Source organism: Bradyrhizobium sp. WCU1, assembly GCF_053474805.1.
In genome coordinates, this window is sequence record NZ_CM130280.1 from 5,156,612 (window position 1) to 5,214,282 (window position 57,671).

Genomic DNA, 57,671 nt, shown 5'->3' on the forward strand with positions numbered 1-57,671 from the left:
GCCGGTCGCGTTGCCGCGATCAGCAAGCTGCTCAAGATCGAGCACGTGCTGGGCCATACGCCGCGCGAATTGTCGAACGGACAGAAGCAGCGCACCGCGCTGGCGCGGGCGCTGATCGGCAATCCGGACGTGCTGCTGCTGGATGATCCCCTGCGCAACGTCGACGCCAAGCTGCGCTACGAGATGCGGCTCGAGCTGCCGAACCTGCTGCGGCGCGGGACCGCCGCCGTGCTCTATGTGACCCAGGACTATCGCGAGGCGATGGCGATCGCCGACCGCATCGCGGTCTTGATCGACGGCCGGCTCGCGCAGGTCGCGACACCGGCGGATATCTACGCCCAGCCCGGGTCGGTCGCGATCGCGCGGTTGTTCGGCGATCCGACCATCAACCTTGCCGAGGTTTCGCCGGTCGCCGAGCACGGCATGCTGTCGGCCGTGGTGGCCGGCGCCCGGATGCGGCTCGGCGCCGCCGATGGCGCAGCGCCTGCCGGTCCATGCTGGCTCGGCGTCCGACCGGAGGATATCGCGATCTCGTCGGCATCTGCGGACGACGCCATCCCGGCGCGCATTCTCGCGATCACCCCGATGCACGAGAGGGCGGTGTTGCTGCTCCGTCTTGCCGACGGAACGGAATGGCTGGCGGCGCTGCCGCCGGATGCGCCGCAAGGCGTGGCCGATGATAGCGTTTTCGTCCGCTTCGCGGCCGATGCAGCGATGCTGTTCGATCGCGCGACCGGGCTCCGGATCGCGCCATCGTGCCGGCTTAAGGCGGCATAGGAGCGGATGATCATGGACATGCTCGAACTTCGCGGCATCGACAAGCTCTATCGCAGCCGCGGCAAGGTGCCGGTGCACGCGGTGCGGGCGCTCGATATGGCGGTCGAGAAGGGCGAGATCGTCGCGCTGTTGGGATCGTCGGGCTGCGGCAAGACTTCGACCTTGCGCATGATCGCGGGTTTCGAGGACGTCTCGGCCGGATCGATCGCGCTGGGCGGGCGGCCGATCCACGTGCTGCCGCCGGCGCGCCGCAAGGTCGCGATGGCCTTCGAGGGCTACTCGCTCTATCCGCCGCTCACCGTCCGCGAAAACATCGCCTTCGCGCTGAAATCCGCCCAGCTGCCGCGCTCTGAGGTGACGCGTCGGGTCGACGAGATTGCCCGCCTGGTCGAGATCGAGGACATCCTCGACAAATATCCGCGTGCGATCTCCGGCGGGCAGCAGCAGCGCGTGTCGCTGGCGCGGGCGCTGGTGCGCGACGCCGATCTCTACCTGCTCGATGAGCCGATGGGCCAGCTCGAACCGCAGTTGCGCGCGGTGCTGCGTGGCCGGATCAAGAGCCTGCTCGCCGAGCGCGGCATGACCGCGATCTTCGTCACCCACGACCAGACCGAAGCCAGCGCGCTGGCCGATCGCATCGCGGTGATGGAAGGCGGCGTGCTGCAGCAATTCGCCAGCGAGAAGGAACTGAAGGGCCGGCCCGCCAATTTGTTCGTCGCGAGCTTCATCGGCGAGCCGCCGATGAACCTGTTCGATGCCGAGGTTGCGCGGTCGGACGGCGGCTTCCGCCTGTCGGCCGGAACCGACATGGCCTTCGATATCAATGGGCTTGACGGTGCGGCAGCTAAGGCGCTCGCCGGCACGCCGCAGGTGCGCATCGGCATTCGTCCGCAGAAGATCGCGGTCGGCGCCGGCGACATCAAGGTGAAGGTCGTCTCCAACCAATGGCTCGGCGATCAGTCGCATATCGCCGGTGATTGCGGCGGCCGCATGCTGATCGCGGTCACGCCGGGCCGCGTCGCGGCGCGGCCGGGCGAAATCGTTTCGTTCGCGCTGGAGCCGCGTCACCTGCACATCTTCGGCAGCGACGGAAGCTGCATCCGCCATGCGGAGGTGTCCCGACCATGACCGCGTCAGCACGCCGCGACGTCATCATCGGCATCGATGCCGGTACCTCGCTGATCAAGGCGGTGGCGTTCACGCTGGCCGGCGAGCAGCTTGCCGACGTCTCGCGGCCGAATGCGTACAGCAGCGCGCCCGGCGGCCACGTCGAGCAGGACATGGCGCGGACCTGGAGCGATACGATCGCAGTCATTCGCGCGCTCGCAACGTCAGTACCTGACTTGTCCGCACGCATTGCGGCGATCGCGGTGACCGGGCAGGGCGACGGCACCTGGCTGATCGACGATGATGGCCGGCCGGTTGCGCCGGCGCTGCTGTGGCTGGACTCGCGAGCCGGGCGGCTGGTCGAGGAGATCCGCTCAAGCGAGCGCAACGCACCGCTCTATCGCCGCACCGGCTCCGGGCTGAACGCCTGCCAGCAAGGACCACAGCTGGCGTGGCTGCAGGCGCACATGCCTGAGGCGATCGCCAGGGCGACGACGGCTTTTCATTGCAAGGACTGGCTCTATTTCCTGCTCACCGGCGAGCGCGCCACCGATCCGTCGGAAGCGACATTCTCCTGTGGCGATTTCCGCAAGCGCGGTTTCGACGCGGAGACCGCAGGGTTGATCGGGATCGCCGACCTGACGCGGCTGTTCCCGCCCGTCGTCGACGGTGCGGTCATGACGCATCCGCTCACCGCAGCGGCCGCGATCGAGATCGGCCTGCCGGCGGGCGTGCCGGTCTGCCTCGGCTATGTCGACGTGATCTGCAATGCGCTCGGCGCCGGCCTCTACGATCCGTCACCCGATGTCGGCTGCACCATCATCGGCTCGACCGGCATGCATATGCGGCTGGTGCCAAGTGCGGACGCGGTGACGCTGAACCGGGAGGCAACCGGCTACACCATGCCGTTTCCGGTGCCGGGGCACTATGCCCAGATGCAGTCCAACATGGCGGCGACATTGAACATCGACTGGATGCTCGATCTCGCCTGCGACTTGCTGGCGGCGGAGGGCGTGACGCGCACGCGCACCGAGCTGATCCTCCGGCTCGACGACCAGGTGCTGCGGGCCAGGCCCGGCGAGGTCCTTTTCCATCCGTTCATCTCCGATGCCGGCGAGCGCGGGCCGTTCGTCTCGCATGAGGCCAGCGCACAATTCTTCGGCCTGCGCTCGCGCCACCGCTATGGCGATCTGATGCGCGGCGTGATGGAGGGCCTCGCCTTCGCCGCGCGGGATTGCTACGCCGCGATAGGCGCGCTGCCCCGCGATGTCAGGATCACCGGTGGTGCCGCGAAGAGCCGCGCGCTCGGCGCCATTCTCGGGGCTGCACTGGATTGCGAGGTCCGGATCTGCAGCCGGGCCGAGGCCGGTGCGGCAGGCGCGGCGATGATCGCGGCGGTCGCGATCGATGCCCATCCCGACATGCGCGCCTGTGCGGAACAGTGGGTCACACCGCATCTGAGCGCGCCGCAATCGCCGGACGCCACGCTGGCAAAGCGCTACGCCAGCATCTTTCCAACCTATCTCGATGCAAGGCTGGCGTCGCGGCCGGTCTGGAAGCAACTCGCCGCGCTACGCGCCGGAGACGACCATGTCTAACTCCATCGCCATCGTCGGCGACCGTTTCATGCTGCCGTCGGTGTTTGCCGAGCATATCCGCATCGCTTGCGGCAACGGCGTCGATATCCGCACCCTGGAGCAGCCCTGGCCGGACGAGCCGATGGAGCATGGCTACGCCGGCTCGAAGCTCGACGGCCTGAAGGAATTCATGGGGCAGCCTGACGAGATCATCGACTTCATCGGCGATGCCGGGCTGCTGGTCACGCACCTCGCGCCGATCTCGCGGTCGATGCTGGCGCGGTTGCCGAAGCTCAAGTTCATCGCGGTGTCGCGGGGCGGCCCCGTCAACATCGACATGCAGGCGGCGCGCGACCACAACGTGCTGGTGGTGAATACGCCCGGCCGCAATGCGAGCGCGGTGGCGGAGTTCACCGTCGGCGCCATTCTCGCCGAGACCCGCCTGATCCGCAGCGGCCACGAGGCACTGCGCGGAGGCGAATGGCGCGGCGATCTCTATCGCGCCGACCGCACCGGGCGCGAGCTCGGCGAGATGACGGTCGGCATCGTCGGCTACGGCGCGATCGGCAGCCGCGTGGTCAAGCTGCTGAAGGCGTTCGGCTGCAGAATCCTGGTCGCCGATCCCTATGTCCAGCTCAGCGCCCAGGACCGCAATGACGGCGTCGAGCATGTCGCGCTGGGCGAGTTGCTCGGCCGCGCCGACATCGTCACGCTGCATGCGCGGGTCACGCCGGAGACCACCCGCTTCATCGGGCGCGACGCGCTGGCGCGAATCAAGCCGGGCGCATACCTGATCAACACCGCGCGCGGTCCGCTGGTCGACTACGACGCGCTGCATGATGCGCTGGCATCGGGGCATCTCGGCGGCGCCATGCTCGACACTTTCGCGGTCGAGCCCGTCCCGGCGGACTGGCCGCTGTTGCGGCTTCCCAACGTCACGCTGACGCCGCACATCGCCGGCGCCTCCGTGCGCACCGTCACCGTGGCCGCCGAGCAGGCGGCCGAAGAGGTTCGCCGTTTCCTGGCCGGCGAGCCGCCACGCAATCCATGCTGAAGAGAAAGGCAGTCCGAATGACCCGTGAGGAACGACAATTGCGCGAGGCTGTTATCGCCAAGTGCCGATGGATGAATGCGTCGGGACTCAACCAGGGGACATCAGGCAACATCTCCGCGCGCTACAAGGACCGGATGCTGATCACGCCATCGGCGACCCCCTATGATTCGATGAAGCCGGAGATGATCGCGTCGATGCCGCTCGAGGGTGACTATGGCGCGTGGGAAGGACCGCTGCAGCCGTCCACCGAATGGCGCTTCCATCTCGACATCACGCGCGCGCGGCCCGATGTCGGCGCCATCGTCCATACCCACTCGACCTATGCGACCGTGCTCGCGATCGCGCGCAAGCCGATCCCGGCCTGCCACTACATGATGGCGGCATTCGGCGGCACCGACATCCGCTGCGCCGGCTACGCGCGCTACGGCACCAAGGAGTTGTCCGACCACGCGATCGCGGCGCTGGAGGGCCGCAATGGCTGCCTGCTCGCCAACCACGGCATGATCGCGCTCGGCGCCAATCTCGACAAGGCGATGTGGCTCGCGGTCGAGCTCGAGACCATCGCGCGGCAGTACTATCTCTCGCTCGCGCTCGATTCGCGTATCATCCTGTCCGACGAGGAGATTGCCGACACCGCGAAGGGGTTCTCCACCTATGGCTTGCAGGCGCCGAAGCCGAGCAAGGCGCGTGCGACGGCAAAGGCGGCGCCACGCCGCGCCGAGAAACGGCGTAGCAACAAGCGATGAAGGGCACTGCGCCGGTCGCAGGCAGGGATCACGGGCTGGTCGATATCGCTGTTATCGGTGGCGGCATCAACGGCGCCGGCATCGCCCGCGACGCCGCCGGCCGTGGTCTGAAGGTCCTGCTCTGCGAGAAGGATGATTTCGCCGAGGGCACCTCGTCGCGCTCGGGCAAGCTGATCCATGGCGGCCTGCGCTATCTCGAATATTACGAATTCCGCCTGGTGCGCGAGGCGCTGATCGAGCGTGAAGTGCTGCTGGCTTCGGCGCCTCACATCATCTGGCCGATGCGCTTCGTGCTGCCGCATTCGCCGGAGCAGCGGCCGGCCTGGCTGGTCCGCACCGGGCTGTTGCTCTACGACCATCTCGGCGGCCGCAAGCAGCTGCCGGCGAGCCGCGGCCTGGATCTGTCGCAGGGTCCGGAGGGCGCACCGCTACGTCAAGAGTTCCGGCGTGGCTTTGAGTATTCGGATTGCTGGGTCGATGACAGCCGGCTGGTGATCCTCAATCTGATCGATGCAGCACGGAATGGCGCCTGCATCCTGTCGCGCACGCGAGCGCTGCGCGCGCGCCGGGACGGCGAGACCTGGCTGCTCGAGATGCAGGGCGATGACGGAACAGCGCAGGTCGTGCGGTCGCGAGCGCTGGTCAACGCCGCCGGGCCATGGGTGCAGGATGTCATCCAGGGCGTGACGGGACTGAACTCTGCCCAGAACGTGCGGCTGGTCAAGGGCAGCCACATCGTGGTGCCGAAATTCTGGAACGGGCCGCAAGCCTATCTGCTGCAGAACAGCGACCGCCGGGTGATTTTCGTCAATCCCTATGAGAATGATCTCGCGCTGATAGGCACCACCGACATTCCATATGATGGCCGTGCCGAGGAGGTTGCGATCGGCGCGGACGAGACCGACTACCTGTTTCAGGTGCTGCGCCGCTATTTCCGGATGCCGCCGCAGCCAAGCGAGATCGTGCACGCCTTCTCCGGCGTCCGCCCGCTCTACGACGACAATGCCGACAATCCATCGGCCGTGACGCGCGACTATGTGTTCGAGGTTCACGGCGCCGAGGGGGCGCCGCCGCTGCTCTCGATCTTCGGCGGCAAGATCACGACCTACCGGCGGCTGGCTGAGCAGGCGATGCAGCGCCTCGCGCCGTGGTTTGCGAAGCTGTCGCCGGCCTGGACCGCTGACAGGCCGTTGCCGGGCGGCGACATCGGCGGCAGTTTCGATGATTTTGCGCGCGCGCTGGCGCGCGACTATCGCGATCTACCGCAAAAGCTTGTCCATCATTATGCGCGGCTCTACGGGACGCGCGCGCGCGAACTGCTGGGTTCGGCCCGGGTCCTGGCCGACCTGGGCCGGCATTTCGGCGGCGATCTCTATGAATGCGAAGCGGCGTATCTGCGCGAGACGGAGTGGGCGAGGAGGCCTGCCGACTTCCTGGATCGGCGCACCAAGCATGGCCTGCATCTGACGCCGGCGCAGCGGTTGGCGTTCGAGAATTACATCCAAAGCGCGATGAGACCGGAGTGAAGCGTCATCGCGCTTTAGCTCCTTGTTTGAGCATGATCTTTTCGGAAAACCGCTTCGCACTTTTCCGGATCTAGGCTCCATCAGGCAATCATGGGGATGCGGAACCGCCGAGCCGAGAACGAACGTTGCTCCCGCGGGGCCAGCCTGATGCGGGATCGCAGCATCGGGATCAAACCCGCAGTGTTTCCCTCAGGATCCATTGGCGGAACGCATCAAGCGGTGCCAGGCTTCCGTTCTCCGGCCGATAGGTGAGATACCAGGCTGTTCCCCTCACCATCTTCGGCTCTTCCACCGGAGCGATAAGCCGGGCGTCCCGCAACTCATCTTCGATCAGGTTGACGTCTGCGAGTGCAAAGCCCAGTCCCTGCACCGCCGCCTGGATCGGGAGCGTTGAGTTGCCGAAATTGAGCCTTCGCCGAATGCCTGTCGATTGCTTGATACCAGCGTGAGCAAACCAGTCGTTCCAATCGTTCGGCGCAATGGCTGAAAACAACAGCGTCTCGGCGAGCAGGCTATGCGATGTCCGAACCGGCGGACGAGATGAAAGATAGCTCGGGCTGCACACGGGCAGAATGGCATCTCCGAACAGATGATCCGCGATCAGTCCCGGCCATTCGCCCCGTCCGTGCCGGATCGCCGCATCAAGCCCCTCCGCCTCCAGATCGACGGGTCGGCGTGCTGTCGAAAGCTGAAGCTCGATTTGCGGATTCTCAAGATGAAACCGCTGCAGGCGGGGCAGCATCCAGCCGATCGCGAATACCGCGGGCGCGGTCGCCGCGACGACGTGACGGCGTTGCGGATGCGCGACCCGTGCGGCCGCGATCCGCAAGGCATCGAATGTGGCAGTCACGTCCGGCAGGAAATCGCGGCCCTCGGTGGTCAGAACCAAAGCACGCGGTAGGCGCTCGAAGAGCAGCGTCCCGATGTGCTGCTCGAGTTTCTTCACCTGGTGGCTGATCGCGTTCGCCGTCACGCCCAACTCAGCTGCTGCGGCAGCAAAGCTCTGATGTCGGGCGGCAGCTTCAAAAGCTCGCAAGCTGTTGAGCGGAGGCAAGGTTTCACTCTTCATAATAGGCTCAATTTAACTTAGCCATAGGCGAAATAAAACTGGTTTGACGCATCTAATTCTATGCTTCAGCTTCTCCGCACCTGAAAAGAACACCTCAAATGATGTGGGAATATCTGTGAGCCGCGAAGCAGCACTGCGTGCCGCCCAGGAGCACTTTTCCGGCGGACAGTTCGTTGACGATCTTTGCCGTCGCGTGGCCTTTCCCACGGAGAGCTCGGTTCCGGAGCGGCAGTTCGTACTGCTCGATTATCTGAAACAGGAGATGGTCCCGACGCTGGAGCGGATGGGCTATGCGTGCCGCCTGGTCGACAATTCGGTGGCGAGCCGAGCGCCGTTCCTGATCGCGAGCCGGACCGAGGACAAGGGCTTGCCGACCGTACTCACCTATGGTCACGGCGACGTCGTGCAGGGGTTGCCCGATCTTTGGAGTGAGGGCCTATCGCCATGGAAACTGACCCGGATAGGTGACCGGTACTACGGCCGCGGGACTGCGGACAATAAGGCCCAACACAGCATCGTCATCGCTGCGCTTGAAACGGTGCTCAAGGTCCGCGGGAGGCACGGCTTCAATTCCAGAATCCTGATCGACATGGGCGAGGAAGTCGGGTCTCCCGGACTGGCTGAGGTGATCGGCAACCACGCCGACGAGCTTCAGGCGGACATCTTTCTCGCCTCGGACGGTCCGAGAATGAAGGTTGAGCGGCCGGATATCAAGCTGGGCAACCGGGGTGTGATGTCGTTCGACCTTGTGGTCCACCTGCGCGACGGCAGTCGCCATTCGGGCCATTGGGGCGGCGTTCTGGAGGATCCTGCGATCATCCTCGCGCATGCCTTGACCTGCATCACCACAACGCGCGGGCAGATCCTGGTGCCGGAATGGCGACCTGACGCGATCCCGCCGGCGGTTCGAGCCATGCTGCTGGATTGCGCGGTCGATCCAGGATTTGATTTCCCGCACATTGCCGATGATTGGGGAGAGCCTGGCCTGACACGTGCGGAGAAGATGTTCGGCTGGACGAGCTTCATCGTTCTCGCCGTCGTCGCCGGGCAACCCGATCGGCCGGTCAACGGCGTCCAGCCGTTTGCGCGCGCGACGTGCCAGTTGCGCTTCACGGCCGACGTGGACAGCGGAAAATTTCTCGACGGCCTGCGCGGCTTTCTCGATCAGAACGGCTTCCAGCAGGTCAAGATCGTCGCACGGGAAGGCGACTTTCATCCCGCCTCGCGTACCGATCCTGCCAGTCCCTGGGTGGATTGGGCGGTTCAGTCCATCGCGCGTACCGTCGGCGCTCCTCCGATTGTGGTGCCGAACGGAGCCGGCTCCTTGCCGAGCGACGCATTCGCCCGTCAGCTGCGCGTGCCGACGATCTGGGTGCCGCATTCCTACGCAGGGTGCAAGCAGCACGGTCCCGATGAGCATGTGTTGGGACCGCTGATACAAGAAGGCTTGCGGATCATGACCGGCCTGTTCTGGGATCTGACGCCGGCGGCGCACGATGGATAATATTGGACCGGTGCACTGACGATGGTGGCAGCCGCTCATCAGCAGACCATGGTGGAGACGGGAATTCGGAGGAGTTCGTCCCGCCACCCTGTCACGATCATGCTGTTCATGATTGTCCTCGCGGCCGGCCTGACGTTCGTTCTGCCGTCAGGGCTTTACAACCGCTCGCCGACGGGAGCAGTCGAACCGGGCAGCTTTCATTTCATCGCGAAAGACCGTCGCATTGGTGCGCTGTTCTCAGGCGAAGCAAGCAGTGTCGCGGTCGCTGCACCCGCCTCCGTGGTCACGACGCTCAAGGCGATACCAGCCGGCCTTACGGCGACGGCCTCCCTCATTTTCATGATCACGTTTATTGGCGGCGCCTTCGCGGTGTTCCGAAATACGGGAGCGCTGGATGCCGGGCTCGACCGTTTGCTTGCGTTGACTGGAGGGAGGGTGAGATTGCTCATTCCGCTCCTGATGCTGACCATCGCCTTCGGCGCATCTTTTGTCGGACTGATTTCGGAATACATCGCGTTCGTCCCCGTCGCGGTTGCGTTGGGAGAACGTCTCGGATTCAATCGTGTGCTCGCTGCCGCAATCGTGATCATACCGGCGAAAATCGGCTACCTCACGTCGGTTACGAATCCGATCGGCCTGGTTGTCGCTCAAACGGCCGTCGGTGTCCCCGTCTTCAGTGGTCTCGGCGTTCGACTGGCGGCGTTCGTCATTCTCCTGTCGGTCGGTGTTCTTTTCGTGCTGCATAAGACGGCGCGTCTGACGCTTGGCCAGCAACCAATCAGCGAGGCGTCGGCTCGGCGGCTTTCGCACCGGCATTTGGCCATTCTTCTCACGATTGCAGTGTTCGTCCTTTCCGTCGTCTACGGCGTGCGGTGGCATCATTGGGGACATGCAGACCTCGCTGCTGCCTACATCGGGCTCGCGACCGCTATCGCCCTGATTGCGCGGATCCGGCCGACGGAGGCATGCCAGCTATTTCTTGAAGGCATGAAGGCGATGCTGCTCGCCGGCGTACTTGTCGGACTCGCCAAGGCTGTGGAGCTCATTCTGCGAGACGCCATGGTGCTTGATCCGATCATCTTTGCGTTGACGAGCAGAATGGCGGATCTGGCGCCCCCGTCCGCAGCTGCTTGTCTGATGACGATTGAGATGATCGTCGATCTGTTGGTTCCATCCACTTCGGGAAGGGCGGCGCTGACGATGCCGCTGTTCGCACCTGTCGCCGCGCTTTCCGGTGTAAGTGGTCAATCGGTCGTCCTGGCGTTTCTCTTCGGGGGCGGGCTGCCGAACCTGATTTCACCGACCTCTCCCACCTTGCTCGCTTTTCTCTCCGTCGGGCGCGTGCGATTCGGTGAATGGGTCAGGTTCATTATCCCGCTGTTCGCGACGATGGTGACGCTGTGCCTGGCCATCCTGCTGCTCGCGGTCGAATATGGCTACCGCTGAATTTGATCTGGCGCGTCGATCAGCGTGTTGATCGGCGTCGGTGCCAACGGGCCTGACGTCGCCGATTTCATTTCGGCCCATCTCGATCCGGTCAATGCCGGCTCGGTGCTGCACAATCATCTCGGCGAGCTCACCGACGATATGCGCAAGCGCCTCGTCTGTGCCATGCCGGCCATCCGATCGTCCTGACATGAGACTGTTACACGGCCTGCCTATGGTCTCCGCCCGACCATGACAATCTTGTAACGCGAGGAGCCGAGTTGACCCCGGATGCGCCAGCGCAAGCCCGGAGCGCCCGGCTGTGCCGTGCGCTGATGTTCGGTGCCTGTCTTGCCTTGGCGGCGCCGGAAGCATCCGCAGAAGGGAAACAAATCGACTTTGATATCGCAGCTCAGCCGCTGGCGGCCGCGCTGGAGCAGTATGGTGACGTGGCTGGTCGGAGCGTGCTCTACAACAGCAACTTGACGGCCGGACGGCATTCCAGCGCCGTGCGGGGACCCATGACCGCGGGCATCGCGCTCGCGCGCCTGCTTGCAGGCACCGGCCTGTCGGCGCGCGTGCTTGGAGAGACGTCTTTCATCCTCTATCCGACACCGGCCATGGCGCAGGCGGCGCTGCCGGCGCCGGTGAATCATTATTATTCGCGACTACAGACCAGCCTTCGGGCCGCGCTGTGTGCGGAGGCCGATGCGCGGCCGGGCGGCTACCGGATCGCGTTGCAGTTCTGGATTGATCCGGCCGGCAAGGTCGAACGGTTCGAGCGACTGGGCTCGGCGGGCAGCGCCTCGCTCGATGCTGGTATTGATCATGCTCTGCGCCGGATGCAGGTCGATATGGCGCCGCCGGCAGGCCTTGCCCAGCCTGTGACCCTGGTGGTGGTCCCGCAGGGATCCGGCATCACGATGGGCTGTGACGGTTCTCCGGCACGCCATGACTGAAACGTCCCTTGCCGTGATAAGACGCCTGTTGGTGGAGCGCTATGATGAGCTCAAGCGCCGGCTGACACGACGGCTGGGATCGTCCGAACTCGCGGGTGAGGCGCTGCACGACGCCTGGCTCCGGATCGCCCAGGCGGATTCGGTTGGTGTGGTCGGCAATCCCGGCAATTACGTTTTTGGCGTCGCCATGAATGCGGCGCGCGATCGCCTACGTAACGCCGATAGCCGGATTCTGAGCGCCGCCGAAGTCGACGGGTTGCTCGAGATCGCCGATGGTGCGCCCGGTCCCGAGCACGTGGCACGCGCGCGGTCGGACCTGCGAGGGCTCGAGGCCATTCTGCACGAGCTGCCGGCGCGCCGCCGTGAGATTCTGCTCGCGTCACGCCTCGACCAGATGCCGCGGCAGGAAATAGCACGCCGCTTCGGCATTTCCCTGCGGCTGGTGGATCTGGAGCTGCAGCGGGCGCAGGAATATTGTTTGGCGCGGCGTGGTCGGAGCGACGGATAACATGCGGTTTCGCCCGGCAGGAAACGTCATTGTGAGGGGGGTGATGAGAATCGCCACGCCCCGGCGTAGGCAGGCACGAGGCGGACGCCAGCCATGAGCGCGACGGATAACGACGACATGAGATTTGATCCGCTCAAGCGGGACGCGGTCGGCTGGGTGCGGCATCTTACCTCCGGGCAGGCCACCGCGGCGGATGCCGAGGCGCTGCGGCGCTGGTGCGCCCAGAGCGCCGAGCATGCTGCCGCCTTCGCTGCAGCAAGCCGCCTGTGGCGCGACCTTGCACCGGCGGGCCGCAATGTGCGGGCGGCCGAGATGGCCAGACAATCGCGGAGCGCGGCGCACTTGAATCGCCGTGTGTTGCTCGGTGGTGGGCTCGCGACCGCGGCCTCCGCTGCGGGTGTCTATGCGCTGGCGCGTCCGCCGCTCGGCCTGTGGCCGTCCTGGTCGGATCTCGCGGCCGACTACCGCACCGGCACCGGCGAGCAGCGCAGCGTGGCGCTGCCCGGCGATGTTTCGATCCGGATGAACGTGCAGACCAGCATCGCGTTGCGGCCCGCCGATCCCGGTGCGGCGCGGATCGAGTTGCTTTCCGGCGAGGCTGCGTTCGCCACAGCCGGTCGCAGCTTTGGCGTCCGTGCGGCCGACCGCTGGATCTTGGCGAACAGGGCGCAGTTCGATGTGCGTTATATATCGGCTGGCGGCGAGCGGCCGGTTTGTGTGACCTGCCTCAACGGCGAGCTGCAGGTCGAGCGTGGGGCCGAGCTGATCGCCATGAAGGAAGGGCAGCAACTGCGCTACGACGCGCGGGGAGAGAGCCTTGCCGCTGCCGATATCGAGATTGCCTCCGCCTGGCAACGCGGCTTCCTGCTGTTCCGCTTCACGCCGCTGGCCGATGTGGTCGACGAGATCAACCGATACCGGCCTGGCCACATCTTCATTGTCAATGCCGAGATCGCGCGGCTGCCCGTCAGCGGTCGTTTCCGCATCGATCGCATGGATGAGATCCTGACCCAGATCCAGCAGGCGTTCGATGCGCGTGTGCGGTTGCTGCCTGGCGGAATCGTGCTGCTGAGCTGACTGGGTTCCCACATTCTCCCGGCCGCTCTGCGGTGACACGAAACTTTCACAAAAAACCCATGCAGTTTTGAGCGGGGCTTCCCGTCACGCTGGTGTGACCTCTGCGATGTTCGCTGGAAGGACGTGTCATGCCGGCTCGAGCTCAAACCACCCATCATCCCCGTGCACGCGGTGAATTGGCCGGCAGCGCGCTGTCGCGCCAGATGTCCCGCGCCGGGTTGATGGCCGGCACGAGCCTGGCGACATTGTTGCTCGCTGCGCATCCTGCGAATGCGAGGCCGTTTGGTGGCGCATGGACGGTCGCGGCGCCACAATACGCGGCCGATGCGGCGAGCACTGGGGCCCAGCAGGCAGCAGACGCGGCTGCGAGGAGCTCGGGAGCGCTGACCAGGGCGGCCCAGGCGATCCAGGCCATGCAAGCGGCGCAGGCGGCCGCGCGCAATGCCGCACAGGCGGCCGGCACGTCGCGGACGCTGCCGCAGTTGGCGGTGCCCGATGGTCTTGCGCCGGGTGGGCTGCAGGTTGCGCCCGGATCCGGCCTCTGGTCCGGTGCCAACCTTCCGACCCAAGCCAATGTGAACGGGCGCACCAGTGTCGGGATCACCCAGACCGCGCCGCAGGCAATCCTCAACTGGCAGAGCTTCAATGTCGGCGCCCAGACCGATGTCGTGTTCAACCAGCAGGGCAACAGCAGCTGGGTCGCGCTCAATCGCGTGACCGGCAATGTCGGGCCGAGCCAGATCCTTGGCAACATCAGGGCCGACGGCCAGGTGCTGCTGATCAACCAGAGCGGTATCATTTTCGGTGGTGCAAGCCAGGTCAATGTCGGGTCGCTGGTGGCCTCGACGCTCAATATCACCGATCAACAGTTCAAGACCGGCCTGCTCAATCGCTCGCCGTTTGACAATGCCGGCAATCTGAAGGCGCCGATCTTCGGCAACAGCAGCGGCCCAACCGGCAACGTCATCGTCGAGGCTGGTGCCGTGATCGTCACGGCGCCGCCCGCATCCGTCACCACGGGAGGCGGCAACGTATTCCTGCTCGGCGCCAATGTGCAGAACAGCGGCAGCATCGTGACGCCGGGTGGACAGGCCGCGCTCGCCGCCGGCACGTCGGTTTATGTCACGACGAGCGGCAGCACGAGCCAGCAGGGCCTGGTGTTGAACGTGCTCAATGGCGGCACGGTCAGCAACACCGGCCTGATCGCGGCGCCGACCGGAAACGTCACGCTGGTCGGTATGAACTTGCAGCAATCCGGTGTGCTGGTGGCGACCACCTCGGTCAATCAGGCCGGTTCGATCCTGTTGTCCGCGCAGCAGGGATTGCAGGGGGAGTTTGGCTACGACAGCTCCTCGCATTATGCGGTGTCGACGCAGACCGGTACGGTGCAGCTCGCGCGCGGCAGCGTCACCGCCGTGCTCCCCGAGGAGGATGGTCTCACTGCGAAGGACACGCAGCCGCAGGCGCAGTCGCAGATTTTGGTCGAAGGCGGCTTCGTCAACGTGCAGGCGGGAGCTGCGATCATCGCGCCGTCCGGGCGCGTGGCGCTCGAGGCATCGAGCTACGGAGACCAGCTCTATCTGCAAGACAATCCCGCTGCCAAGATCAACACGAACTCCAACCGCGATGGTGCGCGTGTTCTCGTCGACGCAGGGTCCCTGATCGACGTTTCAGGGTTGCAGGGCGTGCCGGTCGCGGCGTCGGGCGATGTGGTGCAGGTCAACGTGCGCGCCAACGAGCTGCGCGACTCGCCATTGCAACGCGGCGGCATCCTCTCCAGCAAGAACGTGTGGGTGAACGTCCACGAACTCAACCCGGTGGCTTCGGACCGGGTCTACACCGCGGGCGGCCTGCTGGAGGTGTCGGGCTGGCTCGGTCAGGTCGACCGGCCGATCGACCAGCGCCTGACCATGGGCGGCACGGTGGTCGTCTATTCCACTGGCGATGTCGTCCTGCGACCTGGTGCGTCGATCAATATTTCCGGCGGCTCGCTCGCGCACCAGGCCGGCTACGTGCCGGTCACCTGGCTGATCGGCTCGGATGGCAGAATCTACAGCGCCAACCAGGCCCCTGCCGATCTGACCTACATCTCGATCGGGGGCGGCTTTACGGTCAATCATGCCCACTGGGGTGTCACCGAGTATTATGCCAATCCATTTTTCTCCGATCAGCGATACCAGCCGGCCTATCTCGAAGGACGCGCCGCCGGCGCCCTGAGCGTGATTGCGAACGCTGCCGAGGTCGACGCCTCGGTTGTCGCGGCGACGGTCAACGGCCCGTATCAGCGGACCGCCAACACGCTTCCGGCCGGCGCGGCGTTCACCATCGGGGCATCCGATGCGAGCGTTGCCCCCTCCAGCGTGGTCGTCGCGCCGTCGGTGACGCCGCCGGATCTTCCGAGCGTGACGTCGCTGTTGCCGGCGTCCTGGCAGCAGACGGTTTATCTGCCGGCTGATCTGCTCGACAAGGCGAACTATGGCAGCATCACCATCAATGCGCGGGGCGGCGTGGCCGATCCGGTCAGCAAAGCCGTATCTCCGGCGATCAGCATCGTGGGCGGCGCCACGCTTCAGGTTGCCCCCGGCGGCTCGATCGCGCTGAATTCGTCTATCGCCCTGATCGGCGGGGGAATTTCGATCGACGGCCAACTGGTGGCGCGGGCCGGCTCGGTCACCGTCAACGCTGCGCAGAACGGATCGACGATCTGGACCGGCGACGTCGAACTGCACTCCGGCGGAGTGATCGATACGCGCGGCTTGTGGGTCAACGATTTCCTCAGCGGCAGCACCGCCACGCCTACGCTCTATGACGGCGGCAACGTCAGCCTGGCCGCCTATGGCAGCGTTCGGATCGATGCCGGGGCGATGATCGATGCGTCGAGCGGTGGCTGGATGCAGGGCAACGGCCGGATCAAGACCAGCAACGGCCTGCCGGTCGGAACCGGTGGCAACATCACGGTGATCAGCAACGGCTTCGGCGCGACGCTGCACAACTCGGCGACGATCGCGCAGAGCTATCCGGGGCGGGTCTATCTCGACGGCACGGTACGGTCCTATGGCTTCACCCGTGGCGGGGCGCTCAGCATCGCCACGCCTGCGATCCAGATCGGCGGAGATGCCATCCTTACGCTCCGCACGGTCAGCTCTATCAATGCCGAGGGGACCAGCAACCTCACGCCGGTCGATCCCGCGAGTGTGCTGCGGCTGTCGCCGGGCTTCTTCGCCGGCGGCGGCTTCAGCCAGTACGCGCTCTACAGCTATCAGAACCTGACGGTCGCTGCCGGCACCGATCTCGAGCTGCATGGGGTCAATCTGATTCCGAATCTGCAGGCCGTATCGGCGCCGAGCGGCAGCGATGTCGCTGATGTCGCGACGGCGAGGGCGCTGCCCTCGTATCAGCCGTCGGCGCCGGTGAACCTGGTCCTGAGCGCGATCGACGCCTTCAACGGCAATCTCAATGTTCAGCGGGGTGCCGCGATCAACGCCGATCCGCAGGCGACGATATCTCTGCACGCGCGCCGTCAACTCACGGTCGACGGCACGATCAACGCACCCGCCGGCACCATCAATCTCGATCTGACCGGCGTGCCCGGTCCCTGGGTTCCGATTGGATCAGCGGCTGGTACGCCGCCCTATAATGGGCCGTTCTATGCTGCGACGCAGACGCTCTGGATCGGAGCGGACGCCCGGTTGCTGGCGCCTGGGCTCGTGACCTCGACACTCGACCCGTTGGGGCGCCCGGTGAACACGGTGCTCGGCGGCGGACAGGTCAACATCAATCAGGACGCTCAGCCGTCGCTCTACTATCCCTATTCGGCCACCCAGCCTTATGGCGAGCAACCGCTCGGTGTCGTCGTGGCGCAAGCCGGGGCGATCATTGACGTGTCGGGGGCGTCGGGGACGATACGCCAGGCCGCGGGTCGATCCGGAACGACCCAGTCACCTATTGCGACCGCAGGCGGCAGCGTCGCGATCCGGGCATCGCTCGGTCTGCTGTTCGACGCCACCATGAAGGCGCAGGCGGGAGGGGCCGGGGTGGCGGGCGGCAGCCTGACGATCGATCAGACGATCGGGAGCTATGTCGCCGACAGCTCCGGGGTCTCGCAATACTTGCAGCCGATCTTCCAGACCATCGTGAGCCAGGCGCCGCCGCTGATGTCGGCGGGTCTGTCGCCGGGGCAGGCGATCCCGGGCAACCTGCTCGGGCAGCTCTACATTGGCGCCGACCAGATCTCCGGCGGCGGCTTCGCGTCGGTGTCGCTCGGCGCAGTCGATGCGTTGGTATTCAACGGCAGCGTCAATCTCGCCGCGACGCGCAGCCTGACCATCAACGCCACCAACATCAGCGCGACGCCGGACGCGAGCGTCCGGCTCAGCGCGCCCTATGTCGACATCGGCGGTGGACAGCGCAACATCAACGAATATTCCAGCTTCGTGCCACTGGGCAGCTATGGCGCAACGCCCTTGGCCGGCACCGCGCGTCTCGAGGTCGATGCCGGCCTGATCGACGTCGAGGGCGGGCTGCGCAGCGGCGCGAATTACAGCTATGTCACGAACTACCTCAATTTCTACACGCCGGTTCAGCGGGCGGTGTCGCTGCCCGGCTTCGCCAGCATGTCGTTCAACAGCCTGGGCGACATCCGCCTGGTGCCAACCTCCAAGAATGCGCCCCTTTACGGCAGCAAGACGACCACGCTGGCGACTGCCGGTGACGTGACGTTCACCGGGACGGAAATCTATCCGGTCAGCACCGGGCCGATCAACAACGGATCCTCGAGCGTATCCAGTGGTCAGTTCGTGATTCAGGCGACCGGACCGAACAGCGTGGTCAGCTTCATCGGCAACGGCCAGACGCCTTACATACCGCTGTCGGTGGGTGGATCGGTGCAGATCGTCGCGCCGACCATCAACCAGGGCGGCGTCCTGCTGGCGCCGCTCGGGCAGATCACCTTCGGAGACCCGAAGAATCCCTCCGGCACGCGCGCGATCAACCTGCTCCCGGGCAGCATCACCTCGGTGTCGGCGGGCGGCACGCTGATCCCGTATGGCGCACCGCTTGGCAACACCGACTGGATCTACGGCTACGACAACAGCGGCACGGCGAACACGATGAGCGCGCCGCCGGCCAAGACGATCTCATTTTATGGCCGGGCGCTGACGGTCGCGGGAGCGTCCGGTGGGGTGGGCTCCGCGCGCATCGACGAATCCGGCGGCGGCGACATGTACGGCGCGCAGTTCGTCAGCGGTGCTGGCGGCTCGGTCGATACGCTTGATGGCACCCAGACATTCGCGATCCTGCCGAGCCTCGGTAACCGCTATGCGCCGCGCGATCCGCAAATGCAGCTCAGCGATCCGACGCAGAGTGCGGCGGCGCCGGTTGCTTTGCAGGTCGGTCAGCAGGTCTATCTGAGTGGGGCTCCCGGGCTGCCGGCCGGCACCTACACCTTGCTGCCGGGGCACTACGCGTTGTTGCCCGGCGCCTTCAAGGTCACCGTCGCGGTGAATCAGACCTCCGCTACCGGGTTGTCGAATTTCGCGCAGCGTGACGGCTCTTACCGCATACTTGGCTACGGCGAGGTCGCCAATACGGGCTTCCACGATCCGCTTCCCTCGGTCTACATCGTCACGCCGGGCTCGGTCGTCCGACAGCAGTCGCAATATGCCGAAACCACGGCGAGCCAGTTCTATGCGTCCAAGGCGGCCGCAAGCGGCATCGCGGCTCCCTATCTGCCGATCGACGCGGGGCAACTCGTCATCAGTGCGACCAACAGCCTGTCGCTGCCGGCCACCGGCGGGTTCGGTGACTTCACGGCTCCGGCAGGCGGCCGGGGCGGGCAGGTCGATATCGTCGCGTCCAATCTCGAGATCCTCGCGCCGGGGAGCACCGCAGCGCCGGGCATGACCGGACTGCTGGCGAATGCGCTCGACAGCATTGGCGCCCAGAGCATTCTGATCGGCGGTACGCGCAGCCTGTACGGCAACGTGCTGACCATCACGCCGGCGGCGCAGCAGCTCCAGATCGACAGTGGAGCGGTGCTGACCGCGCCCGAAATCATGCTGACGGCGAGCACCGCGATCACGGTCGGCGCCGGTGCGCTGATCGACACGACGTCGTTCGGCGCGATCTCCACCTTGTTCCCAAACGATCCAAAGACCGGCAAGACCCTGGGATCGATTGCACTGGCGCGTGTCAGCGGAGGCGGGGCAGGCGCGTTCGTGCTGGCGTCCAACGCTCCGGTGTTGCCGGTCACGTTGCCGGCAGGGAGTGGAGCGAGCAAGCTGAGCATCGGTGCGGGTGCGCAAGTCCTCGGCGGCGGCGAGGTCGCGCTGAGCGCATCGAACACCATCAGCATGGATCCGTCCGCCCGCCTTGCGGCGCCGACCGTCATGGTCAGCGTGCCGGTGATCAATTTCGGCACCGGTGGCGCGTCAGGCTTCAACCTAAGCGCCAGCCTGCTCGCTCAGTTGTCCGAAGGTGACCCTCTGCGCAATCTGCCAGCGACCGGCAATTTGGTGCTGTCGGCGTCCACGGCGATCAACGTCTATGGCTCAGTCGATCTCGGTGATCTGGATCCGGTGACCGGTCAGCCACTGCTCGCCGCGCTGACGTTGAGCGCGTCGGCGATCAACGGCTTCGGTGCAGCCACCGACAGCGTCAAGCTCCGCGCCAACACGATCACGCTGAACGGCGGCGCAACCAGCGCCGCGGCGACAGGAACCGGGCAGGGCGCGTTCGAGATCGATGCGACGCAATTGACGCTTGGCGGCGGTGGCAGCCTTGCCTTCGGCGGTTTCAACACCGTGACGCTGGCGGCGTCCCGGCAGGTGATCGACGGCGTCTCCTATGCGGGCCCGCTCGCTGCGGGCGCGATGCAAAAGATCGGCACGGTCTCCTATGCTCCAGGCGAGGTGATGCCTGGCACCTTCAGCGTCAACGGAGGTTTGACGATCGCGACGCCGTTGGTGACGGCACAGGCGGGCGCGCTGACGCAGCTTGTCGCCAATGCCGGCACGGTCACCTTTGCCGCGCTGCCCGGCGGTACCGGCCAGCCGGTCGCCACCTCGAACGGCGCGACGCTCTCGGTCTCGGCGCAGAGCATTGTCCAGGGCACCACCATCAACCTGCCTTCCGGCGTGATCGCTTTCACCGCGCAGAACGGCATCACGCTGCAGGCCGGCTCGGTCACCAACGTCGCGGGGGCGGTGACGCCGTTCTTCGATGTGGTGCGGATTGCTCCGGCCGGCAGCGTCACACTGCAGACCGCAAACGGCGATGTCGCGGTCGCCTCCGGCGCGGTGGTCGATCTGCGTGGCGGCCGGCTCGGCTCGGTGACGATGCCTATGCTCGATGTCGTGGATTCCGACCAGGGCGGCAACGCCGGGACACTCACCGTCATCGCGCCGAACGGAACCGCCCATCTCGACGGACAGTTGCTGGCCAGCGCCGATCCGCGTTACATCGGCGGCAAGGCGATCGTCACAGTCAATTCGGGCAACGCGAGCGCGCTGCTCGGCAGCATCGCGGGTTTCTCCGGCGAGCAGGCGCTGACGCTGACGAACGGTGACATCAACGTCGGCAACATCACGGCCCGCGACGTCGAGCTGATCGCGAACGGCGGCAACATCACCGTCACCGGCCTGATCGATGCGAGCGGCGGTAGCAATGCGACCATCCGCCTGATCGCCGGCAACAATCTGGAGCTCGGCGCGCATGCGGTGCTCAATGCCGGCACCACCGCGGCCAGGGGCGGTACGGTGACGCTCGGCCTCGCCGGTAACAGCTCGGGCATGTTGACGTTCGATGTCGACGCCGGCTCCGGCAGCACGCCGACGATCAACGTTGCCGGTGCCGATCCGAATATCGCGCAGAACGGTGGACAGCTCTGGCTGCGCGTGCCGCGGACGGTCAACGCCGACGGCACCACCGGTGTGCGCATCAGCAACAGCGGGGTCCATGTTGTCGGCGCGCGCGAGATCGATGTCGAGGCGGTCAAGGTCTACGACGTTACCGGCTCGCCCTATGTCGACGCCAGCCTGGCGATGGCAGATAGTGATGCGCGGGCCTATATCGCCGCAGCAAATATCAAGGCCGGGATCGGGTCGCTGACCGGCACCTCCGTTACCGCGTTCCACCTGATGCCCGGCATCGAGCTGGACAGTGGCGGCAACCTGCGACTGCTGCAAAATGCGTCCAGGACCAACTCGGGAATCGATCTGCATACCTACCGCTACAATGGCGAGCCGATGGTGCTGACGCTGCGCGCGGCCGGAAGCCTGCTGATCAATGGCAGCCTCAGCGACGGCTTTGCGGCGCCGGTCGGTTCGCCGGACGGCAACATCTTCGCGATCGCGGCGCCGTTGCCGGCGGGCTCGGGCTCCGCCACGTTCCGATTGGTGGCCGGCGCGGATCTCGCGGCGGCGGATCCGCTGGCCGTCGTGCCGACTGTGCTGCGCCCCGTCGCCACGATCGCCAATCCGGAGCCGGGCTCCATCATCTTTGCCGCCTCTTATCTGACCGACGCCAATGTCACCGTGCAGATTCCGAGCGTCGTGCGCACCGGAGCACGCGACCTCGACCTTGCTGCGGCGGGAAACATCGACATCCAGACCGCGTTCGGCATCTATACCGCAGGTGAGCAGGCGTCGCCGGATTTCGCTGTGCCGTCGCGCGCGCTGATCAAGTCGGCGTTCACGTACAAGTACGATACCTATCTCGGGTATGGCTATGACGCGCACCGTCATAAGGTGTCGTACGATTTGTCCTATCCGGTCCAGGCGTTCCATCCGAGTTATCAGACCGGCGGCGGCAATCTCACGGTCAAGGTGCATGGCAGCCTGATCGGCGCCGACACCAGCAGCAGCAAGAACTATGCAGCCTCCGCGCTCGATACCTACTGGCTGTGGACCGAGCCGTTCGCGGCCAGTCCAACCTGGTTCATCAATTTCGGGACTTACTATCAACCCTATCTCAAGGGTGGATACGATTCATTCCCGTCGGTGGCGGCGTTCAGGGGACTCGGTGCGCTGGGCGGAGGTAACGTCGGTGTCGCTGTCGACGGCGACCTCAGAAATGTCGACATCAGCGTGCCGACGACAGGCGGATTGACCGCAGCCGGCGCAGTGGCGGTGTATGGTGGTGGCAATCTCTCGCTGGCGGTGGGAGGCGGCATCAACTACGCCAATCTGCTGGTCGGGCGTGGCACGGCGGACATCCAGGCTGGCGAGATCGGGATGGCGCCACTGGCGGCCAGTTCCCTGTCGACCGCGCGGGTGGATCTGCTGATCGGCGACGCCCAGTTTAATGTGGTGTCTCGGCGCGGAATCAACGCGATCATCGGCGATCCGACGCGAGTAACGCAGCAGCCCGATCCATTGGGCCTTACCAGCTATCGCATCCCGGCCGGTCTGGAAGGCAATGGGCCGCCCTCATATCAGTACAACGTGCAGCGGCCCTACGGCTTCTTCACCAGCATGACGGCCAACAGCGCGTTGAGCGAACTCACGGAAGGTGGCGACATCATCGTGAATGGCGATTTCGTGCCGCCGATCTTCGAGCTGACGGCGGCCGGCGGGTCGATCCGGGCCGGCACCGTTGCGCAAAGCACCTTCGGCTACAATTATCTCGCGGCACTGGCCGCACCGACGGCCCGCCTCGATCTGTTGGCCCAGCAGGACATCGTCGGTTTTGGCGTCAGCATGACGGCGGCAGATCTGTCGGCCCAGGTCAATGGCGCCTCGGCGCCGTCAGGCAGTGACTATGCGAGTACATTCACCAACCCGTCGCCTTACGACACGTTCGGTGGCTCCCAGTCGCTGCCGTCGAACCTGGTGCAGTTCAACGATCCGCATACCGTCCATGCCTATGCGGTCCAGGGGAGCTTGACGAGGCTCGCGCTAGCGACGTCGGAGCGCGCGCAGGTGCGCGCCGGTCTCGATATCGTCCAGCCGATTATCAATATCGAGAATGCCGGCCCCGGTGACGCCTCGCTGGTGCAGGCCGGGCGCGACATCGTCAGCTGCCAGCCCTGCAGTCTGGCCTACCCGGATTTCTTCAACATTCGCGTCGAGGGTCCCGGCGCGCTGTCCGTCCTTGCAGGACGCAACATTTTCGCTCAGTTGGGTCAGTATAAGACGCAGGGCCTTGGCATCACGTCGGTCGGCAACGCGGACAATCCGCTGCTGCCGCCGACCGGCGCCTCGATCGGCGTCGCAGTCGGCACCGGCGCCAACGGCCCCGACAACGCGGACTTCATCAGCCTCTATCTCGATCCGCGCAACATGGATGCGACGACGCAAGGCTATCTCGCGCAGCTCACCAGCTACATGAGCCGGAACGAGGGCGTCACCCTCGGTCGCGACCAGGCGTTGGCCGATTTCCGCGCACTTGCGCCGGCCGCACAATTGCCGTTCATCGAGCAGGTGTATTTCGCCGAGCTCAAGGCGGGCGGCGAGGCAGCGGCAAACGGGAAAGGTGCCGGCGGCAAGGGTTACGATCGCGCCTACCGCGCGATCCAGACCCTGTTTCCGGGCAGCGTGATCGGCGGTACCACCACGGCCTATGCCGGCAACCTGTCGCTGTTCCAACTCGCGCGCATCCGCACCGAGCAGGGTGGCAGCATCAACATTCTGGCGCCCGGCGGCGGCGTGTCGCTCGGCATCGAGAACCAGACGCCCAACCTGACCGGGCAGACCGACACCGCGCGCCCCGGCCTGCTGACGCTCGAAGGCGGCGACGTCAACATCTTCACCGACCGGAGCGTGGTGGTGGCGCAGTCGCGCGTCTTCACCGAGCTCGGTGGCGACATCCTGATGTTCTCGACCAATGGCGACCTCAACGCCGGCAAGGGCAAGCAGACCTCGATCGTGACATCGCCGCCGCTGGTCGTCTACGACCAGTATGGCCGCGCCGCCAAGACGCCGAACACGCCGCAAACCGGTGCCGGCATCGCGACCCTGATCGGCGTTCCCGGTGTTCCCCCCGGCAACGTCGACCTGTTCGCGCCGCATGGCACGATCGATGCCGGCGAAGCGGGCATTCGCGTGTCGGGCAATCTCACCCTCGAAGCGCTTCGGGTGCTCAACGTCGCCAACATCCAGGTGCAGGGCACTTCGGTCGGTGTGCCGGTGGTGCAGGGGCCGCCGGTGGGCGCGTTGACTGCGGCGAACAACACCGCGGGTGCGGCCCAACAGCCAACGGCGGCGGCACCGGCCGCCAGCACTGGCCAGCCCTCGGTCATCATTGTCGAGGTGCTCGGCTATGGCGGCGGCGACGGCACGTCGGATCCGGGCGACGATGACGAGCGTCGCCGCCGCAACAAAGAGCGGCAGAGCTACGATCCGGACAGCATGTTTCGCGTGGTCGGGAGCGGCGACCTGACGGCGGAGCAGGCGCGCCAGCTGACGGATGAGGAAAGGCAGCGCCTGACGTCACGATAGTCGCACTGGATTCTTTGGTGGGCCCGGCAGGACTCGAACCTGCAACCAGACCGTTATGAGCGGCCGGAAAAGGGATGCGGCCGTTGATTTTTCGGCATTTTTTGTGATGTTTGGCCGCGTTTATCGCTCTTGGAGGGATCGTTTCTGGTGCGAAACTGGTGCGGCTGGCTTAGCCTGCGATCCCGACCGCTGAACGGCTTGGCTCGTGGGTTCGACTTCCACTCTCTCCGCCATTTCTACGCCACAGCTCTCCCCAGTATCCGATTGTTCGAATCTACCGCGAAATCACCGAAGAACTCCGCAATGTTGCGCTAATTCCTCGCGAAAGCCGTAGTTTTTTCGCCGCGGGTTCGGAGGAGGGTGCTTCCGCTACTACGCTCCCTCCTCTCTAACCCATTGTTCGAATTGAGCAGCAAAAACAAGGAGTGCGCGATAAAGGCCGTTGCGGCTAATTTGCGATGGTACCCCTAGTCGCCGCCCAAACCGTAGGTTTTGGCTGTGTGTTCGGAGGATGGATTTTTTGCGACTGGGACCAGCGGTCACACTGCTCTCGCTGCGTGTGACCATCGACGCGCGGCGTCGGCATGTTGCCGATCCGGAGGAGGTTCGAGCTGCTCACCCTATCCCCTTCCCACCCCCAGCTTTGTAGGAGGCTCTTAAATTGTCAGGGCATAGGCGGCTACGATACCTCAACCTCGGCGGCCCCTTCCGATCAAGGGAGCTAGGATCTTCAGGCTGCGATGGACCTTGATGCTTACTTTCGCTTCGATCCGCAGGCAATCGTGATTCGCCGCCGGACGTTCGCCATTGTCGATTGAGGTTTCGATCGCCTGCGCGCCTCTGCTGCGAAGGAAGCTAATCAACCTGTAGCGAGCAATCGCTTGCAGCCATGGCGTGAACAGCGCTCTGCAATCGTAGGTCTGACGCTTCTGATGAATCGCCAGCAACGTCTCTTGGACAAGATCCTCCACTTGGTCCGTGCTGTGTCCAAGTCTGATCAGCTCGCGCTCGTAGTAGCTGCGCAGCCGTGGTGCGAGGTTCGCAAGAAGCGCATGGTAGGCGATCGCGTCACCACACCGGCTTGCCAGCATCTGCGCCTTCAGTTCGGGTTCGTCAGCCGTCATTCACAATCAAGCGAGTCGCTGTTGGCTTTCGCCGGTCGCATACCTCGAACCAATCCGGCAGGTGGAATTGCGCGGCGTGCCGCGCTGCGCAAGTTCACGATCATGATCGATCGAGCGAGCGGGAGGGACATCGAGGTCATTGTTCTTCTGCCGGAGTTCAAGTTGCCCGGCACAACAGAGCCGTGACCGGATTGCGCTTGGTTACCGCATTAGATGATGCCGCCACAATTTAACTTTTCCACGAATGCTCGATAGTTTCTAAAATGCACGTCGTCGCTAGGCAGGTCGCCGTTTGAAGGCGTGCCCCGAGATCGGCGAATACGCCAATGGTCACGGGTGCAGTGCGACTTACTCTCCCGCGGTGACTTCATCGTTCCCCGCACGAAGGCCGCCCAACATGGCGCGGCCGACCAGTTCGCCCCGAGGACTTGGATGTGTTCTTGACCAAGCTGCTCGACGGGGCGAAGCAGGTCGCATCGGACTACGCCGGCTGGATCAACATGCCCGATGGCGCCAAGCGCGCTGCGGCTCGATCGAGGTCCTCAACTAGTCCTCGGCGGTAAGCTCAAGCGTAAATGGTAGCTCGCCTTCGAGCGCGGTTGAACGCAGGGGCGGCGCCATCCCCCATCCGGCCCGCGGCTGACGCGGTGCCCCCGTTTTGACCACGCCTGCGGCCTTGACCTCCATCATTATGCTTAGCGCGGTCGACGTCTTCATCTTCTCGTTCGGTACGTTTTACATCTATCGCCTCTTGCGCGCCGGACCCGCGAGGCGTGCTGTGCAACCACGTCACGGTGTCTTCCCCAAACGCCCGATGTCCCTGGTCGCACGTGAGTTCACCGAACCGCAGCCACACTAGCGAGGAATGTTGAGATGGTTTTATTTTGGTCGCGCTCCTAGCGGACAGCATCGTTCGGGAAGCCGTAAAGTGTTTCAACAAATGCAACATACGTTTCAACGACGGAGAGGCGCCCGGACGAGGATCGCGAAACGAACTTGGGAAACCGCACGACCCCTTCAAACCTGATGCGCCGCCGAATTGGTTAAATGTTCCTCTGGGAAATTCCGCTCAGGATCTTCGGGCCGCCGTCCTTGAGTTCGTCGAGCGCCATCAACATGACAAGCTCTTCCCTCATGTGCGGCGTGGAAACCGGGGCCTCGCCGCGGTCAGGTCAGAATTCCAGTGGCATGACTGTGCACAATGCCCTGCGATCAGACCGTCATGAGCGGCGGGATAGCGGCTGGCTTCATCTCTTTGTTTGAATTTGATCGCGTTCGTTGCGCCTCGACCCGGTCGTTTCTAGTGCGAAACTGGTGCAGTGACGCCTGCTCATGAAGATGAGCCGGAGCGACCTCCGCAAGGTAACGTTCACCGAACCTACGAACGTTGCGGTCGAGGGTATTCCCAGATCGGAGTTCCAGTTGCGCAAAAGCACGCTCGCTATCGTGCGTCTCTTGCGAGGATGCCTCATCGTGCGGATGGGCAATGTCGGCCGACTTCTTGAAAGATGCCTGCGCCGGCGGCGCCTAGGCTGATCTCCTGAGCGACTTACGACCGCACCCGGCTCGTCGACAAGGATCAGATCATGACAAATGCTTTGAATGTGAAGCCGGCGCTTGGAGCTGCAATCCACGCGATCGCGCCAAGGTGGGGCTGGTTCGTTGCCCTTGGCGTCGGTGAGTTGATCCTTGGCGGCGTCGCATCGACAAATCTGCTGGCGGCGAGTCTGGCGTCGGTGCTGGTGATCGGCGCAGCCATCGCAGTCGCCGGGCTGATCCAGATCTTTCACGCTTTCTCGGCGCGCGGACCGGGCGGCGTTCTGCTCTGGCTGCTTGCCGGAGTCGTCTATGCAACTGCCGGCGCAATCATCCTCTACGACCCGATCTTCGCGTCGTTGACGTCGTCTCTGACTGCGGGCGTTTTTATTACTATCTCCGGTATCATGAGGGTTTGGGCCGGTTTCCATGCGCGGCCCGCGGCGGGCTGGGCTGGCTCGTCGCCGCCGGAGCGCTCACCGTCTGCGTCGGCGCCGTGGTCGTTGCGGCATGGCCGGCCATTGGCCTCTTGCTCCTTGGCGTGATGCTGGTGGTAGACCTGATCTTCCAGGGCTGGGGCCTGATCCTGTTTGGCCTGGCACTGAGGGCGCGTGCGTCCCGCCGTTCAAACCAGCCTGCAACGGTGTGAGCCATGATAACGGGTTCGACATGCACGCCGCATGACGAGATCGCCTGGCGCGGGAACCATAGCCTGCACACGTCGCGGCTCGTTGCCGAAGAGACGGCCATTGCGCTGAGCTACGATGGATCAACGCATGCCGTGATGATGGCGACGCCGTCTGATCTAGAGGAGTTCGGCATCGGATTCACCCTCACCGAGGGCATCGTCGAGCACGTGAGCGAAATCGAAACCATCGAGGTGCGGGCTCCGCTTCAGAGTCTCAATCAGCAGACGCGATCCCTGCACGCGGCGGCGTTCTGGCATGCGGCGGCCGGATTCGCATTGGTCAGAGAGGATGTCGGCCGGCACAATGCGCTCGACAAACTCGCCGGGGCGGTTTCCGCCGATGGGCACTCGGCACCAGGCGGAGCTGTGCTGCTGACCAGCCGTGTCTCCGTCGAGAAGGTGCAGAAGACGGCGGTGATCGGCGTACCGTTCGTGATTGCCATGTCGCCCCCGACGACGCTGGCTATCGGGACGGCGGAAGGGGCGGGGATAACGCTGCTCGCGATGATGGATACGGCATATTCACGCACCCGCATCGCGTCGTTCTGGCCAGACGATCGCCGCGGCAAGCCGCTTGTCGATCGATGATTGCATGAGATAGCCATGGAAGCTCTCTCTCCGCACTCGGCTGCAAGGAAGCAGGTTGCAGCCTGCGTGCCGGAACAGTCGCTGCTGGTCGCGTGTCTGCTGAGTATGTCAGGCGGCTTCATCGACGCCTTCACGTGGCTCTCGCTCGGTGGCGTCTTTGCGAATTCGCAGACCGGAAATGTCGTCTTCCTCGGAGTGTATGCTGCGAGCGGACAGTGGTTCCAGGCGCTTCATCACGTTCCTCCGATCCTTGCCTTTGTCGCGGGCGCATGGGTGGCGACAACGGTCCGAGCGCCGCTGCTGTGTCTCGCGGGCGAGATCGTATCTCTGACCGTGGTCATGCTGTTGCTGCACCGGCTTGCCGAGCCGGTTGCAGTGATCGGAGTCGCCTTCGGGGTTGCGCTGCAGACAGCTAGCTTCAGGCTGGTCGAACGCTGGAAATACCTCTCGGTCACGGTGACCGGAAACACGCTCCGGGCCATCGATCTCCTAGTAACGGATCCCCGTCGCGAGGCTGTGCGCGGCGCGAAAGTCATACTCACGATCTGCCTGATGTTCCTGCTGGGCGCCGCGGCCGGAGCATTGGCAACGAAGCGGCTGGGCGCCGGCGGCCTGATTGTTCCGATCGCATTATTGACTTTCGCTCTCGCACTATGTGGTCGCCGCCACCGCTGGCAGGCCTGATGTCTTTCGAGACCATGCTTGTTGGCAAGCTGGCATTCGTTTGCGGTAGATGGTTGCGGTCTGTCCAAATAGCCGTGGGCTTACGCTGCGATCTTGGTACCGGCGCAGCTCTTGTTTGGGCAACCGGGATCTTCGGTTGCAACTGTACTCGGATCAGACGATTGTGATGGGATGGCGGCGCGGCCTCAGAGGCGCCAGGTCGCAAGCCGCCAAAAGAGAGGCGCTGGATTCGGGGCCTTTCTTGTCGTTCAGGTCTTTGGCATCACGCCGGGACTGGTGTCAGGCCATTGAGCAATCAGCTTCGCACCCAGATTGAGATGCTGGGCGACCAACTCCGGCGGAGTGTGCGTCAGCCAGTTGGACAGTGAAACCTCTTCGTAGCGCGGCGCACGGAATACGCCGACGAACTCCAGGTCGGTATCGCCGACGTTCTCGACATAGTGCCCGAGATTGCGCGGAACATAGCCGATGTCGCCTGCGGAAAAATCCGTCGTCATGGCATTCGGGCCCGTGTTGAATACCGTCATCCGCCCCTTCCCTTTAATGTAGTATTGCCACTCATCAGCGTTTGGGTGCCAGTGCATCTCGCGGATACCGCCGGGCCGCACCGTTACGAGCGCTGCCGCGACCGTCGTGGCAACCTTGAAGTTGCTGCTGTCGGCCACGCGGATAGTTCCACCGGCGTTTTCCTTGACCGGAGCCGAACTGCTAAGCGGGAAGATAAATGGATAGGGCGGCGCCTCGGCATGTTTTGCGATCGCTTCGCGATCAGCGGCGAGGGCGCCGGGCACCTTGCCTTGGAAGATCCAGAGATTGTGCAGCGGAATGTTCGCGAAGGTATCGGCCGAGACGCCGAAGTTCTTTGCCAGAACTTCCGGCGGCGTATGTATGAACCAATCCGTGACAAGCAGCGTATTGAATTCGTTGGCATGGCCGTCGTCGAAGCAGATCACGAACTCGCAGCCGTCGGGCCCGAGTCCCTGCAGCGAATGCGGCGCGCCCGCCGGGAAATACCAGAGGTCGCCGGCCTTGACGTCGCCGACATAAGGCCGACCCTCAGCATCGAGAACAGTGACGCGGCAATTGCCATACGTCATGATCGCCCATTCGGCGGCCTGGTGCCAATGCAGCTCGCGAATGCCGCCCGCGGAAAGCCGCATATTGACGCCGGATATTTCTTTCGAGATCGCAAAATCATTGACAGTGACCTGACGAGCCCAGCCGCCGTTCTGTATGCGCCTTGGTGCATTATTGAACGAAGCCCAATCCATCGGCAGACCACCTACGTCAGTTGCTGGCGGCGATTGCATGGAAGGAAATTGCTTCGCGAGCTCCGGGCTTTGCGGTCCGGGATCGGACAGACTTCCTGGGCTTTTGGCGTTAATGGCTCCCTGAGCCGGCTCGTCCGGGTTGCCAACCGTGGCTGCTTGCGCCCCGGCGCTGACCGCGGCCGCGCCCGCCGCCGAAAGAGCCAGCAAATCCCGTCGTGAGAACATGTTGGTTGCTCCTGAAATGTGGTTGAAACGAGCCGCACTCATCGCGGCAGGCTCCTTGAGCGAGCCTATAGGCGCCGTGCATTGCAGGCTTCCGCGAAGGGCGTCTCTTTTTTCGGAACGCACTGTCGAGGCGTGTTGGCCCGATCGGACTCCGTCGATGGTGGTCGCCGTGCTTGTGCGATCGCGAAAAGCGAAGTCCGATTTGAAAAGACGGTGCTCGCGCGATGATCCTAACTGACAGCAGGATCGTGGCACCAAAAGAGATCTCAAATGACCAGCAAATCGGTTCGTCCCTATCGCGAGCCTGCCGGCGGATGGGGGGCGCTCAAGGCGCTCAGCGACGCTCTGCTGGTACAACGGGTCCCGGTGAAAGGTGCAGCGACACTGAGACGCATGAACCAGCCGCAGGGCTTTGATTGCCCCGGCTGTGCCTGGCCCGATCCCAAGCACACCTCGTCATTCGAGTTCTGTGAAAACGGCGGCAAGGCGGTCGCCTGGGAGGTGACAGCCAAGCGCTGCACGCCAGAGTTCTTCGCAGAGCATACCGTCACGGAACTCGCGGGCTGGAGCGACTACGACCTCGAGATGGTCGGACGGCTCACTCATCCGATGGCCTATGACGCCGCCTCCGATCGCTACCTTCCGGTGGGCTGGGACGAAGCCTTCCAAACCATCGGCAGCCACTTGAGGGCGCTGCCCGATCCGAACATGGCGGATTTCTACACGTCCGGGCGGACCTCGAACGAAGCGGCCTTCCTCTATCAGGTCTTCGTCCGCGAATACGGCACCAACAATTTCCCCGACTGTTCGAACATGTGCCACGAGGCGACCAGCGTCGGCCTGCCGAAATCGATCGGCGTCGGCAAGGGGACCGTGCTGCTGGAGGACTTCGACAAGGCGGACTGCATCTTCATCTTCGGCCAGAACCCAGGCACCAACAGCCCGCGAATGATGACGAGCCTGCGCAACGCGGCTCGCCGCGGCGCTTCGATCATCTCGTTCAATCCCTTCCGCGAGCGAGCCCTGGAGCGTTTCCAGGCGCCGCAGAGCCCCGTCGAGATGATCACGCTGTCGTCGACGACGATCAGCTCAAAGCTATTCCAGGTGCGGGTCGGCGGCGACGTCGCCGCACTCAAGGGGATCATGAAGATCCTGGTCGAGGCGGATGAGGCGGCACGCGCCGCGGAGCAGCCCGAGATCCTGGATTGGGATTTCATCCGCGGACACACCGTGGGCATCGAGGCGCTCGCCGATGACCTCAAGCGCACGCAATGGCCCGACATCGAGCGCCGGTCCGGGTTGACGCGCGAGGATCTGGAATATGCGGCCAAGGCCTACATGAAATCGGAGCGCGCGATCTTCGTCTACGGGATGGGGATCACGCAACACTTTCGCGGCGCCAACAACGTCCAGCAGATGGCGAATCTGGCGCTGCTGCGCGGAAGCATCGGGCGCGAAGGAGCGGGTTTGTGCCCGGTTCGCGGCCATTCCAACGTCCAGGGCGACCGGACGGTCGGCATTACCGAGGTGCCCAGCGCGGAACTGCTCGCGCGTCTGGAGCAGCGGTTCGGCTTCAAGCCACCGGCAGCGCCAGGGCACAACGTCGTAACGGCTCTCGAAGCGATGATCCGCGGCGAGGCCAAGGTCTTCTTCGCGATGGGAGGAAACTTTGCCGCCGCCATTCCCGATTGGCAGTCGACGCGGGCGGCGCTGTCCAATCTCGATCTGACCGTTCACGTCTCGACCAAGCTCAACCGCAGCCATTTGGTCCACGGTCGCAATGCCCTGATCCTGCCGTGCCTCGGACGCACCGAAATCGACATTCAGGCGGGCGGGCCGCAGTCGATCACCGTGGAAGACTCCATGTCCATGGTGCACGCCTCCGGCGGACGCAACAAGCCTGCGTCGGAACATCTGCGCAGCGAGGTGGCGATCATCGCCGGCATGGCGAAGGCGACGCTCGGCGATCGCACGGTGGTCGATTGGGACGGCTTTGCCGCCGACTATGACCTGATCCGCGAGGCGATCGAAGCCGTCTTTCCGATTTTTCAGGGCTACAACGCCCGTATCCGGATTCCCGGCGGCTTTCATCTCAACTCGACGGCGCGCGAGCGCATCTGGGCGACGCCGTCCGGAAAGGCGAACTTCCTGGTCTTCGAAGGCTGCGGCGAGGATCCCCCACAGAGCGACCCGGAGTTCCTGTGGCTCAGCACGATCCGAAGCCATGACCAGTACAATACGACGCTCTACTCGATGTCCGACCGCTATCGCGGCGTGTTCGGCCAGCGTGACGTGGTGTTCCTCAACGAATACGAGATGAAACGGCGGGGATTTGCCGAAGGCGACCGTGTGGATTTGATCACGGAATCGACCGACGGGGTCGAGCGGGTCGTGCGCAACTTCCGCGTGGTCGGCTATTCCTTCCCGACCGGCTGTTGCGCCGCGTACTACCCGGAGACCAACTCGCTGGTCCCGCTCTATGCCCGCGATCCCTTGAGCTTCACGCCGTCCTACAAGGGCATCCCGATCCGGCTCGTGCGATCCAGCGGTACCGATGAAGCCGCCGTGCTGCTCGATCACTGAAGAAGCCCGCCTGAGGCGAAGTCGGGGACCGTGCGCCGTCGCTATCGAGGATCGCAGCTTCGGACCCAGCTTCCGGCGGAGCAGCCGGAGGCAACGATCGGGTATGGTCGCGAGATTTCCGGCCCGCACAGCAAAACATCGAAAACAACCCCATGCAAAGCAGCTGATGGACGCCTGCGCGATGTCCGGCGAATCGACACGCCGGGCAAATCACCGGCACGATTCCACCATCGCAGCCGCTACGATCCGTAGGGCTTCGTCAACCCCAGCGAAGCAGAGGCGCGGTTCAGACCATCTCGAACCTTAAGCGCATGATCATTTAGGTGACCGCCGCCTCGGGCTTCGTCACGCCGAACCGCCTCTCGAATTCGGCGACGTTGACGATGCCCCGCCGATGGGTGCCGTCGCCGATCTTGCGGTCGCCGTCCCAGGCCTCGACCTCGAACAGGATACTCTTTGCCTCGACTCCGACGGCCCTTGCAATGGCTCGGACGGTGCGGCCGATCGGTGTTGCCGCGAGATGGCGGATGTTGACCATCATGCCGACGCTGACATAACCGACCGGCAGGAACGGCTGGATGGCCGACCCCGAGGCCATCTCCATGTGCAGGATCATCATCGGCGTGCCGTACACCGCGGGCATGCCCGGCACGACGTGGCCGACTGTCATCTCGGGCGTGACGACCACGACCTTTTCTGCGGTCATGCCGGTCGTCACCTTGTCGAATGGATTCATGATGCAATCCTCGTTTCTTCCGCGACGGGGGGCGGGGATGTTTCGGAGGCGCCCTGCGGCCGCCGGGTGAGCCACGCGCCGAGCTTGTCGAGGTAGAGATAGACCACCGGCGTGGTGTAGAGGGTCAGGATCTGCGACAGCATCAAGCCGCCCACGATGGTGTAGCCGAGCGGTTGGCGCAGCTCCGAGCCCGTGCCGGTGCCGACCATCAACGGCACGCCGCCGAGCAGCGCGGCCATCGTCGTCATGAGGATCGGCCGGAAGCGGAGCGTGCAGGCCTGATAGATCGCCTCCTGCGGGCTCAGGCCATGCTCGCGCTGCACCTCGAGGGCAAAGTCGACGAGCATGATGCCGTTCTTCTTGACGATGCCGATCAGCAGGATGATGCCGATGATGGCGATCACGCTGAGGTCCATGTGCACAGCGAGCAGCAGGAGCAACGCGCCGATGCCGGCGGAAGGCAAGGTCGACAGGATCGTGATCGGGTGGATCAGGCTCTCGTAGAGCACGCCGAGGATGATGTAGATCACGATCAGCGCCACGCCGATCAGCAGCGGGGTACCTGATAGCGAGGACTGGAAGGCCTGGGCGTTGCCCTGGAACGACGTGGCCAGCGAAGCGGGCTTTCCGGTGTCCCGCTCGATCTTCTGGATCGCCGAGACCGCGTCGCCCAGTGCGACACCCGGCTTCAGGTTGAACGAGACCGTGACGGATGGGAACATGCTCTGGTGATTGATGAGAATCGGGGCCGGCTTGATGACGGCATGCACGAGCGTGCTGAGGGGCACCTGCTGGTTGCTCGCGGAATTGACATAGATGCCCTTGAGCGCGTCGGGCCCGTACTGGAAGCTGGGATTGACCTCCATCACGACGTGATACTGGTTCAACGAGGTGAACATCGTGGAGACGATTCGCTGGCCGAAGGCGTCGTCCAGGGTGTTGTCGATCGTCGAGGGCAGGATGCCGTAGCTTGATGCAACCTCGCGGTTGACTGTCACGTCGAGCATCGGACCGGCATTCTCCTGGTCGCTGGCGACGTCGGTGATGACATCGAGCGCACGCAGCTTGTCCAGGAAGATCGCCGACCAGTGCGACAGCTCATTGGAATCCGCGTCGGTGAGCGTGTACTGATACTGGGTCTTCGACAGGCGCGCGCCGATGGTGATGTCCTGGGCCGCCTGCATGTACAGGTTGATGCCCTGGATGTGGGCGAGCTCCCGCGTCAGCCGGTTGATGATTTGATCCGCGCTCGCCTTGCGTCCCGGCTTGGGCTTCAGAACGATGAAGATGCGCCCCTGATTGAGCGTCGCGGTCGGACCGCCGGGCCCGATATAGCTTGCTACCGATTCGATGTCGGGATCCTTCTGCAGGATGCCCACGAGCGCCTGCTGACGCTCGGACATCGCGGGGAAGGAGATGTCCTGCGCGGCCTCGGTAATGCCGACGATCTGTCCGGTATCCTGCTGCGGGAAAAAGCCCTTCGGGATGACGACGTAGAGGTAGCCGGTCAGCGCGATGGTGGAGAGCATCACCAGCAACGTCGCGAAGCGGTGGCGCAGCACGACGTGCAGGCCGCGCGCGTAGAGCGCGAGCAGGGAATCGAAGCCCCTCTCGAACAACAGGTAGAGCCTGCCGTGCTTTCTGCGCGATTCATCCTTGAGCAGGCGCGCGCACATCATCGGCGTCAGGGTCAGCGATATGATCAACGACAGCAGTAGCGCTGCGGTGATCGTGATCGCAAATTCCTGGAACAGCTTTCCGACGTAGCCGCCCATCAGGAAGAGCGGGATGAACACGGCAATCAGCGAAAGCGTGATTGAAATGATCGTAAATCCGATCTCGCTGGAGCCCTTGAGCGCCGCCTGCATGGGCGTGAGCCCCGCTTCGAGATGCCGCACGATGTTCTCGATCACGACCACGGCGTCGTCGACCACGAAGCCGACGGCTATCGACAGCGCCATCAGCGACAGGTTGTCGAGGCTGTAGCCGAGCACGTAAAGCACAGCGAACGTGCCGATCAACGAGAGCGGCACGGTCACCGCCGGAATGATCGTGGCCCAGAAATTTCGCAGGAACAGGAAGATGACCATCACCACCAGCGCAACGGTCAACATCAGGGTGAACTGGACGTCCGAGACGGCGGCGCGAATGGTCGCGGTCCGGTCTGCGGCAATCGTGACCTTGATTGCGGGGGGCACCGACGCCTGCAGTGTTGGCAGCAACGTCCTGATGCGATCGACGGTTTCGATGACATTGGCGCCCGGAACCCGCTGGACCGCGAGAATGATGGCGGGCTGCTTGCCGTACCAGCCGGCCAGCAGATTGTTTTCGGGCCCCTCGATCGCCGTGCCGATATCGCGGATCCGCACCGGCGAGCCGTTGCGATAGGCGATGATGAGGTCGTCATACGCCGCCGGCTTCAACAACTGGTCGTTGGTGTTCAGCGTGTAGGTCACGCGCGGGCTGTTGAGCGTGCCCTTGGGCAGATCGACGTTGGCTCCGGCGATCACACTACGGACATCCTCGAGGCCAATGCCACGATCGGCAAGGGCCTGCGGGTTGACCTGGACACGAATGGCCGGCTTCTGCTGCCCGCCGATTCCAACCAGGCCCACGCCAGGCACCTGCGAGATCTTCGGCAGCAGGATATTCTCGGCGTAGGCATCGACGGTCGTCATCGGAAGCGTATCCGACGATAGCGCGATCAACATGATCGGCGTCTCGGCCGGATTCACCTTCCGGATGGTCGGCGGATAGGGAATATTCGGCGGCAAATAGGGGCTGGCGGCATTGATCGCCGACAGGACGTCGACGGCCGCGCTGTCGACAGTACGTGAGAGCTCGAACTGCACGGTCAGCTGAGCCACACCGAGCGCGCTCGATGAGGTCAGTTGCGTGACGCCCGGGATTTGGCTCAGTTGCTGTTCCAGGGGCGTGGCAACAGACGATGCGATGGTCTGCGGATCGGCGCCGGGCAACTGCGCCGAGATCTGAATGGTCGGGAAGTTGACGTTGGGCAACGCCCCGACCGGAAGCAGGGGATAGGCCGCAAGGCCGCACAGCAGCAGGCCGGCCATCAGCAGGGCGGTTGCGATCGGCCGTAAGATGAAGGGCGCGGAGAAATTCATGGCAGCGCGTCCTGCACAGAGCTTTGCAGGTCCGCTTCGCGCGCGGCCTTGCCGTGCAGCTCCTGAACCTGGCTGCCTTCCTTGAGCCGGTACTGTCCGTCGATCACGACGACATCGCCCGATTTCAGGCCCTGATCGATCAGCGCCTGCCCGTCGCTGATCTGCGCGACGTGGACTGGGCGGAGCTCCGCCGTCTGGTTCGGCTTCACCACGTAGACATAGGCGCCGTTCGGGCCCTGCTGCACGGCTGAGCCGGCGACGGTCAAGGCGTCCTTGCGGGTGTCGAGCAGCAGGCGGGCATTTATCAGTTGTCCCGGCCATAGCCGGTGATCGCGATTTGGAAAAGTAGCCTTGAGCTGAAGTGTGCCCGTCGTCTGGATGATCTCGTTGTTGATGAGAAGCAGCTCACCCTCGTCGAGCTTGATCTTGTCGTCCTGGCTGTAGGCGACGACCTTCAGCGGTCCCTTGGTCAACTGCTGCTGAATCTCCGGGAGATCCGCCTCCGGAAGGGTGAAGAGCAGCGAGATCGGCTCCACCTGGGTCACTACGACAAGGCCGTTCGGATCGGTCGGGTGAATGACGTTGCCGACGTCGATCTGCCTGACGCCGGTAACGCCGGGGATTGGCGACGTCAGGCGCGTGTAGCTGAGCTGAACTTTGGCTTCGTCGATCTGCGCCTGATCCGACTTGACGGCGGCCTGTAGCTGCGCGACCTGCGCCTTCTGCGTCTCGATCAATTGCGGAGTGGCATATCCCTTGTCGCCGAGCTGGGTGTAGCGGGAAAGATTTGCCTCCGCGTTCGTCAGCTGGGCCCGGTCGCGGTCGCGATTGGCTGTGAACTGCTCGATCTGGGCCTCGTATGGACGGGGATCTATCTGTGCAAGCAGATCGCCGGCCTTGACCGTCTGGCCCTCGGTGAAGGCGATCTGGACGATTTGTCCCTGGATCTGACTGCGCACGACGTCAGTGTTGTAGGCGATCACCGTGCCTATGCCGCGCAGGTAAATCGGGACATTCCTGCCAGTGACCGTGGCAGCGACCACTGGGATTGCGGCAGACGCCGGCAGGCTCGCTGCGGCCGGCCGGGCTCTCTTGCCGAAGTACCAGACGCTCCCGCCGCCAAGGGCAGTGGCGAGCACGACCAGCACGACAATGAAGCTGCGTTTCACGGTGGTGTTCCTCTCATGAATCTCAGGGATGGCCGAAACCGGTGATCGAAACCGCATTGGCTGGTGTGCTTGGGCCCGCAACGGGCGCGACTTGGCTGATTCCGGCATTGCCGATCTCGGTCGCTCCCAAGGGAACCCCGGCACGTCCGGCCGTCGACGACGAGGGCAGGGGAGACGAAGGAATGCTGCTGTCGGTGCACGACAGCGGCGCGCTTCCGGAAATCCCGCCACCGTCGAATGGAGCTTTCGATGACGGAGCAGCACTCGAGCCGGCGCAATTCCCGATGCCTGTACCTGGCGAGGGGATGATCGGACTTACGCCGGGCGTTGCGATTTCGGTCGCGCCGAGCGGAATGCCTGGCGCGCCGCTCGGCTCCATCATGAATGGCGATGTTGCTCGCGCGCCTGACGACGGCGGAGTTGAAGATGTCGTCTGGGCATTTGCTGCAACGGGCCTCCCGATCGCGCCGGTTGCGAGCCACATGCACAGGACGAAAGCGCCCCTGTGCCATTTGAGCCGTCTTCGCATGTGTGGTGCTCCGAACCAGGTTGCACGCCAATGATAAAGAGCAGAGTGAGCGCTGCATGATGCGCATGAGCCGGAGGCCTTCCTTGCGGATTGACGGGGTCACCGTCGTTGCCGGCGCATGATCCGCTTCACGTTCGCGCCTATGATGGAAATCTCATCACAGCCAGCGTGTGCAGGCATACCGAAGTGGGCTAGCGGCGCCGGGGTCACCGCTGCAATAGCGACGTATCTTGCTTCTCAGTGTGCTGGGCTTCACCGTATCTCTCACGCACTCGGAGTCTGAAGTCGGCATCGCCGTCATGCATTGAGTGAGTGTCTGAAAGCGACATGTTCGTTTGCCCTGGTCCAACAAGCAGAAGCGATTGGTGTAAACTTCCGGAGGTTTCAGTGTGGCTTCCGAAATGCCGATAACTGCGACAATCGCTGTTCCCACAACCACGTATGGCAACCCTCGTTTGTAGCTCAACGCGACGGCTCCCTTAGCACTCGCTGCGATGCAGAAGCAGCTGCTTCACCGGAACGGTATAGCAATTTGCCATATCCCGTATTGCCGAGACGCACGCCAATTCCCAAGCCGAACGCTCAAATGCGCAAGGACCCGTGTGGCCGCTCTGAAGTTAGCATGCAGTATCACAAACACCCTGGTCTTCGTCTACGTTGCGCGTTGTGTTTTGATCTGGAAGTAGCGACGGCGCCTCAATGCCAGGCCTTGAGCCTTGCTTGCGACAACAACCGCGTTCGAAGTCTTTCGACGAGGCTCGGATTCCTGCGCATCTGCGTCAATAAATCCACCCGGTGGTGTCGATGGCCCGACGCTCGGACTCTGGATATAACTAGATGAAGCCACTCGCCCGCTCGGCCTACCTAACGCTATGAGCACACCGATTGCGGTGCTTCTCGTGCTAGCCAGGATCGCACTGGCGAGAAGGTCGAGGTATCCGGTCGTACGAAAAAAGATGCTTCAGCCGACTCCTTCTGGGAGCCGGCTGAACACTTCGCGTGAAGTCTTCGCATTCGTCAGCCGGTTTCCCGTAATGCTGTGACGAAAACGGGCTTTGGAAAATACGCGCCGCGCCGGGAACGGCTTGTTCAAGCGCCTTCTAACTACGAAGCACAGCGGAAACTCTGAGGTCTTCGTAGAGGCAGTTCCTTAGGTCGCCATCGCTAGGGGCATGGGTGCCTCCTTCCGTCGTAACCGATATACGTCCCGGTATTCGGATCGTACGAGCGATACCTCTGTGCGCAAAAGTTGGAAGCAGTGGCAACATCGTAATCATCGTGGAGCCAATCGTCGTAGCCGTCACCATAGTAGGGCCAGCCAAGGTATGCGCCTGATACCAAAGCGCCGCCAAGTCCTAAGCCGCGCGCGTACGCCCATCGGTGGGTGCGATTGTGATGGAATCTGCCAGCACCGAGCCGATTCGCATCGACGTGATTTAGACGACCAAGGCCCATCGCAGATCTGTGAAGAGTGCCAGCGGCACGAATTCCTGCTGAAGAGGCTCGAAAGCGTCCGGTGCCGCCGAAATGCGCGCCACCACCATGAAAGCCTCCGCCGCCACCATGGCCACCGCCGCGAGAGTAAGCTGGCGCCGCCGTTGTCAAGATTACGACAAAGATAGCCCCGCAAATCGTCATGATCCGATCCATCGTTATTTCCTTTCATTCATGAGAGTCTTACACGCTTGCTGGATCCGTCGCCCGCTAAGCGATCGTGCAACGTCGCCGCGGGACGCCGCTGCTCAGATTTTGTTTTCAATCCTTCTTCATCGCGATCTTGGTGTCAGTCCTGACCCGTGCCCAATCAGCCTTCAGCTTCTGCATGAACGAACTCCGGAGCGTGTTGTGGCATTCGCTGATGATCATCGGCGCCACGTCTCGGTGCCTTCGCGCTTCTCCACGCCTGACCAGGATACTGCCGCCTGCAACGACGTTTCGACTACGGGCGCAGCGCGGCGCGCGCATTGGTGAGCGCCCGATGGCAGCCAGCGGAGTCCCCGGCGTCGCTGGCGGCGCGAGCCTGAGCCAATGCATCGAGCGCCTGTTCGAAGCCCCGCCGATGGCTGCCTTCGGTGGCCGCCAGCGATCGCGGCGTCGGCTGATAACCGCGCAGTGCGTCGAGGCTTTCCGACTTCCATCCATCGGTTCCTGCTTGTCTTTCGATGGCGGCGTCGATCTGTGCCTGAACGCGCGCGATTGAAGGAGCGCACGGACTGGCTTGGGCGGAGGTAGCGGCCAATAGCGCGGTGATGGTGGCGTAGCAGTTCGTGCTCCTGGTCATCTTGCTCATCCTCGAAAGGGCGGTCGCGGTCAGTGTTGTCTACTTGCAAGAGGAATAGTTGCTGGTCTTTCGCAAAAGAACGGAAAGAGCGGTTGGACATGTTTGCGTCGACAGAATCCCGTCCGAAGATCGCGTGCGTTCTTCGTTCGCAAACGATGAGACTCAATTTGCAGGCTGTGCCGACGGTGGGCGACAGCAGGCGTATCGGCCTAGCGAAGTGGTCGGCGACAGACTCGGCTTCGTCTTCAGGTGCCGTGTTTTCGCGACAATATCGTTCGTTCGGGGGAGACGGAGGTTGGCCGCGTTGGTAGGTCGGATATCTCGATGTGTACTTTAACCGACAAAGTGACGGAGAACCGACGATGCAACAGTTCGCGCGTGTACTAACAGACAAAGGCGCCGTTCCGGTAATTCTGAAAGGTAGTGAGCACCTCGACCTGCGGCCCATTGTTTCCGACATCAACCCGGACGCGATAGCTGGAGGTGCTTTAATCAATGTCGATACCTCTCGCCTCTCTCCGATCGCCGGTGACGTCACATACCTGGCGCCAATCGATGGCATTCGGCAGATCGCGGCGACGGGCTTCAACTACAAGAAGCACATCGAAGAATTCAAGATGAAGCCGCCGACGGAACCTGAGGTGTTCTTGAAGGCGATCAGCTCACTGACGGGACCCTTCGATCCGATCTCTCGTGGTCCTAATCAGAACGTGAAACTTGACTGGGAAGTCGAGTTGGCAATCGTGATCGGGCGGGAAGCGAAAGATGTCAGCGCTGCCGCCGCAGCCGACTACATCTTCGGTTACGTCTGTGTGAACGACGTTTCGGATCGCGCAACGCAGGTCGATGAAGAAGGTCAGCAACACTTGGTGCGCGCCAAGTCGCGACCGGGATATTCCCCGATCGGACCCTATTTAACGACTGGTGTCGATGGAATGCAGCTCGATATCTGGACCAAGTTGAACGGAAACTACGAGCAACGTGGCAATACAAGCGACATGCTGTTCGGTGTCCCCGAGATGCTTGCCTACTTCTCATCGCACATGACGTTGCTTCCCGGCGACATTTTGGCAACGGGCACGCCGCCTGGCGTTGGTTTCGGTAAAAATCGCTTCATGAAGGTAGGCGATGTGCTGGAATGCGGTATTGCCAATCTCGGCTCGCAACGTCACGAGATCACATCTTGATGCGGTAGATGGGAGTCGGCCGCGCGCGCCGTTACGTTGCCCTTAGTGCCGCAGAGGACGGGAGGTTTTGTGGCCATCATCAACATCAACATCAACGGCGCGACGCATGACGTGGACGTGCCGGCTGATATGCCCTTGCTGTGGGTTATTCGCGATGTTCTCGGTCTTACCGGTACGAAATTCGGTTGCGGGATTGCCCAATGCGGAGCATGCACCGTGCATGTCGGCGGGCTTGCGCTTAGATCATGTGTGCTGTCAATCGGTGACGTCGGCGCGCGCCCAGTGACGACGATCGAGGCGATTGGCGCCACTACCGAAGGCTCAAAGGTGCAGGCAGCCTGGCTCGAGCACGAAGTCATTCAGTGTGGATACTGTCAATCAGGTCAGATCATGACTGCTGCGGCACTTTTGAAGCATGTGCCAAATCCGACCGACGCTGACATCGACGCGGCAATGTCGGGGAACATATGCCGCTGCGGCACCTACGTGCGTATCCGACGAGCGATCCATGCCGCCGCGGTCAATACCTGATAGGCTTGTCATGATAAGTGAAATTTCTCGTCGGTCGGTGTTACGAGCTGGAGTAGCCATCGGCGGGGGGCTTCTCCTCGAAATGCGCCTTCCCGAGTTCGCGTATGGATCTGAACGTTTAGTGGATGGCGGCGAATTTTCTCCGAATGCGTTCATTCGCATTGATGGAAGAGGAGCCATCAGCTTCATTATGCGCAGTGTCGAGATGGGCCAAGGTATCTACACGGCGGCCGCCATGCTGATCGCAGAGGAACTCGAGGTGCGTCTTGATCAGATCGAAGCGCTGGCGGCTCCGGCTAATGAGGCGCTATACACCGACCCGATCCTGGGCCAGCAGGAAACCGGCGGGTCTGCATCAACGAGGAGTAGTTGGATTCCACTTCGCCAGGCGGGTGCAACCGCTCGAGTTATGCTGATCATGGCGGCCGCAAAGCGGTGGGGGGTTGTCTTCGAGGATTGCGTAGCGCGACAAGGGATGGTCACCCATTCCGCAAGCGGACGCAGCGCCTCGTATGGGGAACTCGCGGAAGATGCGGCGCGACAGCCCGTTCCGGACAATGTGCCGCTCAAGCCAGCATCAGAGTTTAGGCTGATAGGCTCATCGGCTCACCGACTGGATAGTGCGGCAAAGGCTAACGGGACGGCGACTTTCGGAATTGATATCAAGGTCCCTGGAATGAAGATCGGGACAGTTGCTGCCTGTCCTGTCAGGGGTGGTCGCCTTGTTTCTATCGACGAAGCCGCGGCCAAGCGCGTATCCGGTGTCCGCGACGTCGTTCGCCTTGATGATTTGGTGTCGGTAATCGGCGACAACATGTGGGCTGCAACGCAAGGCCTGGCCGCCGCAAATCCCCATTGGGATGAGGGACCGAACAAGAGTGTATCAACGGAAGATCTGATCAAGGACTTGGACACTGCGTCCCGGCAGCCGGGCGTCGTGGCAAAACAAGAGGGAGACCCTGTCTCCGCCATTGCGGGTAGCGTCACACGGATCGATGCTGTGTACCAACTTCCCTTTCTGGCCCACGCTCCAATGGAGCCGATCAATACGACGATACACATTCGAGCCGATGGTGCGGATGTGTGGGTGGGCACACAGGTCCCGGTTCGCGCGCAACTTGCCGTCGCGCTCGTTACCGGTTTGCCCCAAGAGTCGATCAACATTCATAATCAGTATTTAGGTGGAGGGTTCGGTCGTCGTCTCGACGTAGACTCGATCCATCAGGCAGCACGAATTGCAAAGCAACTCCCGTATCCGGTAAAATTGATTTGGACTCGCGAAGAGGACATCCAGCACGACCTGTATCGACCCTATTACTACGATAGGGTCTCTGCGGGGCTCGACGCACAAGGCAATATCTCCGGATGGACCCATCGTGTGACCGGATCGTCCGTCGCGGCCCGATGGCGTCCATCCAGAATGCAGAAGGACGGCCATCTTGATCCAGACGCCGTCTTAGGGGCCACCGAAACCCCGTACGAACTACCAGCAACTCTGGTCGACTACGTTCGTTGCGAACCTCGCGTATTCGACACGCTATGGTGGCGCGGCGTTGGTCAGACGCACAACGTATTCGTCGTGGAAAGCTTGATGGACGAGCTTGCTGCGGCTGCATCCCAGGATCCGGTCGACTTTCGGCGCAAGTTTCTAAAAAAGAATTCTCGCGGCCGCTCGGTGCTTGATCTCGCTGTTGAGAAGTCCGGATGGGGGAAGCCGCTTCCCAAGGGCTGGGGCAGGGGGGTTGCGCTGCAATTCTCCTTCAATACTCATGTTGCCTCGGTGCTTGAGGCGGAGATCTCCGGAGGTGAAATACGGCTAAGACGTGTGCACATTGCCGTAGATTGTGGCCCAGTCGTCAACCCGAATATCATTGAAGCACAAATGGAAGGAGGGATGATCTTCGGCCTGACCATGGCACTTTACGGCGAGATTACGGTTACGAATGGTCGGGTCGATCAGAGCAACTTCAATGACTATCGCATGCTTCGCATGAACCAAGCGCCTGAAATATCGGTCCATCTAGTGAACAATCCTGATGCTCCAATCGGTGGGATCGGGGAGACGGGTACCGTGGCGGCGGCACCGGCACTGGCGAATGCGATCTATTCTGCGACTGGTCGGCGTCTGCGCCGTATTCCGTTCGCACAGCAGGTGGCCCAGACACAATGAACATCAGATTCTGGGACAGCTTTGGCAGGAAAGGTCGGGCCTTGCGCGTCATGGGGGCATTCGCAATTGCCATCATTGCGGCGCTATGTGCCGGTCTGACGTGGCGTCTGCTCGATCGTGATCCTGAAGTCGTTGCAGCCGACGTCGAGTCGTCACCTGCCTTGATTGCGAAGGGAGAGTACCTCGCGCGAGCAGCGGACTGCGTCGCCTGCCATAGTGCACCTGGTCGCGCGCCATTCTCTGGCGGGGTCGCGTTTCGCCTTCCGTTTGGGACAATCTATTCGACTAATATTACTCCGGATCGAGAGACTGGGATCGGGTCGTGGAGCGACAATGATTTTGTACGTGCGCTCCACCGCGGAATTGCAAAGGATGGAACCTATCTTTACGCAGCATTTCCATACACGTCGTACACCGCGATGAGGCGTGAAGATGCTGTCGCAATCAAGGCATATTTGTTCAGCCTTCCGGCGGTTCACGCGCCACCACGAGCCAACAGTCTATCGTTTCCCTTTAACCAACGTTGGTCAATGGCGATATGGAATCTCCTATTCCTCAAAGACAGACGATTCCGACCGGACCCGAGCTTGAACGATAGAGAAAATCGTGGAGCGTATTTGGCATCGGCACTCGGTCATTGTGGCGAATGTCACACCCCGAGGAACATGGCGTTCGCCCTTGACAACTCTAAGAAATTCGCAGGGGCCATCGTCGAAGGATGGCGTGCTTACAACATTAGCTCGGATCAACGCTTCGGCGTCGGCGGCTGGAGCGATAATGCTCTCGCCGAATACCTAAGCAGTGGGCACGCGGCGAACAGGGGATCCGCGGGCGGGCCTATGGGAGAGGCGGTGGCCGACAGCCTGCAGTATCTGGCATCTGGGGATGTTGACGCACTGGTGGCATACTTAAAGCGGATCTCACCGCAATTAGGGCAGCGAGGGTCCGAGATCAGCCTCTCCTCGCCAGCGATGGCGGTATCAAGCCCCTGGGGACCGGGCATTGAAGAAGATGCAGACGGGTTGGGACGACGAATATTCGAGGGCGCATGTGCAAGTTGCCATCAGTGGAACGGCAATGGACAGCAAACATCGTACGCCGCGCTCGCAGGTAGCCAGACTGTTAACGACCCTACAGGTACTAACTTGATACAGATACTGCTCACGGGTGCAGACCTAGCTTCGGGTAAAGTCAGGGCATATATGCCGCCGTTTGGCAAAGCATATTCCGCGGAAGAGCTCGCCGCGGTATCAAACTACGTCATTGCTCACTTTGGCGGAAAGCCTGGTCTTGTTACTGCCGAAATGGTTCGCCAGCGGAAAGCCAATTGATGCCGACGTATAGTGCCGCCAAGCTGCGCTGTACGAAGCGTGTGAGCGTCGGGCAGATCGTATAGGTGGCACGCGACGGTTCGGTCATCTTCATCCGCCTGTAGCGACGGCTCCTCCTGCTGGCAGCAATCGAACGCGAAAGGGCAACGAGTGCTGAACCGGAAGCCACTCGGAGGACTCATCGGACTGGGCACATCGCCGCCCAAGCGATGCGCTTCCGTGCTGCATCAGGTTCGGGCACCGGCACGGCCGACAGCAGTGCCAGAGTGTAGGGATGGCGAGGCTTTGAAAATATCTGCCGCCTAGTTGCGACTTCAAGACTTCAACAAATTTTCCTAGATACATCACCGCGACGCGATGCGTCATATGTTCCACAATAGCTGCAAAGGATTCGTCCTCTGGCGGTCCGGAATACATAGGGGACGCATTGAGAGGCAGCGAGCAGAGTCCTGAGGACTCCTCAACTTGACAGGTAGGCTTCGCGGGTTAGAGGAACGGAACTAAATAATGCGTAGCCTGGAGAGAGTCCCACATTCGCTTACGAAGGTCGCTGCCGACACGGCAAATGCCGATCAAGCGGTTGGCCAAAAAATGGGCCGCCCGCTGGGGGGGAGCGGACGGCCCAGTCGGCTCGACGGTGGGAGGAAGCGCGTTCGAGCCTGGCAAAGGGCTGGGGGTAGCCCTCATCGTCTTGTCTATATTGGATCGCATGGAGAGTATTTCACATCCGACTGGAACTATTGAACTCGCATGATTGGCCTTCTATCAGCAGTCAGGTGGATCTCGACTCACGCATAATATGGCCTCAGCACCCAGCTTCATTGGCTACATCAAACTTTTGATCGTCACGCTTGTGACCTTTCGTCCGTAGTGCCGCTCAATTCTAGAGTTGAGCGCGCCTAGCTGCGTGGTTGGCGGGGCTACTAGGTAGCTCCGAATTTGGGGTGCGGAAATCGCGAGCGATATTTTTCGGCCTCATACTACAGCATATCCCGCGCAGGAGCTGAGCTAGTGATCGCAGTCAGTTTAGCATTGTGGCGCGGTCTTGCGCTGAGGCTTTCGTCAGGCGAATGGCATTGTCGCTAGGGACCCGATACTTGGCCGCACCCACTAAGCCGTCGCGGGTTGCCCCGCTTTGGTAGCGATCGCCAAAGGTGTGGACGTGCAATCGCGGAATTGCGTCTCGCCCTTGGAAAGACCGAGAAATGACGCCTTGCTATAGAAACCCACCCTTGGATGCGCACCAAGGGGTCGAGCGGCAGTTGGCCGCACGATCGTTGACCGATTTAGAACGTGAAGAGGTGATTAGATGGGGTTTGGTGAGCAAACCGGCTCGGCGAGAGTTGCGCGTCCTGAGAACGGATCCGTATCGGACCATCTGCTACTGCGCGAGTTCAGTCACCGAATAAACAATGAGTTGTCGTCAGCCATCAGTCTTATTTCGCTCGCGGCAAAGCGTAGTCAAAACAGTGAGGTGCAAGCGACGCTTGCTGCCGTGCAGGATCGGCTTCAAGGCTACGCTAGTGTCCATCACTCGTTGCAGATGCCGGAGTGCAGCACGACTGTCGAACTGACGAGCTACCTTCAAAAGCTGTGTAAGGCTCTCTGTCGTTCGAAGCTTGAGAGCCGGAAGATTGAGCTGGCATTGTCTCTCTGTCCCGTGTGGATCACTTCCGAACGTTGCTGGCTATTGGGAATGATCGTGTTTGAGCTAATTACGAATTCTGCGCGGCACGCGTTCCTGAGCGGTACGGGTAAAATCGATCTGGAACTGTTCACGACGAGTAACATGATCGCATGCCGGATCAGTGACAATGGCGTGGCTCATCCAGGCGCTGTGCCTGGCCGAGGACTGCGGATCGTTGCAGCTCTTGTCTCTCGCTTACATGGAACAATCGACGTGAAATCTGGACCTCAGGGAACTAGCTCGACCGTGATTTTTCCGATGACCTACAATGCTGAGGCTTGCCCCGCAGGAGCAGATGTAGGGCGGATACTCCTCGGCTAGGTCGTCGGCACGGCAGTGCCGATCGACCCGAGGCATTTCAGCTAGGAGCCTTGTTTGGTATCCGGCGTGGGTTCAATCAACGAAACGGGCGGCGTGCGCCATCCTAGGGTCGATATGGGCCGCGCACGGCTCACTGATCCAAGACATTGCTGCACCTCGATTACGATCCGGCACACGTGCCGAGAATAGACGAGAGAGACACGACGATCACCTCAGAGCCGTAACTTACGCTCTATGCCGTGGCGCAGTGTCCTGATCATGCGATTTGGAAATAAGGTGGCCGCTTTGAAGTCGGTCATCCCTGTTGTTGATGTATTGTTTACCGAGCTGAAGCGCTTGCGCTGACACCAGGACTGCGCACTAAGCCGTCCGAGGGACAAATTAGCCGAGTAGGCGATAGGACACAAAGTGTGCAATGATCGCAATCATCGGTGTCGCTCAGGCCTCGGCGCTTACATCTTGTGGCCGCGGCGTGCCGTGGGTGATCGGAAGTGATACATAAGATAAAAGACTTTCGGCTGCCTAGGTCGTCAGTCATGCGTTATGTCTTCGCCGTCACGTCGATACTTATTGTGACTGCTGTCGCGTTGGTACTGCAATCATACGATTTGCGTGACGCAGAGCTGCCGGCTCTCGTACTCGCGATTGGAATCGTCACTTGGTACGCGGGCAGTGGTCCCGCTGCAGTTGCCGTTGTGTTAGCTGCAGCGACCTTCAACTACCTGTTTGTCGAACCAATCTATACATTCTACGTATCTGGACAAGACTTGCCCTATTTCGTGATCTTCGTGCTTTCCGCAGTAACAGTGACGTTCTTCAGCAGCGTCCGTCGACGCAGCGAAGAAAGCCTTCGTCAAGCGCGCGACCGCCTCCAGATCGAGCTCGATCAGCGCCAGCGGCGGGAGGGTGAGATACGTAGGTTAAATCAGGAGTTGACGTTGCGCGCGTCGGAACTGGCTGCGGCTAACAAGGAGCTAGAGTCGTTTACTTATTCCGTTTCGCACGACCTCCGCGCGCCGCTGCGTCATCTTGTCGGGTTTTCGGAATTATTACGCAAACATGCGTCGAGTTCGCTGGACGAGAAAGGCCAGAAGTATGTCGAGACGATCTTCGATGCTGGAAAGAGAATGGGCAGCTTGATCGACGACCTTTTGACGTTCTCCAGAATAGGGCGAACGGAAAGCAGGATGGCTACCGTTGATCTACAAGGGTTGATCACGGAAGCGATTGCGGAAGTTAAGCAGCAGACGAATGGCCGAGACATCCACTGGGAGGTTGGCGCGTTTCCCGCCTGCCATGGAGACCGCTCACTTCTAAAGCTAGTCATGCTGAACTTGCTTTCCAATGCAGTAAAGTTTTCGAGCCTTCGAAAGCCGGCGAGAATCGAAGTGGGCGCATTGGAGGGGAGTGCGACTTCGGTGGAGATCTATGTGAAGGACAATGGTGTTGGATTCGATATGGAATACGCGGGAAAATTATTTGGGGTGTTTCAGCGCCTGCATCGGACTGACGAGTTCGAAGGCACAGGAATTGGCTTGGCAACCGTTCAGCGTATCGCCCAGCGGCATGGCGGATCAGTGCGCGCAGAAGGGGCGGTTGATCGTGGGGCGACGTTCTATGTTTCGCTGCCAAGGGAAAAGTGTCCAGTGGAAAGGGCGATAGACGCATCATGCGCGAACTCAGGCGAATTCTGATCGTAGACGATGACCCGAGAGACGTTGAGTTGACGTTCACGGCTCTCGACGAATACAAGCTCGCCAACGAGGTTGTTGTCACTCGAGATGGCAAGGAGGCGCTGGACTATCTTTGTCGTCGAGAGGGTTTTGCTTCGCGAGCCGAAGGCAATCCGGCAGTGATCCTATTGGATCTGAAGTTGCCGAAAGTCAACGGTCTGGAGGTATTGCAGAAGATTAGGTCCGACGAACAATTCAAGATGATTCCGGTGGTCGTGCTCACCTCATCGCACGAAGAAAAGGACGTGTTGGATAGCTACCAGCTTGGTGTAAACGCATACGTGGTCAAGCCAGTCGATTTTCACGAGTTTGTGGATGCGGTTAAGGAACTCGGATTGTTCTGGGGGATCGTGAACCAGCCTCCCCCCGGAAGTGCAAAGAAAGCCCTATGAGTACGCGGACCGTGAAAATCCTACTGCTTGAGGACGATCCAAACGACGCTGATCTGATCGAAGCGCTGCTTGCCGAGCACTTTAGGTGTCATGTGATCCGTATCCAGAGCCGCGCGGAGTTCTTGACGGCGCTCCAAGATGTCGGCAACTCAGACTTGATCCTCTCCGACTACAAGCTTCCGTCGTTCGACGGACTGTCCGCATTGCATTTGGCGATGAGTGTCCACCCCGGCCTACCGTTCATCTTCGTTTCTGGTACTCTCGGCGAAGAAGCGGCTATTGAAGCTCTGAAAGTCGGCGCCACCGACTATGTGTTGAAGAGCCGGCTGTCGAGACTCATCCCAGCTGTTCAGCGTGCGCTGCGTGAGGCTAGCGATCGGGCCGCACGGCGAGCAGCCGAGGACGCGTTGCGCCGGAGCGAAGCAGAGCTTCGCGGCATCATCGATACAATACCTTCAATAGCATTCACGGCTGAGCCCGATGGACGAGGTATTTGGATAAACCACCGGTGGGTCAAGTACTCTGGATTGACCGTCGAGGAGACGGCGGGCGCGGGTTGGCAATCGGCGATTCACTCGGATGACCTTTCTGAACATATCGTCAAATGGCAGCAGTCGATGAGAAGCGGCGAGCCATTCGAGAACGAGGCGCGTCATCGTAGTGCGGAGGGTGACTACCGATGGTTTCTCGTGCGCGCGGTGCCACTGCACGATGAGCAGGGTAGGATTCTCAAATGGTACGGAATTTTGACTGATATCGACGACTTCAGACGTGCGGAACTCGAGCGCGAGCGATTGCGTCATGAACTTGCCCAGATGAATCGCGTCAACATGATGGGAGAGTTAGCTGCGGCACTAACGCATGAAGTACAGCAGCCGATCGCGGCTGGAATCATTAATGCCAAGGCGTGCAGACAGTGGCTGCTCGCACATACGCCTGACATCAATGAAGCGCGCGCAGCCGCCGAGGCCGTAATGACGAGCTTATCGTTCGCGACTGACATTATTGGGCGGGTGCGCGCTCTCTATGGTCATGGAAGATCAGAGCGGGAATTGGTCAACGTCAACGCTTTGGTTCGAGAGATGACCGGTGTCCTTGACCCGGCTGCGAGACGCTGTCTCGTCCTATTGCGGAACGAGCTCGATTCAACTGTTCCCGACGCGTTGGCGGATCGCGTCCAGCTACAACAAGTGCTGATGAATTTGATGTTAAACGGCATCGAAGCCATGCAGGGGACCGGTGGTGAACTGAAGGTGGAGTCGGGGATGACTCATGATGGTCAATTGCTGATATCGGTGAGTGATACTGGCTGTGGACTTCCGGCTGGCGAGCCTGAGCACATTTTTAAGCCGTTCTTCTCGACAAAGGCGCAAGGTACTGGCATGGGATTAGCCATCAGTCGGCGTATTGTTGAGTCCCACGGCGGCCATTTGTGGGCATCTGCAAACGGGGATCAGGGCGCAATTCTCCGGTTTACGTTGCCCAGTAACAAGGGAGGGGGGTGATCCTCCGGAATTTCGGCCAAGCGTCCCCGTCCTTGTCATCTCAAAGCATCGCGACGAACTCGAGCGATTGATTCTTCGATACCTCGGTCTGCTGCCGGGCCAGGAATGCTTGTCGGTCGGCGGGCCGTTCGACGGGCCGCGGTTATTTGCGGGAGTCCGCCTCGTTGGAGGGGCACCGAGATCATCTTCGGATGTCGAGTGCGTCCTCGACTAGCGAGACGCCCGTGATGACGGAGACGGTTGATGGCTCCGCGTCCTTCGACAGAGCCTGATTGTAGCGCTCAGATATCTTCGATCAGATCTCTTTACTTGCGAGGCGATTTCTACGAGCTGTTAGCTCGCCAAGCGGCCGCTGCAAGTATGTGAGCTAGCCTCATCTGGATTGCAACAAGCTGATTCTGTCTAGCGACGTGTCTGCCGCCCGCGTTCGTACGTCCGTCGTCTATGTGAGACGAGGAATGATCGCTTGCTTGCGCGATGTTGCGGTCGCGTCATTGAATTGCGGACAGAACGTGTATGTCCGCAAAAGCCGTTCTTTCGAAGAAGCCCAGGGCACGAAACTCTCATAGGCTTGCAGGCCTTTAGGGACGCGATCGCACGGCGTTGCGATTGAACTCACGTCATCGCCGAAAACAAGGAGAGGTCGCTATGTTCGCGAAGGTTGCAGAGATGTTCGTAGAGAACCTCACGGCAGCAGGCGTTAGGCGAATCTGCGGAATCGTCGGCGACAGCCTGAACGGATTGACGGGCGCGATCCGGCGCGACGGCAGGATCGAGTGTGGTCGCATGCGCCACCAGGAAGCGGCAGCCTTCGCAGCGGGTGCGGAAGCTCACTTGACGGGAGAGCTCGCTGTCTGCGCCGGAAGTTGCGGTCGAGGAAATTTACGTCTTCCCGCACCGCCAGCCATTACGCTCGACATGGCAAAGAGCTTCTCGCTCTACATGTTGAAGGCGCTGTTCAACGGTCGCGGCGAGCATCTCGTTGATCTAGCCAAAACCAATCTGTGGTCGTGAACAAAGGAAAGTTCTCCCATGGATCCTACGGCATTGCTCCTCTCGCGCATTCAGTTCGGATTCGCGATTTCGTTTCACATAATATTTCCGGCCTTTACGATCGGCTTGGCTGCCTGGCTTACCCTGCTTGAGGCACTGCACATTCGTACGGGCCGTAGAGCATATCGCGTTCTTTTCGAGTTTTGGCTCAGGATATTCGGTGTTGCGTTCGGGATGGGCGTGGTGTCGGGCATCGTTATGGGATTCCAGTTCGGAACGAATTGGAGCGAACTGTCTAGGATGAGCGGGCCGATCCAAGGGCCGCTGTTGTCATATGAGACGTTCACGGCCTTCATGTTGGAGGCGAGCTTTTTCGGCATCCTGATGTTCGGCCGTAGCCGAGTGCCAGCGTGGTTCTACCTCCTCTCAGCAGCAATGGTATCGCTTGGAACGACGTTGTCGGCATTTTGGATCATGACCAACAACAGTTGGATGCAGGTCCCGGTGGGCTACGCCGTAGAGAACGGCGTATTCGTTCCTGAAAGCTGGTCGAAGATCATTTTCAATTGGGTGGTCCTCGTCCGCTTCGTCCACATGCTGCTCGCTGCGTATCTGACCAGTGCATTCTGTGTGGCCGCAACAGGCGCTTGGTATCTGCTGCGCTCCATCCACCTCACCGAAGCGCGGGTGATGGTGCACATGGGTCTTGGACTCGCGGCAGTGCTCATCCCCATTCAACTCCTGTTCGGACATTTGGTCGGTGACTACGTCCATCAGCATCAGCCGGCAAAGTTCGCCGCTATCGAAGCGCGCTGGCATGACGAACAGCCAGCAAGCGAGGTGCTGCTCGCTTTGCCGGATCCGGCAACGGAGACCAATCGATACGAAATTCGGATCCCGGTCCTCGGTAGCATCATCGCGAGCATGAGTCTCTCGTCGAAGGAAGTCGGATTGACGAGCTTTCCGGCTCAGGACAGGCCGCCTGTCCTTGCTCCGTTCTTTGCATTTCGGATCATGGTCGGCTGTGGCATGATCATGCTCGTGCTTTCCTGGTTCGGCTGTTACCTCGCGTTCAAGCGCAGGCTCGAAGGCAGCCGAGCTGTGCTCTGGCTCATCTTTCTCAACTTCCCACTACCATTCATTGCGATCCTCACGGGCTGGTATACGGCGGAAATTGGCCGGCAGCCGTGGACGGTCTATGGAGTTCTGCGCACATCGCAGGCTGTCACACCATTTTTGACGGCAGAGGCGGCCTTCGCGACGCTGGTGCTGTTCGGTGCTGCCTATGTCTTCATATTCTCATTCGGCGTTTACTACATCTATAGGTTGTTGCGCGCCGGTCCGCATGCTGTTGCCGCTGAAACGCCATATGGCGCCCCGTCGGGCATCTCCACCGTATTTGGTCAAGGGTCTGGTGCCCGTTCCGAGTTGAAAGCAGGAGAATGATGATGGTGATGTTCTGGGTTGCGGTTCTGTCCATCAGCACTTTGATTTACCTGTTGCTCGACGGGTTTGACCTCGGCGTGGGAATCTTATGCGGTGCCACGGCCAACGTGAACCATCGCAGTCAGATGTTACGTGCAATCGAGCCCGTCTGGGACGGAAACGAGACTTGGCTGGTGGTATCCGGGGTCATTCTCTGGGGAGCGTTTCCAGTCGTTTACGCTACTCTGCTGTCGGCATTCTACTTGCCAGTCATTGTCATGCTGCTGGGGTTGATCTTGCGCGGAGTCGCGTTCGAGTTTCGCAATCAGGGAGAGGGCACGCGCTGGATATGGGATATGAGCCTTACGGGCGGATCTTTAGTTGCAGCGTTTGCGCAGGGGGCCATGGTTGGCGCTTTGGTCGAAGGACTATCGTTCACAAATGGGCAGTATTCCGGCGGGACGTTCGGCTGGGTCTCGGCGTTCTCAGTCATATGCGGTGTTGGACTTTGCTTTGGTTATGGTTTGCTTGGTGCCTGTTGGCTTGTCCGAAAGTGCGACCGCGAAGTTCGTGATGTTGCGCGCCGTCATATCTGCGTGCTCGCCATCGCAATGACGGTGTTTCTTATAGTCGTCTTCATACACGCTCTCTTTGAACACTTGACCATTCTTCATCGATGGCTCGAGCGGCCCTATCTTTTCATTTTTCCCGCGATTGGTGCAATCGCGGCCGGCGTTCTCGCGCGAAGCGTCAAGCATCACGATGACTATTGGCCTTTCCACATGGTAGCGCTGGTGTTCGTGGCAGCGTTCGCCACGCTAGCCCTCTCGTTCTGGCCTTACATGATACCGTTTGAGATCACTATTCGTGATGCTGCTGCGCCGCATGCGAGTCTCGCCTTCATGTTCTGGGGTGCGGGCTTGTTCGTGTTTCCATTAATGCTGGTCTACACTGTCGTTTCTTTTCGGGTGTTCAGGGGCCGAATTCAGACTTGAGGTGCTGAAATCGCGTTGAAATCGCCCGGTATCTTGTATCAAGGATGGCGAGACGACACGTCGGAGGGTCGTCTCGCCCGTGTCTTTCCATGCCTACGTTCACAGGCTGAGTTTTGTGAACGGAATGAACCGCGCAGTCCGGCTGAACTGGACCTTCCGTCCGAAGCTCGCGCTGCGCGCGTAGAGCATGCAAACGTACCAAAGCGTCGATCCTGCGTGGACTTGCTGAGTGTGGAAAACTTGAACAGACCGGGAAATTGATCTCTCACGGCAAACCACAGCCTGGCTGGGACGCGGTCCAACTCGGACTATCGACCGTCTTGGGTTCGACCGAAGAGTTCGGTGCGCCATTCCCACGTTCTAAGACCGATTTCGCGAGTGGGCGGCGATAGATACCAAGGTTTCGAACGCCGACTCACCTGTAGAATGGCGCAAAACGGCATCTGCTCTTTATTGTAGTCTCAGACGGTTAGGACCTGTCTTCGGCTGATGCTGAGATATCGAGCGATGCTGGGTGCGCTTGGATGGTTCTGACTGTTGGCGACAACAAGAGAGGATCGTTCAAAATGCAACCAGTACCCATAGCCCTAGGCGAGTTCACTCTCTCGCGCGAGAGAGTTGACATGGGCGCGGTCCTTCCGCCGGCGGAAAAGGAGGAGTCTCTGCACTTCAGCGGCCTTGCCGATGAACGGAAGTCTGGCAAAATTCGCGATGACAGCCAAGGCATTACGCTCGCTTTTCAGCACCTGAATGTGGTGTTGGCGATCGCCGCTCGCAACGTTGCCAAATTGGGCGGAATGGCCATGCCATCGGTCCTCTATGACGTGTTAGCAGACGATAGCAATGATCCAGTTGTAGTCAGGCTGTCAGACGCTCTTAGGACCACTCAGGCAATGGAAAGTGGCGATGCCGGCATACAAGCAGATGCATTGCGGCTTGCTATCGTAGCCAGGATGGTCGGACTGCACTTCAATTCGGGATATCCCGATGAAGAGAACATTGAAGCAGGCGCGCCCTGCCGGCCAAGTCGCGCGCTGCAGAGATGGCGCCTCAAGCGGGTTCTCGAATACATTGATAGTCATTTGACCGATAAGATCTCGCTGCAAGATATTGCTGCAGCCGCTGGACTAAGTCGAATGCACTTCGCGTCGCAATTTCGAGCAGCCACTGGAATGCGTCCTCACGACTATCTGCTTCGTCAGCGAATACGGCGGGCCGAGCATCTTCTGAGCCAAACCGATCTGTCTCTTGCCGAGATCGCCTTGACTGTAGGCTTTCGTACTCAGGCCCACTTCACTAGCGTGTTCAAACGCTTCATGAATAATACGCCGTATCAATGGCGAAGTGCGCGCCGCTTGAACGGTGTTGCCGAAAAATAGGCGTACTCCGCCTATGAGCTGGAGTTCAAGAGCCGCATCTTTTTCAGCTCCGCCGCTGCCCACCAAAGCATATGCCAAACGGTTGAGCCGTCGCTCAACAGGCGTCCCACTATCGGTGCGGAGACATTCGGTGGTGCAGCCGCGGCGTCGACGACTCAAGGTGATTCATCGTGAAAAGTATTTTGCGCACGCGTTGGCCCGCAACGACGTGCTTTGGAAGAAAAATGCGTCCATCTCGGAAGAACATAAAGCGCAGCATCGATATGCAAGACTTCTGCCGACCAAATGCGAGGAATCGAATGGCCGATCTGACAACGAATATTCCTCTGTCCTTGAAAATGGCCCTGGACGCTGAGGTGGCAAGGATCGGTCGACCTTTGTCGTCTGTCGTAACAGCTGCCTTATCAGAATTCCTTGGCGTATCGATCCATACGCTGTTCCAGGTCTCGATATCAGGTGCCTTGGTGGCAGGCGTTTTCGATCGAGAAGTTAGCGTCCGATCGATCCTGGAGCATGGAGATTTCGGGCTGGGCACTTTCGCGCACTTGGATGGCGAATTGGTCGTGCTTGATGGCCGAGCGTTTCAAGTTCTGGGCAGCGGACGAGTATCGGAAGCGACTGCGGGCGCTGGCGCACCTTTCGCGGTGGTCACGCGCTTTCACCCAGACGCCGAGGCCGACATTGGGCCTGTGGCAAGCTTCAAAGAGTTGGAAATC

General features: G+C 61.7%; 38 protein-coding genes and 2 pseudogenes (2 of these 40 running past the window's edge). 31 read left to right on the plus strand and 9 right to left on the minus strand.

Annotation, left to right across the window (positions count from 1 at the left end):
- The 6 genes in view from ACTUWL_RS23960 to ACTUWL_RS23985 are tightly spaced (at most 17 nt apart) and all read left to right on the plus strand, a layout consistent with a single transcriptional unit that may run on beyond the window.
- Nucleotides 1-777 carry the 3' portion of an ABC transporter ATP-binding protein gene (locus tag ACTUWL_RS23960; protein ID WP_021079014.1) on the plus strand. Its footprint begins 321 nt before the window's first position, so 777 of the gene's 1,098 nt are visible here — the last part of the coding sequence; its start codon lies beyond the left edge, outside the window; the stop codon is at nucleotides 775-777.
- A gap of 12 nt (nucleotides 778-789) precedes the next feature.
- Complete coding sequence (locus ACTUWL_RS23965; protein ID WP_021079015.1) at nucleotides 790-1,905, plus strand: ABC transporter ATP-binding protein; 1,116 nt, start codon at nucleotides 790-792, stop codon at nucleotides 1,903-1,905.
- Nucleotides 1,902-3,482 carry an FGGY-family carbohydrate kinase gene (locus tag ACTUWL_RS23970; RefSeq protein WP_021079016.1) on the plus strand — a complete coding sequence of 527 codons (1,581 nt, stop codon included), beginning with the start codon at nucleotides 1,902-1,904 and terminating at the stop codon, nucleotides 3,480-3,482. Before ACTUWL_RS23965 ends, ACTUWL_RS23970 begins: the two co-directional genes overlap by 4 nt.
- Nucleotides 3,475-4,515 (plus strand): 2-hydroxyacid dehydrogenase, encoded by a 1,041-nt coding sequence (locus tag ACTUWL_RS23975; RefSeq protein WP_021079017.1) that lies wholly within the window; start codon nucleotides 3,475-3,477, stop codon nucleotides 4,513-4,515. Before ACTUWL_RS23970 ends, ACTUWL_RS23975 begins: the two co-directional genes overlap by 8 nt.
- A gap of 17 nt (nucleotides 4,516-4,532) precedes the next feature.
- A complete protein-coding gene (locus ACTUWL_RS23980) occupies nucleotides 4,533-5,261 on the plus strand; it encodes a class II aldolase/adducin family protein (RefSeq protein ID WP_035651454.1) in 729 nt (242 codons plus the stop codon).
- On the plus strand, nucleotides 5,258-6,787 hold the full coding sequence (locus ACTUWL_RS23985) for a glycerol-3-phosphate dehydrogenase (RefSeq protein ID WP_021079019.1): 1,530 nt from the start codon (nucleotides 5,258-5,260) through the stop codon (nucleotides 6,785-6,787). The genes ACTUWL_RS23980 and ACTUWL_RS23985 overlap by 4 nt, the downstream gene beginning before the upstream one ends.
- A 169-nt stretch (nucleotides 6,788-6,956) precedes the next feature.
- Here ACTUWL_RS23985 and ACTUWL_RS23990 read toward each other — a convergent pair whose 3' ends face one another.
- Nucleotides 6,957-7,856, minus strand: coding sequence for a LysR substrate-binding domain-containing protein (locus ACTUWL_RS23990; RefSeq protein ID WP_021079020.1), 900 nt, complete (start codon nucleotides 7,854-7,856; stop codon nucleotides 6,957-6,959).
- A gap of 115 nt (nucleotides 7,857-7,971) precedes the next feature.
- Between ACTUWL_RS23990 and ACTUWL_RS23995 the strand changes: the two genes are divergently transcribed.
- The 7 genes from ACTUWL_RS23995 to ACTUWL_RS24025 all read left to right on the plus strand — a co-directional run bounded on the left by ACTUWL_RS23995 (nucleotide 7,972) and on the right by ACTUWL_RS24025 (nucleotide 24,764).
- Nucleotides 7,972-9,360: a M20 family metallopeptidase gene (locus ACTUWL_RS23995; protein WP_021079021.1), complete on the plus strand. Its 1,389-nt coding sequence runs from the start codon at nucleotides 7,972-7,974 to the stop codon at nucleotides 9,358-9,360.
- A 21-nt stretch (nucleotides 9,361-9,381) separates the two neighbouring features.
- Nucleotides 9,382-10,806 (plus strand): YfcC family protein, encoded by a 1,425-nt coding sequence (locus tag ACTUWL_RS24000; RefSeq protein WP_021079022.1) that lies wholly within the window; start codon nucleotides 9,382-9,384, stop codon nucleotides 10,804-10,806.
- A gap of 27 nt (nucleotides 10,807-10,833) precedes the next feature.
- A complete protein-coding gene (locus tag ACTUWL_RS24005; protein WP_158267784.1) occupies nucleotides 10,834-10,995 on the plus strand; it encodes a hypothetical protein in 162 nt (53 codons plus the stop codon).
- Nucleotides 10,996-11,066: 71 nt separating this feature from the next.
- Nucleotides 11,067-11,744 (plus strand): TonB family protein, encoded by a 678-nt coding sequence (locus ACTUWL_RS24010; protein WP_021079023.1) that lies wholly within the window; start codon nucleotides 11,067-11,069, stop codon nucleotides 11,742-11,744.
- Entirely contained in the window at nucleotides 11,737-12,252 is a 516-nt protein-coding gene (locus ACTUWL_RS24015; RefSeq protein ID WP_021079024.1) for an RNA polymerase sigma factor, read from the plus strand. The genes ACTUWL_RS24010 and ACTUWL_RS24015 overlap by 8 nt, the downstream gene beginning before the upstream one ends.
- A gap of 117 nt (nucleotides 12,253-12,369) precedes the next feature.
- Complete coding sequence (locus ACTUWL_RS24020) at nucleotides 12,370-13,329, plus strand: FecR family protein (protein ID WP_291735476.1); 960 nt, start codon at nucleotides 12,370-12,372, stop codon at nucleotides 13,327-13,329.
- A 128-nt stretch (nucleotides 13,330-13,457) separates the two neighbouring features.
- Entirely contained in the window at nucleotides 13,458-24,764 is an 11,307-nt protein-coding gene (locus tag ACTUWL_RS24025; RefSeq protein WP_021079026.1) for a filamentous haemagglutinin family protein, read from the plus strand.
- A gap of 689 nt (nucleotides 24,765-25,453) precedes the next feature.
- On the opposite strand, the gene ACTUWL_RS24030 is transcribed toward ACTUWL_RS24025, so the two are convergent.
- Nucleotides 25,454-25,888, minus strand: coding sequence for a sigma factor (locus tag ACTUWL_RS24030; protein ID WP_106940499.1), 435 nt, complete (start codon nucleotides 25,886-25,888; stop codon nucleotides 25,454-25,456).
- 1,586 nt (nucleotides 25,889-27,474) lie between these two features.
- Between ACTUWL_RS24030 and ACTUWL_RS24035 the strand changes: the two genes are divergently transcribed.
- From ACTUWL_RS24035 to ACTUWL_RS24045, 3 genes are all read left to right on the plus strand, one after another.
- The gene (locus tag ACTUWL_RS24035) at nucleotides 27,475-27,969 is read left to right on the plus strand and encodes an HdeD family acid-resistance protein (RefSeq protein ID WP_021079028.1); all 495 of its coding nucleotides are present in this window, start codon (nucleotides 27,475-27,477) and stop codon (nucleotides 27,967-27,969) included.
- Nucleotides 27,970-28,076: 107 nt separating this feature from the next.
- Nucleotides 28,077-28,700 carry an FdhD/NarQ family protein gene (locus ACTUWL_RS24040; RefSeq protein WP_021079029.1) on the plus strand — a complete coding sequence of 208 codons (624 nt, stop codon included), beginning with the start codon at nucleotides 28,077-28,079 and terminating at the stop codon, nucleotides 28,698-28,700.
- A 15-nt stretch (nucleotides 28,701-28,715) separates the two neighbouring features.
- Nucleotides 28,716-29,384: a YoaK family protein gene (locus tag ACTUWL_RS24045; RefSeq protein WP_021079030.1), complete on the plus strand. Its 669-nt coding sequence runs from the start codon at nucleotides 28,716-28,718 to the stop codon at nucleotides 29,382-29,384.
- A gap of 248 nt (nucleotides 29,385-29,632) precedes the next feature.
- On the opposite strand, the gene ACTUWL_RS24050 is transcribed toward ACTUWL_RS24045, so the two are convergent.
- Nucleotides 29,633-30,880, minus strand: coding sequence for an oxalate decarboxylase family bicupin (locus ACTUWL_RS24050; protein ID WP_021079031.1), 1,248 nt, complete (start codon nucleotides 30,878-30,880; stop codon nucleotides 29,633-29,635).
- Between the two features lie 270 nt (nucleotides 30,881-31,150).
- Between ACTUWL_RS24050 and ACTUWL_RS24055 the strand changes: the two genes are divergently transcribed.
- Nucleotides 31,151-33,463 (plus strand): FdhF/YdeP family oxidoreductase, encoded by a 2,313-nt coding sequence (locus tag ACTUWL_RS24055; RefSeq protein WP_021079032.1) that lies wholly within the window; start codon nucleotides 31,151-31,153, stop codon nucleotides 33,461-33,463.
- Between the two features lie 319 nt (nucleotides 33,464-33,782).
- On the opposite strand, the gene ACTUWL_RS24060 is transcribed toward ACTUWL_RS24055, so the two are convergent.
- Genes ACTUWL_RS24060 through ACTUWL_RS24070 form a run of 3 tightly spaced genes read right to left on the minus strand, consistent with a single transcriptional unit; the run spans nucleotide 33,783 to nucleotide 38,496 of the window.
- Nucleotides 33,783-34,199 carry a thioesterase family protein gene (locus tag ACTUWL_RS24060; RefSeq protein WP_021079033.1) on the minus strand — a complete coding sequence of 139 codons (417 nt, stop codon included), beginning with the start codon at nucleotides 34,197-34,199 and terminating at the stop codon, nucleotides 33,783-33,785.
- The gene (locus ACTUWL_RS24065) at nucleotides 34,196-37,327 is read right to left on the minus strand and encodes an efflux RND transporter permease subunit (RefSeq protein ID WP_021079034.1); all 3,132 of its coding nucleotides are present in this window, start codon (nucleotides 37,325-37,327) and stop codon (nucleotides 34,196-34,198) included. Before ACTUWL_RS24065 ends, ACTUWL_RS24060 begins: the two co-directional genes overlap by 4 nt.
- On the minus strand, nucleotides 37,324-38,496 hold the full coding sequence (locus tag ACTUWL_RS24070; protein ID WP_021079035.1) for an efflux RND transporter periplasmic adaptor subunit: 1,173 nt from the start codon (nucleotides 38,494-38,496) through the stop codon (nucleotides 37,324-37,326). The genes ACTUWL_RS24065 and ACTUWL_RS24070 overlap by 4 nt, the downstream gene beginning before the upstream one ends.
- A 41-nt stretch (nucleotides 38,497-38,537) precedes the next feature.
- Between ACTUWL_RS24070 and ACTUWL_RS24075 the strand changes: the two genes are divergently transcribed.
- Nucleotides 38,538-39,059: a hypothetical protein gene (locus tag ACTUWL_RS24075; protein ID WP_146160400.1), complete on the plus strand. Its 522-nt coding sequence runs from the start codon at nucleotides 38,538-38,540 to the stop codon at nucleotides 39,057-39,059.
- Between the two features lie 1,130 nt (nucleotides 39,060-40,189).
- Here the strand turns inward: ACTUWL_RS24075 and ACTUWL_RS24080 are convergent.
- Both ACTUWL_RS24080 and ACTUWL_RS24085 read right to left on the minus strand, forming a co-directional pair.
- Nucleotides 40,190-40,675, minus strand: coding sequence for a BA14K family protein (locus tag ACTUWL_RS24080; protein ID WP_106940497.1), 486 nt, complete (start codon nucleotides 40,673-40,675; stop codon nucleotides 40,190-40,192).
- Nucleotides 40,676-40,964: 289 nt separating this feature from the next.
- Nucleotides 40,965-41,306, minus strand: a complete 342-nt coding sequence (locus ACTUWL_RS24085; RefSeq protein WP_021079038.1) for a hypothetical protein — start codon at nucleotides 41,304-41,306, stop codon at nucleotides 40,965-40,967.
- A 362-nt stretch (nucleotides 41,307-41,668) separates the two neighbouring features.
- Here ACTUWL_RS24085 and ACTUWL_RS24090 point away from each other — a divergent pair, with 362 nt between their 5' ends.
- From ACTUWL_RS24090 to ACTUWL_RS24105, 4 genes are all read left to right on the plus strand, one after another.
- On the plus strand, nucleotides 41,669-42,493 hold the full coding sequence (locus tag ACTUWL_RS24090) for a fumarylacetoacetate hydrolase family protein (RefSeq protein ID WP_106940496.1): 825 nt from the start codon (nucleotides 41,669-41,671) through the stop codon (nucleotides 42,491-42,493).
- A 129-nt stretch (nucleotides 42,494-42,622) separates the two neighbouring features.
- Nucleotides 42,623-43,024 carry a (2Fe-2S)-binding protein gene (locus tag ACTUWL_RS24095; protein ID WP_210256506.1) on the plus strand — a complete coding sequence of 134 codons (402 nt, stop codon included), beginning with the start codon at nucleotides 42,623-42,625 and terminating at the stop codon, nucleotides 43,022-43,024.
- A gap of 10 nt (nucleotides 43,025-43,034) precedes the next feature.
- Nucleotides 43,035-45,194, plus strand: a complete 2,160-nt coding sequence (locus tag ACTUWL_RS24100) for a xanthine dehydrogenase family protein molybdopterin-binding subunit (protein ID WP_021079042.1) — start codon at nucleotides 43,035-43,037, stop codon at nucleotides 45,192-45,194.
- A complete protein-coding gene (locus ACTUWL_RS24105; RefSeq protein WP_021079043.1) occupies nucleotides 45,191-46,525 on the plus strand; it encodes a c-type cytochrome in 1,335 nt (444 codons plus the stop codon). Before ACTUWL_RS24100 ends, ACTUWL_RS24105 begins: the two co-directional genes overlap by 4 nt.
- Nucleotides 46,526-46,581: 56 nt before the next feature.
- On the opposite strand, the pseudogene ACTUWL_RS24110 reads toward ACTUWL_RS24105, so the two are convergent.
- Nucleotides 46,582-46,906, minus strand: a pseudogene (locus tag ACTUWL_RS24110) (oligopeptide/dipeptide ABC transporter ATP-binding protein); the annotation flags it as partial.
- A 928-nt stretch (nucleotides 46,907-47,834) separates the two neighbouring features.
- On the opposite strand from ACTUWL_RS24110, the gene ACTUWL_RS24115 reads away from it, so the two are divergent.
- From ACTUWL_RS24115 to budA, 9 genes and pseudogenes are all read left to right on the plus strand, one after another.
- The gene (locus tag ACTUWL_RS24115) at nucleotides 47,835-48,533 is read left to right on the plus strand and encodes a sensor histidine kinase (protein ID WP_021079044.1); all 699 of its coding nucleotides are present in this window, start codon (nucleotides 47,835-47,837) and stop codon (nucleotides 48,531-48,533) included.
- Between the two features lie 536 nt (nucleotides 48,534-49,069).
- Entirely contained in the window at nucleotides 49,070-50,227 is a 1,158-nt protein-coding gene (locus ACTUWL_RS24120) for a sensor histidine kinase (protein WP_021079045.1), read from the plus strand.
- Entirely contained in the window at nucleotides 50,203-50,658 is a 456-nt protein-coding gene (locus ACTUWL_RS24125; protein WP_021079046.1) for a response regulator, read from the plus strand. Before ACTUWL_RS24120 ends, ACTUWL_RS24125 begins: the two co-directional genes overlap by 25 nt.
- The gene (locus ACTUWL_RS24130; protein WP_021079047.1) at nucleotides 50,655-52,163 is read left to right on the plus strand and encodes an ATP-binding protein; all 1,509 of its coding nucleotides are present in this window, start codon (nucleotides 50,655-50,657) and stop codon (nucleotides 52,161-52,163) included. Before ACTUWL_RS24125 ends, ACTUWL_RS24130 begins: the two co-directional genes overlap by 4 nt.
- A 648-nt stretch (nucleotides 52,164-52,811) precedes the next feature.
- Nucleotides 52,812-53,054 (plus strand): annotated as a pseudogene (locus ACTUWL_RS24135) (thiamine pyrophosphate-binding protein); the annotation flags it as partial.
- Nucleotides 53,055-53,195: 141 nt separating this feature from the next.
- Nucleotides 53,196-54,602, plus strand: a complete 1,407-nt coding sequence (locus ACTUWL_RS24140; protein WP_021079049.1) for a cytochrome ubiquinol oxidase subunit I — start codon at nucleotides 53,196-53,198, stop codon at nucleotides 54,600-54,602.
- Nucleotides 54,603-54,604: 2 nt separating this feature from the next.
- On the plus strand, nucleotides 54,605-55,576 hold the full coding sequence (gene cydB / locus ACTUWL_RS24145) for a cytochrome d ubiquinol oxidase subunit II (protein ID WP_021079050.1): 972 nt from the start codon (nucleotides 54,605-54,607) through the stop codon (nucleotides 55,574-55,576).
- Nucleotides 55,577-56,100: 524 nt separating this feature from the next.
- Nucleotides 56,101-56,955: a helix-turn-helix domain-containing protein gene (locus ACTUWL_RS24150; protein WP_106940495.1), complete on the plus strand. Its 855-nt coding sequence runs from the start codon at nucleotides 56,101-56,103 to the stop codon at nucleotides 56,953-56,955.
- Nucleotides 56,956-57,254: 299 nt separating this feature from the next.
- Nucleotides 57,255-57,671 carry the 5' portion of an acetolactate decarboxylase gene (gene budA, locus ACTUWL_RS24155; RefSeq protein WP_021079052.1) on the plus strand. Its footprint extends 414 nt past the window's final position, so only the first 417 of its 831 coding nucleotides appear in the window; it begins with the start codon at nucleotides 57,255-57,257; its stop codon lies off the right edge, out of view.

Coding starts and splice junctions, on each gene's coding strand:
- ACTUWL_RS23965 (WP_021079015.1), top strand. CDS start 790: ATGGACATGCTCGAACTTCGCGGCATCGACAAGCTCTATCGCAGCCGC.
- ACTUWL_RS23970 (WP_021079016.1), top strand. CDS start 1,902: ATGACCGCGTCAGCACGCCGCGACGTCATCATCGGCATCGATGCCGGT.
- ACTUWL_RS23975 (WP_021079017.1), top strand. CDS start 3,475: ATGTCTAACTCCATCGCCATCGTCGGCGACCGTTTCATGCTGCCGTCG.
- ACTUWL_RS23980 (WP_035651454.1), top strand. CDS start 4,533: ATGACCCGTGAGGAACGACAATTGCGCGAGGCTGTTATCGCCAAGTGC.
- ACTUWL_RS23985 (WP_021079019.1), top strand. CDS start 5,258: ATGAAGGGCACTGCGCCGGTCGCAGGCAGGGATCACGGGCTGGTCGAT.
- ACTUWL_RS23990 (WP_021079020.1), bottom strand. CDS start 7,856: ATGAAGAGTGAAACCTTGCCTCCGCTCAACAGCTTGCGAGCTTTTGAA.
- ACTUWL_RS24000 (WP_021079022.1), top strand. CDS start 9,382: ATGGTGGCAGCCGCTCATCAGCAGACCATGGTGGAGACGGGAATTCGG.
- ACTUWL_RS24015 (WP_021079024.1), top strand. CDS start 11,737: ATGACTGAAACGTCCCTTGCCGTGATAAGACGCCTGTTGGTGGAGCGC.
- ACTUWL_RS24020 (WP_291735476.1), top strand. CDS start 12,370: ATGAGATTTGATCCGCTCAAGCGGGACGCGGTCGGCTGGGTGCGGCAT.
- ACTUWL_RS24025 (WP_021079026.1), top strand. CDS start 13,458: ATGCCGGCTCGAGCTCAAACCACCCATCATCCCCGTGCACGCGGTGAA.
- ACTUWL_RS24030 (WP_106940499.1), bottom strand. CDS start 25,888: ATGACGGCTGACGAACCCGAACTGAAGGCGCAGATGCTGGCAAGCCGG.
- ACTUWL_RS24035 (WP_021079028.1), top strand. CDS start 27,475: ATGACAAATGCTTTGAATGTGAAGCCGGCGCTTGGAGCTGCAATCCAC.
- ACTUWL_RS24040 (WP_021079029.1), top strand. CDS start 28,077: ATGATAACGGGTTCGACATGCACGCCGCATGACGAGATCGCCTGGCGC.
- ACTUWL_RS24045 (WP_021079030.1), top strand. CDS start 28,716: ATGGAAGCTCTCTCTCCGCACTCGGCTGCAAGGAAGCAGGTTGCAGCC.
- ACTUWL_RS24050 (WP_021079031.1), bottom strand. CDS start 30,880: ATGTTCTCACGACGGGATTTGCTGGCTCTTTCGGCGGCGGGCGCGGCC.
- ACTUWL_RS24055 (WP_021079032.1), top strand. CDS start 31,151: ATGACCAGCAAATCGGTTCGTCCCTATCGCGAGCCTGCCGGCGGATGG.
- ACTUWL_RS24060 (WP_021079033.1), bottom strand. CDS start 34,199: ATGAATCCATTCGACAAGGTGACGACCGGCATGACCGCAGAAAAGGTC.
- ACTUWL_RS24065 (WP_021079034.1), bottom strand. CDS start 37,327: ATGAATTTCTCCGCGCCCTTCATCTTACGGCCGATCGCAACCGCCCTG.
- ACTUWL_RS24080 (WP_106940497.1), bottom strand. CDS start 40,675: ATGGATCGGATCATGACGATTTGCGGGGCTATCTTTGTCGTAATCTTG.
- ACTUWL_RS24085 (WP_021079038.1), bottom strand. CDS start 41,306: ATGACCAGGAGCACGAACTGCTACGCCACCATCACCGCGCTATTGGCC.
- ACTUWL_RS24090 (WP_106940496.1), top strand. CDS start 41,669: ATGCAACAGTTCGCGCGTGTACTAACAGACAAAGGCGCCGTTCCGGTA.
- ACTUWL_RS24095 (WP_210256506.1), top strand. CDS start 42,623: ATGCCCTTGCTGTGGGTTATTCGCGATGTTCTCGGTCTTACCGGTACG.
- ACTUWL_RS24100 (WP_021079042.1), top strand. CDS start 43,035: ATGATAAGTGAAATTTCTCGTCGGTCGGTGTTACGAGCTGGAGTAGCC.
- ACTUWL_RS24105 (WP_021079043.1), top strand. CDS start 45,191: ATGAACATCAGATTCTGGGACAGCTTTGGCAGGAAAGGTCGGGCCTTG.
- ACTUWL_RS24115 (WP_021079044.1), top strand. CDS start 47,835: ATGGGGTTTGGTGAGCAAACCGGCTCGGCGAGAGTTGCGCGTCCTGAG.
- ACTUWL_RS24120 (WP_021079045.1), top strand. CDS start 49,070: ATGCGTTATGTCTTCGCCGTCACGTCGATACTTATTGTGACTGCTGTC.
- ACTUWL_RS24125 (WP_021079046.1), top strand. CDS start 50,203: ATGCGCGAACTCAGGCGAATTCTGATCGTAGACGATGACCCGAGAGAC.
- ACTUWL_RS24130 (WP_021079047.1), top strand. CDS start 50,655: ATGAGTACGCGGACCGTGAAAATCCTACTGCTTGAGGACGATCCAAAC.
- ACTUWL_RS24140 (WP_021079049.1), top strand. CDS start 53,196: ATGGATCCTACGGCATTGCTCCTCTCGCGCATTCAGTTCGGATTCGCG.
- cydB (WP_021079050.1), top strand. CDS start 54,605: ATGGTGATGTTCTGGGTTGCGGTTCTGTCCATCAGCACTTTGATTTAC.
- ACTUWL_RS24150 (WP_106940495.1), top strand. CDS start 56,101: ATGGTTCTGACTGTTGGCGACAACAAGAGAGGATCGTTCAAAATGCAA.